Genomic DNA, 57,671 nt, shown 5'->3' with positions numbered 1-57,671 from the left:
TGCATATGTTGCCTACGGATTTGCTGCTTAACATGGGTTCCGCACATGGCCTCGCTATGGTGTTCTCTATGTTGCTGGCGGCCATTATCTGGAACCTCGGTACATGGTACTTTGGTCTGCCTGCCTCCAGTTCCCATACGCTGATTGGCGCCATCATTGGTATCGGTTTAACCAATGCAATGATGACCGGCACTTCAGTGGTGGATGCGCTAAATATACCTAAAGTTATCAATATCTTTGGGTCACTGATTGTCTCCCCTATCGTAGGCCTGGTGTTTGCTGGCGGTCTGATCTTTTTGCTGCGTCGCTACTGGAGCGGCACTAAAAAGCGCGCACGTATCCACCTGACCCCTGCTGAACGTGAAAAGAAAGACGGTAAGAAAAAGCCGCCATTCTGGACGCGTATCGCACTTATCCTCTCGGCTATCGGCGTGGCGTTCTCTCATGGCGCTAACGATGGTCAGAAAGGCATTGGTCTGGTCATGCTGGTTCTGATTGGCGTGGCGCCTGCGGGCTTCGTCGTCAATATGAACGCATCCGGCTATGAAATTACCCGTACCCGCGACGCCATCAACAACGTCGAAACGTACTTCCAGCAGCACCCTGATCTGCTGAAAAAAGTCACCGGCGTGGACCAGCTGATTCCTGCACCGGAACCGGGCGCGACAGAACCCGCAGAGTTCCATTGCCACCCGGCGAATACCATCAATGCGCTTGATCGCGCGAAAGGTATGCTGGCGAATCTGGAAAGCTACGACACGTTAAGCGTTGACCAGCGTAGCCAGCTGCGTCGCATTATGCTGTGCATCTCCGACACGACCGATAAAGTCGTGAAGCTGCCTGGCGTAAGCAATGACGACCAGCGTCTGCTGAAAAAACTGAAAACCGATATGCTGAGCACCATTGAGTACGCGCCGATCTGGATAATCATGGCCGTCGCGCTGGCGCTGGGTATTGGCACCATGATCGGCTGGCGCCGCGTGGCGACCACCATCGGTGAGAAGATTGGTAAGAAAGGCATGACCTATGCGCAAGGGATGTCGGCGCAGATGACGGCCGCAGTCTCTATCGGTCTCGCCAGCTACACCGGTATGCCGGTATCCACCACGCACGTCCTTTCTTCCTCCGTCGCGGGGACAATGGTCGTGGACGGTGGCGGTCTACAGCGCAAAACGGTCACCAGCATTCTGATGGCCTGGGTGTTTACCCTGCCAGCGGCGATTATTCTGTCCGGCGTGCTGTACTGGATCTCGCTGAAGATTATCTAAGCGCGACCGTGCCGGATGGCGGCGATGCCTTATCCGGCCTACAAAAACGCAGCACGTAGGCCTTAAAGCGACGCGCCATCAGGCAAAGGAATGCAGAATCAACCGTATTGAGCGGGTCAGGAAACTGACCCGCTTTTTTTGCTCAGTGCCAAATCAACAGCGCAACCATACTGATCAGCACCAGACCGCATAATGCGCTGGTGAGGATGAACTGGCCGCGAACGCGTTCACAACGGCGGATGAATTCATCATCGTGGTGATCGCGATAACGTTGCGCGTAGATATACCACACCAGACGCATCTGTTTGTTGGGTTGACCATGCGAGGTAAAGAAGCCACCTCCATCCACATATTGGTAGAGCAATGGATCGCAACCACGCAGTACCACTAACAGCGCGCGTAACGATGAGAAATAGCGCGCCATATTAACAATGCAAACGACACATAAAGCCCAGAATAATGCGACGGTGCTTATCATACCTCCTCCCCGGCGACCCGCCCACGGAGCTCCTCTCCGGGACTACCGCTCCCCCGATACTCAGCCAGACAGTTCAGTGAAAGAGTCCTGCTAAACCGTTCACGCCAGTGCCCTGCATCCGAACGGCTCTATTAAATAGTGTAGGAGATCAGTTAATTTTTTTGCCAGAAGGTTAACCGCTATCAATGCAATTAACTGAAAATTTTGTTTAACTGATTGGCAAGCAAGGCGGATTGACGGATTATCCAGGTCGCTATAATGTAAGGATAGTCTTTACATTCACTTCTCGGCTGGGCTAGCCCCGCGCTGTAGTTCGCAGGACGCGGGTGACGCGGCGGCACAAGAAACGCTAGCTGGCTAGTCATCGACAACTTATGGAAGGAGTAACACTATGGCTTACAAACACATTCTCATCGCGGTTGACCTTTCCCCGGAAAGTAAAGTTCTGGTAGAAAAAGCGGTTTCAATGGCGCGTCCTTACAACGCGAAAGTCTCTCTTATCCACGTTGATGTCAATTACTCTGACCTGTACACCGGCCTGATCGACGTGAATCTGGGCGATATGCAAAAACGCATCTCTGAAGAAACACACCATGCGCTGACCGAACTTTCCACCAATGCCGGTTACCCTATCACCGAAACCCTGAGCGGCAGCGGCGATCTGGGTCAGGTACTGGTTGACGCGATCAAAAAATACGATATGGATCTGGTCGTTTGCGGTCATCATCAGGACTTCTGGAGCAAACTGATGTCTTCAGCACGCCAGCTGATTAATACCGTGCATGTCGACATGCTGATTGTTCCGCTGCGCGACGAAGAAGAGTAAGTTCCTGTTGTGCCGGATGGCGGCTGACGCCTTATCCGGCCTGGCATTCATCAGCCCGATATACACAGCGCCCGCCAATGCGGGCGTTTTTGTTTATGCCTTCCCTCGAACACATTCCAGTACAACATTCCAGACCACAAATCATAATTAGTGTGATCAACTAATTAGATCGAAAACTATCTCTATAATAATCTATTCATTCGGTTAATGACCGCAGTCTATAACAGAGTCAGACTTTTTCGGCGCGTTTTGGCATACGCGTTCATACTTTTCGGGATGGCATTGAAAGGCGAAGGAATATGAATACAACTGCACCTACGGGCTTGCTACAGCAACCCCGTCCGTTCTTCATGATCTTTTTTGTAGAATTATGGGAGCGATTCGGCTATTACGGCGTCCAGGGCATCCTGGCGGTTTTCTTTGTTAAACAGCTTGGCTTCTCTCAGGAACAGGCATTTATCACCTTTGGCGCATTTGCCGCACTGGTGTACGGCCTGATATCCATTGGCGGCTACGTTGGCGATCACCTGCTGGGAACTAAGCGTACCCTGGTACTGGGGGCGATTGTCCTAGCGATCGGCTACTTCATGACCGGGTTATCGTTACTGAAACCGAACCTGATTTTTATCGCGCTGGGGACGATTGCCGTCGGTAACGGGCTGTTTAAAGCCAACCCTGCGAGCCTGCTGTCCAAGTGTTACCTGCCCAAAGACCCCCGTCTGGACGGCGCGTTCACCCTGTTTTATATGTCGATTAACATCGGGTCGCTGCTGTCGCTCTCCCTCGCCCCGGTCATCGCCGACAAATTCGGCTATGCCGTTACCTATAACCTGTGCGGCGCCGGGCTGATTGTCGCGCTTCTGGTCTACTTCGCCTGTCGCGGCATGGTGAAAGATATCGGTTCAGAGCCAGACCATAAGCCGCTGAGCTTCCGTAATCTGCTCGCCGTACTGATCGGCACCGTCGCCATGATTTTCCTCTGCGCCTGGCTGATGCATAACGTAAAAATCGCCAACCTGGTGCTGATCGTCCTGTCGATTGTGGTCATCATTTTCTTCTTCCGTGAAGCGTTTCGTCTGGATAAAACCGGACGCAACAAAATGTTCGTCGCTTTTATCCTGATGCTTGAAGCGGTGCTGTTTTATATTCTGTACGCACAGATGCCTACATCGCTGAATTTCTTCGCAATCAATAACGTACATCACGATATTCTCGGTTTTACCATTAACCCGGTCAGCTTCCAGGCGCTGAACCCGTTCTGGGTGGTGGTTGCCAGTCCGGTACTGGCGGCGATTTACACGCGTCTGGGGAGCAAAGGCAAAGATCTGACCATGCCGATGAAGTTTACGCTGGGCATGTTCCTCTGTTCGCTGGGCTTTCTGACCGCCGCCGCCGCAGGCATGTGGTTCGCCGATGCGCAGGGGCTGACTTCACCGTGGTTTATCGTGCTGGTGTACCTGTTCCAGAGTCTGGGTGAGTTGCTGATTAGCGCCCTGGGGCTGGCGATGGTTGCCGCGCTGGTGCCTCAGCACCTGATGGGCTTTATTCTCGGGATGTGGTTCCTGACGCAGGCGGCGGCTTTCCTGCTGGGCGGCTATGTCGCAACCTTCACCGCCGTACCGGAAAACATCACCGACCCGCTCCAGACGCTGCCTATCTACACCGGCGTGTTCAGCAAAATAGGCCTCGTCACACTGGCGGTCACCGTTGTGATGGCGATTATGGTGCCGTGGTTGAACCGGATGATTAATACGCCGGATAGCAGTAAATAAGCGTCAACTTTTAGTTCTGACCGCGAGTAACATCGCGGTTTTTTTATCTGTATACTCTTACGATGTAAGAGTATAATTTGAACAAACAGGTCATCATGGACGGACATGACCATGAACTACATTGAATTTATTGAGACTTCTGTCTTTGCCCGCCAGCGGGAAACCCTGCTCACCGAGGATGAATATCGCGCATTTCAGGAAATGCTCATTATAAACCCGCTGGAAGGTGATTTAATTCAGGGTACAGGTGGTTGCAGGAAAGTTCGTTTTGCTCCAGCAAGCCACTGTAAGGGCAAAAGCGGCGGGATTCGTAGTATTTACTATTTTCAAAATAGCGAAGGGCGTATCTGGCTTTTCATGGCTTACCCTAAGAACAAAAAGGATAGTCTGAGCGGCGAAGAAAAAAACGCCCTCAAATCCATCATTCACCAACTAAAAGAGGGCTCGTTATGAACGATTTCTTTAAAGATCTGATGGAATCTGCAAGCGAGGCCGTTGAAATCAGCCAGGGTCGCAAACCTGCTGCCCAAATCACCCGATATGAACTTCCAGATGTCAAAGCTATCAGGAAGAAAGCCAATATGAAGCAGAATGAGTTTGCACAGGCAATAGGCGTCTCATCTTCCCTGATTCAGGCCTGGGAGCAGAAGAGGCGTATCCCTACCGGAACTTATCTTAAGGTTCTTCGGGTGATAGAGCGTAATCCAGAGATGGTTAATCTTTTCAAAACAGTCTAATCGCAACATAGTCCGATAAGCACAGCGCTATCGGACATAGCCGCATCCGGCCTGCGCCTGGGCATTTACCCTTTACGCGCGTCAATCCATTCCTGCACTTCAACCACAAAGGTCTCTGGCGCTTTGCGGTACATCTTACGCGCCAGATCGAGAATGGTATGCTGCCCTAACGCTTCTTCCATACGCTGCTGCGCCATGTCCATTACCGAGCGCACGCCGCAGATACCTTCGCAGGCCCACGCCGGAGGTTGCTCATCAAAAACAGCCAGACGCTGGCGAATTTCACGGCATTCAAAGATGCGCTTGTCACCGTCAATGGCGTTGACCACATCCAGCACCGTGATGTGTTCGGCAGGCCTGGCGAGCTGAAAACCACCGCCTTTGCCTTCGATGCTGCGCACCAGGCCCGCTTTCGACAGACGGGTAAAAATCTTGGCCAGATAGTCGTAGGGCACGCTTTGCAGGTCAGCAATTTCGCGAACGCTCATATCGCGGGCGTCGCCTTTGCTGTCCACCATACACATCAGGCTATGGATGCCGTACTCAACCCCGGAACTGTAGAATGCCATGCTCTTATCTCAGCCAAAATAATTCTGAGTTATTGTAGCTTTTTCGACAGACGCTTGCCAGACAGAGAACCACAGCACATTAGGAATTAAAATTTAATTCATTATTTATCATAATCATAACCAACAGATCTGGATCATTTTCCACCGGATCGCACAAATGACATTGCATTCATTAACTACGACTAATAAAATCCGAGTAAATAACTTCATCGTTAACATTGAGTGCAACCTAAATGCGTAAACAAATTCTGATCGTTGGTGCAGGTTTTTCCGGGATGTGGGCCGCGCTGAGCGCCGCCCGTCTGGCAGATAAACACCAGAATGACACAATTGATATCACCGTTATCGCCCCACAACCCGAACTTCGCGTACGCCCTCGCTTTTATGAAAATGCCGTCCAGACGCTGGTCGCTCCCCTGCAACCGCTGTTCGACGAAACCGGCGTCAACTTCCTGCGCGGGACGGTTGCGCAGATCCTTCCCGACTCAAAAGAGGTGAGCTGGGCGGATGCCTCCGGCAAAACGCATTTGCATCGCTACGACCGTTTGATTCTGGCAAGCGGCAGCCACGTTAACCGTTCACTCGTAACGGGCGCAGATGCGCATGCGTTCGATCTGGATCAACTGGAAAGCGCCGCCGTACTGGAGCAGCACCTGAAGGATCTGGCGAACAAAGAAGAAAGCGCCGCGCGCAATACCGTTGTTGTTTGCGGCGGTGGCTTTACCGGGATCGAGATGGCGCTGGAGTTGCCTGGCCGTTTGCGTGATATTCTCGGCGCTGATGCTAAGACCAGAGTAGTCGTAGTTGAACGCGGCCCGCAGCCTGGCGCTCGCTACAGCGAAGAACTGCGCAACGTGATTATCGAAGCGTCGGCAGAGCTGGGCGTGGAGTGGCTGGTGAATACGGAAGTGGAAAGCGTGGACGCAACGGGCATCACGCTGAAAGACGGGCAAACCATCGCGTCGCAAACCGTCATCTGGACCGTCGGCGTTCAGGCGAACGATCTGACCGGGCAGATTGACGCTCCACGCGACCGTCAGGGGCGTTTACATGTGAACGCTCAGCTTCAGGTGGTGGGTCACGATGACATTTATGCCACTGGCGATGTGGCGTACGCCGCAACCGATGACAAAGGCAATCATGCGTTAATGACCTGCCAGCACGCTATTCTGCTGGGCAAGTTTGCCGGGAATAACGCGGCCGCAGACCTGCTGGAGGTCACTCCTCTGCCGTATCGTCAGGAAAACTATGTCACCTGTCTGGATCTTGGCGCATGGGGCGCGGTCTACACCGAAGGCTGGGATCAGCAGGTAAAACTGACGCGTGCGGAAGCGAAAAAACTCAAGCTGTCGATTGTCAGCGAGCTGATCTATCCACCGAAGGCCGACAGAGCCGTGGCGTTTGAGATTGCCGATCCGCTGGCGCCGTTTGTTTAGTCAGCATTGCCGGATGGCGGCGTACCCTGCATGAACCGTAGGCCCGATAAGCGAAGCGCCATCGGGCAATTCGTTACTCCACCAATGCCGTACCGGTATAAATATCAAACCGGTGGCCTTTGGTGACAACCGCGTTCGGCGTGGCGATATCCGCTAACGGTGGCGCGTAATCCGGGCGCTTCACCACGACCCGTTTGGTCGCCAGCTGGCGCGCTGGCGCCAGCAAACCATCAGCATCAAGATCCGGCCCAACCAGCGACTGAAACACCCGCATCTCTTTTTTCACCAATGCGCTTTTCTGCTTATGCGGGAACATCGGATCGAGATAAACCACCTGCGGGCGCGGCGTGATATCCGTCAGCGTCGTCAGGCTGGAGGCATGGATCAACTGCAAGCGCTCCTGCAACCACGGGCCGATTTCCGGGTCGGCATACCCGCGCGCCAGACCGTCATCCAGCAACGCCGCGACCACCGGGTTGCGCTCCAGCATGCGCACTCGACACCCTACGGAAGCCAGCACAAAAGCATCGCGCCCCAGTCCCGCCGTCGCATCGACCACGTCCGGCAGGTAATCGCCTTTAATGCCGACCGCTTTCGCGACCGCTTCGCCGCGACCGCCGCCGAACTTGCGGCGATGGGCCATCGCCCCGCCGACAAAATCGACAAAGATGCCGCCAAGCTTCGGCTCATCGCGCTTACGCAGCTCCAGATGCGCAGTCGTCAGCACCAGCGCCATCGGGTTGTTTTCGTCATGCTCTAACCCCCAGCGGGCGGCAAGAACAGATAAGGCGCCGTCTCTGGCGCCTGTTTCATCAACTAAGCAGATCTTCACGTACGCTATCAGCCTTTAATGCCGTAGTGCGTCAGCATCGCGTCCAGCTGCGGTTCACGACCACGGAAGCGCTTGAACAGCTCCATCGGCTCTTCCGAACCGCCGCGAGTCAGGATGTTGTCGAGGAACGACTGCCCGGTATCGCGGTTGAAAATGCCTTCTTCCTCAAAGCGCGAGAAGGCATCCGCCGCCAGTACATCGGCCCACAGATAGCTGTAGTAACCTGCCGCATACCCCCCAGCGAAAATATGGCTGAAGGCGTGCGGGAAGCGACCCCATGACGGCCCCGGCACCACGGCGACCTGTTTTTTGATCTCAGAAAGCGTTTCCAGAATTTTCGCCCCTTGTTCCGGGTTAAATTCCGCATGCAGACGGAAGTCGAACAGGCCAAACTCCAGCTGACGCAGAATAAACAGCGCCGCCTGGTAGTTCTTCGCCGCCAGCATTTTATCCAGCAGTTCCTTCGGCAGCGGTTCGCCGGTCTCGTAGTGACCGGAGATAAACGCCAGCGCGTCCGGCTCCCAGCACCAGTTTTCCATAAACTGGCTCGGCAGTTCGACCGCATCCCACGGCACGCCGCTAATGCCGGAAACGCCCGCCGTTTCGATGCGGGTCAGCATGTGGTGCAGACCGTGGCCGAACTCGTGGAACAGGGTGATCACTTCATCATGCGTGAACAGCGCCGGTTTACCGTTAACCGGACGGTTAAAGTTACAGGTCAGGTAGGCGACCGGTTTTTGCAGCGAGCCATCGGCTTTGCGCATCTGGCCGACGCAGTCATCCATCCACGCCCCGCCACGCTTGTGCTCACGCGCATACAGATCGAGGTAGAAGCTGCCGCGCAGTTCGTTGTTTTCGTCATACAGCTCGAAGAAGCGCACGTCGGGATGCCAGACATCCACATCGTTACGCTCTCTGGCTGTAATGCCGTAAATGCGTTGTACCACTTCAAACAGGCCGTTCACGGCTTTGTTTTCCGGGAAGTACGGGCGCAGTTGCTCATCGCTGATGCTGTAAAGGTGCTGCTTCTGTTTCTCGCTGTAGTACGCGATGTCCCACGGTTGCAGTTCATCGACGCCGAACGTCGCTTTCGCGAAGGCGCGCAGTTGCGCCAGTTCTTTCTCGCCCTGCGGACGCGCGCGTTTCGCCAGATCGGTTAAGAAATCCAGCACCTGCTGCGGGTTTTCCGCCATTTTGGTGGCGAGCGATTTAAAGGCATAGCTGTCGAAACCCAGCAACTGCGCCAGTTCATGACGCAGCGCGAGGATCTCTTCCATCACCGGGCTGTTGTCCCATTTACCCGCGTTCGGCCCCTGATCGGAGGCGCGCGTCACATAGGCGCGGTACATCTCTTCACGCAATGCCGGGTTGTCGCAGTAGGTCATCACCGGCAGATAGCTTGGAATATCCAGCGTCAGCAGCCAGCCTTCCTGTTCTTTCGCTTCCGCCTGCGCTTTCGCGGCGGCAAGAGCGCTTTCCGGCATGCCCGCCAGTTCCGCGTCGTCAGTCACTAACTTCGTCCAGCCCATCGTAGCGTCGAGCACGTTGTTGCTGTACTGATTACCCAGCTCGGACAGGCGAGTGGCGATTTCACCATAGCGCTGCTGTTTTTCCTTCGGCAGACCAATACCGGAAAGCTCAAAATCGCGCAGCGCGTTATCAACCGCTTTTTTCTGCGCGAGGTTCAGGGTCGCGTAATGGTCGCCATCGCGCAGGTCGCGGTACGCATTGTACAGACCCTCGTGCTGACCAACCCAGGTGCTGTATTCAGACAGCAGCGGCAGCATCTGCTCATAGGCTTCGCGCAGTTCCGGGCTGTTTTTAACGGAATTCAGATGGCTGACCGGAGAGAAAATGCGCCCCAGCACGTCGTCCACTTCCGCCAGCGGCTGGCAGAGATTTTCCCAGGTGTACGGCGCGCCCTGCGCCACTACCCGCTCCACGTTTTCACGGCAGTCATTCAGCGCCTTTGTCACGGCAGGCACCACATGCTCAGGCTGGATTTGGGAAAACGGCGGTAGCGAGAAAGGCGTCAGTAATGGATTGGTCATAAGCGCTGTCCTGTTGAATGAGGTGAATGAAGCGCGCATCCGGCGCTGTGCATATTTGTTTCAGATGGGGGTAAGTGTAGTGAATTTCAATGGCGAGCGTAGCGGAAAAATACCCGGTAGCGCTGCGCTTACCGGCCTACGGGTAATCTGCCCTTTTCTGCTGTAAACTGTGACAAATCGTCTATTTCAGCGGAATTTAATTACCCATGCTCAGTTATCGCCACAGCTTTCACGCTGGCAACCACGCCGACGTCCTCAAACACACTGTTCAGAGCCTGATTATCGAGTCGCTCAAAGAGAAAGAGAAACCGTTTCTTTATCTGGACACGCACGCTGGCGCTGGCCGTTATCAGCTGAGCGGCGAACACGCCGAACGCACCGGTGAATATATGGAAGGGATCGCCCGCATCTGGCAGCAGGACGATTTACCGGTCGAGCTGGAGCCTTATATCGGCGTGGTAGAGCACTTTAACCGTAACGGGCAACTGCGTTACTACCCGGGTTCCCCGCTCATCGCCCGCCAGTTGCTGCGTGAGCAGGACAGCCTACAACTGACGGAGCTGCATTCAAGCGATTTCCCGCTGCTGCGTTCTGAGTTTCAAAAAGACAGCCGCGCCCGCGTGGAGCGTGCCGACGGCTATATGCAGTTGAAGTCCAAACTGCCGCCGGTTTCGCGTCGCGGCCTGATCCTCATCGACCCGCCTTACGAAATGAAAACCGATTATCAGGCGGTCGTCAGCGGCATCAGCGAAGGGTATAAGCGCTTTGCCACCGGCACCTATGCGCTGTGGTATCCGGTGGTGTTACGCCAGCAAATTAAACGCATGATTCACGACCTGGAAGACACCGGAATCCGCAAAATCCTGCAAATTGAGCTGGCAGTACGCCCGGACAGCGACCAGCGCGGCATGACCGCCTCTGGCATGATCGTCATTAACCCGCCGTGGAAGCTGGAACAACAGATGAACAACGTGCTGCCGTGGCTGCACAGCAAGCTGGTTCCAGCGGGCACCGGGCACGCTTCCGTCAGCTGGATCGTGCCAGAGTAATCACAGCCATCGGTGGAACCTTTTAATTCCAGGTATACAATCGCGAATATTTTGGCGAATGGCATTGCGCTCATTCGCCCTACAATGAACATGAAGGAGCGGTCATGACCAAACACTATGATTACATCGCGATCGGCGGCGGAAGCGGCGGTATTGCCTCGATTAACCGTGCCGCTATGTACGGTCAGAAATGTGCGTTGATTGAAGCCAAAGAGCTGGGCGGCACCTGCGTCAACGTCGGTTGCGTCCCTAAAAAAGTGATGTGGCATGCCGCGCAGATTCGCGAAGCGATCCATATGTACGGCCCGGACTACGGCTTTGACACCACCATCAACGCGTTCAACTGGGACACGCTGATTGCCAGCCGCACGGCCTATATCGACCGTATTCACACCTCGTACGACAACGTGCTGGGTAAAAATAACGTGGATGTGATCAAAGGCTTCGCCCGCTTCGTGGATGCCAGAACCCTTGAAGTGAATGGGGAAACGATCACTGCCGATCACATTCTGATCGCCACCGGCGGTCGCCCGAGCCATCCGTCCATTCCGGGTACGGAATACGGTATCGACTCCGACGGTTTCTTTGCGCTGCCTGCGCTGCCGGAGCGCGTTGCGGTGGTCGGCGCAGGTTACATCGCCGTAGAACTGGCTGGTGTGATTAACGGCCTGGGCGCCCAAACGCACCTGTTCGTGCGTAAACACGCGCCGCTGCGCAGCTTTGACCCGATGATCACCGAAACGCTGGTTGAAGTGATGAACACAGAAGGCCCGACCCTTCACACCCACGCGATCCCGAAAGCGGTGGTGAAAAACGCCGACGGCAGCCTGACCCTGCAACTGGAAGACGGTCGCAGCGAAACGGTGGATTGCCTGATTTGGGCGATTGGCCGCGAACCGGCAACCGACAACGTTAACCTTGCCGCCACCGGCGTGAAAACCAACGAAAAAGGGTACATCGTCGTCGATAAATTCCAGAATACCAGCGTGGAAGGTATTTATGCGGTGGGCGATAACACCGGTGCGGTTGAGCTGACACCAGTCGCCGTGGCGGCGGGTCGTCGTCTCTCCGAACGTTTGTTCAACAACAAGCCGAACGAGCATCTGGACTACAGCAATATTCCGACCGTGGTCTTTAGCCACCCGCCGATTGGCACCGTGGGCCTGACCGAACCACAGGCGCGCGAACAGTACGGCGACGACCAGGTGAAAGTGTACAAATCATCGTTCACAGCCATGTACACTGCGGTGACCTCTCACCGTCAGCCCTGCCGCATGAAGCTGGTGTGCGTCGGCGAAGACGAGAAGATTGTCGGTATTCACGGCATCGGCTTCGGGATGGATGAAATGTTGCAGGGCTTCGCGGTCGCGCTGAAAATGGGCGCCACCAAGAAAGACTTCGACAACACCGTGGCGATTCACCCAACGGCGGCGGAAGAGTTCGTGACAATGCGTTAATCGTCGATAAGCGCCGGATGGTGTGACGATCCTGTCGGCCGGATAAGGCGTTTACGCGGTCATCCGGCGCCATGCCCGATGGCGCTATGCTTATCGGGTCTACGCATGCGGTTTTCCGTAGACCCGATAAAACTTCAGCCGTCATCCGGCATTCTTTTATTTTCCTTGCATATACGGCGTATACACCCCGTTCAGGCTTTCCAGGAACGCGACGATATCATCAATGTCTTTCTGCGGAATCTCTTTCCCCACCTGATAACGCAACATCAGTTTCACCGCTCCGTCGAGGGTTGGCACATCCCCCCGGTGGAAATACGGCGCGGTCAGCGCAACGTTACGTAATCCGGGCACTTTCTGACGCAATTTATCGCGAACTTCATTGGTGACGTTCATACGTCCAATGTCCGCAGCGGTAATTTCGCCGAAATTAAAGTCTTTCTTCAGACCCAACGGCTCGAAGGAACGCCCACCGAGAATAATACCGCCGTGACAGGTCGCGCATTTATTCTCTTTGAACAGCTCATAGCCATGTTTCTGCTGCGCCGTCAGCGCATTTTCATCCCCTCGTAACCACTTATCGAAAGGCGAATTTGGCGTAATCAGCGTCTTCTCAAACTCGGCAATGGCATCCGTAATCGTTTCTCCGCTGAAGCCTTGCGGATATATCGCCGTGAACTGCTGTTTTAGCACCGGATCTTTATCGAGTTTCCCAATGATTTCATCCCAGGATTTAGAGGCCATTTCAATCGGGTTTAACGGCGGCCCGCCAGCCTGCGCCTGCAACGTCGGCGCGCGACCATCCCAGAATTGCTCAACGTTAAAGATCGAGTTGAACACCGTTGGCGCGTTGATTGGCCCTACCGCACCGCCCACGCCGATGGAGGTTTTCCTGCCGTCCACGCCGCCCGCATTCAGCGCATGGCAATGCGCGCAGGAGATGGTACTGTCACCCGATAAACGGGCATCGTGGTAGAGGGTAAAACCCAGTGCGACTTTTTGATCGTCAACCGGCAGTTTTTCGGGGACAGGCTGAACCGGCTCATTACGATGCGCCGCCGCCGTATCCGCGCTGGCGTAGTAACGTTCGCGCTGTTTAGCGATCCAGCCGAGAATCTCCTCCCGCTCCGTATCACTGACCTTACCGGCCCAGTGCAGCGCGGTATAGCGCGTTGGCGGCATTGTTTCGTACTGCATCACCCATTCAATCTTATTCAGATCGCTTTGCGTGACGGGTTTATCCGCGACCAACGCGGCGCGTACTGCTTCAAGGTTGAAAGATTTATAGCCCAGTTGAATGTCATAATTCATCAACTGCTTAGCAACGGGAAAAGAGGAATAAAAAGGCAGTTCAGCAGAGGGGGTATGACAATAATCGCATCCCTTTTCCCGCAAAAAACCCAGGATTTTATTATTGTCTTCCAGCGTTGAGGCTTGCACATCAGCTTCTTTACTACGTTGATTATCGTGATACCAGACGTAACCAGATAATCCTAAATAACAAATCGCAATGCCTGCTATGGCTATCGCGGTAAGACGGGTAATGATTTTCATTATTTTACCCTCACTATAGTGAGATATTATGGCCCAGAAGATGAACATAAATCAGGCGTATGTCTTTATTAGACATAGCCATCATAGGAAATACAGGCGAAGGGTTTTTGATAAGTATCAAGCAATTACATGGGGATAAACTATCGATAAGATAGCTTTTCCCTATTATAAGCAGGGTCTTTCGGCGTCGGTATTCATAACTCGTTGCAATCGAATGTTCTGAAAGTGAAAATCTTCCTGTTACGGCTATTCCATATTTTTTATATTATTATCAGTAATCTATATTTAAAGACTCTTTTTCACGCATTAACAAAGCGTGATCTATCGCACAGTTTGCACCTCATATACCGAAGCGAATGTCTACGCTTAATAGACAGCCGGGCAACACCCGTATCATTTACGACGCAATCCGGAGGTCCTTCTCATTATGCTCAACCAGAAATTACACCCCGCCCCATCCGACGAATTAACGATCGAAATCGATCTGCTTTATGAAACGGATCCGTGCGAGTTAAAGCTGGATGAAATGATCGAGGCAGAACCGGAACCTGAGATGATTGAGGGGCTACCCGCCTCCGACGCCCTTACCCCAGCCGATCGCTATCTTGAGCTGTTCGAGCATGTGCAATCATCCCGGCTTTTTGCCGACAGTAAAACTTTCCCCGACTGCGCGCCAAAAATGGACCCGCTGGATATTCTGATCCGCTACCGTAAGGTCAGACGACACCGCGACTTTGACCTGCTGCGCTTTGTTGAAAATCACTTCTGGCTACCGGAAACCTGGTCCAGTGAATATGTCTCCAACCCGGAAAATTCACTGAAAGAGCATATTGATCAGCTCTGGCCGGTGCTGACGCGTGAGCCGCAGGATCACATTCCCTGGTCCTCGCTGCTGGCGCTGCCGCAATCCTATATCGTGCCAGGCGGACGTTTTAGCGAAACCTACTACTGGGACTCCTATTTCACCATGCTGGGCCTGGCGGAAAGCGGCCGGGAAGACCTGCTGAAATGTATGGCGGACAACTTCGCGTGGATGATTGAGAATTACGGCCACATCCCCAACGGAAACCGCACATATTATTTGAGCCGCTCGCAGCCACCGGTCTTTGCGCTGATGGTCGAATTGTTCGAAGAGGATGGCGTGCGCGGGGCGCGGCGCTATCTGGATCATCTGAAAATGGAGTACGCTTTCTGGATGGACGGCGCGGAATCTCTGGTGCTCAACCAGGCCTATCGCCATGTCATCAGAATGCCGGACGGTTCCCTGCTCAACCGCTACTGGGACGATCGCGACACCCCCCGCGACGAATCGTGGCTGGAGGATGTGGAAACCGCCAAACATTCGGGTCGCCCGGCCAATGAGGTATACCGGGATCTCCGTGCCGGTGCGGCCTCCGGTTGGGATTACTCATCACGCTGGCTGCGCGATGCAAGCCGACTGGCCAGCATCCGCACAACCCAGTTCATCCCCATCGACCTGAACGCTTTCCTCTACAAACTGGAGAGCGCGATTGCCAACATTTCCGCCCTGAAAGGCGACCGTGAAACCGAAGCGGCATTTCGCCAGAAAGCCAGCGATCGCCGCGCCGCCGTAAACCGCTATCTGTGGGATGACGAGAATGGCTGCTATCGGGATTACGACTGGCGGCGCGAGCAAATGGCGCTCTTTTCCGCCGCCAGTATCGTGCCGCTGTACGTCGGCATGGCGACTCACGAGCAGGCAGACCGCCTCGCTAACGCCGTTCGCAGCCGTCTGCTGACGCCTGGCGGGATCATGGCGACGGAGCATGAAACCGGCGAGCAATGGGATAAGCCTAACGGCTGGGCGCCGCTACAGTGGATGGCAATCCAGGGCTTCAAGCTGTACGGCGACGATATGCTGGGGGATGAAATTGCCCGCAACTGGTTAAAAACCGTCAATATTTTTTACCAGCAGCACCATAAACTGATCGAAAAGTACCATATTGCCTGCGGCACGCCGCGTGAAGGGGGCGGCGGGGAATATCCGTTGCAGGATGGGTTTGGCTGGACCAATGGCGTGGTTCGCCGTTTGATTGGTTTATACGGCGAACCATAGCGGCGTTACCGAATCACGTTATAAATGGCGGTCTGAATCTTTAACCATTTTTTGTTTTCCACGCTGGGCTCGGCCTGAACACGCAGCCGGGCCTGCTCCATATCATGCTGCTGGCGCATCACCACCGCCGGAACGGTACAAAAACTTTGCAGATACTTTTTATGCAGCGACGTCAGCGACGCTCCGTTCAGCATGGCGTGGCTCAGCGACGTCAGGAAGCGTCGGCAGGGTTTTACCTCATCCATCAGCGAAGGGTAGCGCAGCAGCAGTTGCAGCACATCGGCGTTGCCCGTCGAAAACGCCTGTTCGGTCCAGGCCAGCTGCCAGTTCATCCCGCCCTGTAAGAACAACGCCGTAACGCGCGTATCATTACGGTCGATCGCCGAGCGCATATTAAACGGGTCCCAGGTGATCCCCATGCGGCTCATGGTTTCCCGCGCGGAGGGCGCCTCAAGCCGGGCGTCATCCTGCATGACCTCGTCGCGTTGTACGGGCGCGGCAGAAGGAGGCGGCGAGCTGAACAACCAAAACGCCCCCACCAGGATCGCCAGCACCATTGTACCAACCGCACCCCACAACACCCCGGAAATCAGCTGCTCACGCTCTTCAGCCGTCCGCTGCTGTCGCTTGTGAGGCGGTTCAATACTCTCGCCAATTTCCTGGTTATCTCCCCCCGCCAGCGCGTCTTTTTCTCGCGCCTCCTCCCAGAATTTCTCCACCACGCCCTCATCGGACGCCATAAACGAAGCCGGGTTTATGCGAGTGCGTTTTTCATTAAACGCCCGCTGTACCGAGCGGGTGATCTGGCGGAACTGACAATCCAGTAGAGACAACTGTACGGAACTGAGCGGCTGCCCGGCGATGATGCCGTTACGCGCCTGACGGCAATCCTCAAGGAACATACGCAGGGTCGTACGCGGCTCAACAAACAGCGTCAGCGCAGACGCGTCTTTGAAAAATGCGGAATAGTGACGGGCAAACGACTTTTTATCGACCACCATCAATGCCAGCTCGCTGAACAGCATCGCGCTGAGCGCATCCTGTCCTTCGCTGAGTTTTAACCAGCGTCGCAGACGATCGGCGCCAAAATGCAGCTTCAGGTAGCTATTCAGCTGATGACGATCCGGCCACACCTGCGAAATGAGCGCTTTCAGCGTGAGTTCAATCGCCCGCAGCTGACGCCGGGCCTGTATTTGCGCGTCCTGATTGCCTGCATCAATATCAGTCTGATAAGTGAGAAGCGGCTGCCGCTGGCGCAGTTGTTCCAGCGACGCCACAAAACGCAGGGCGGCAAGCAGTTGGTTTTCACTGACATCCTTCCCGCTGTCATATTGCGGAACATACTGCTGGAGATGTCGCAAATGCAGCATAAACTGGCTCAGTTGCGCATCGTTTATATGTAATTTTTTTGCCACCACGCTCCAGCCGCCTAAATTAAGGCGGGCTTGATCCAGTTGTTCCATAAACCAGCGCGGTTCTTTTCCTTCCGCAACATGTACGCCCAGCAGCAGCAGGATCTCCACTGACGCCTGACGGATGATGCCCAGACAGTGTTCAAAAGGCGAATGCATCGCCTGCGAAGCGTTATTCGTCATGATCGTCCCTAAAAAAGCCCCTCCATAAAGAAGGCTTTTAATATTATTTTAATTATCTGTTTTGATAGATATAACAGATTTTTTTGGCATTACAGTGACTATAACGCAAAGGTTGAGAAATTTATTGTGGGCGGCGAGGGAAATAAAGAGAAGTCGATGAACAGTCATCGCGAAATATTAAAATTAACGTCAGGAATAAAACAGCGTTCCTGAAATAAGTTTATCCTTAATCTAAATTAATGTTGCGGGTGTAAACCACCCGCTTAATATTATCATCCTGATTATAAGAACATGCCGCCCGACACTTCGATACGCTGCGCGGTCATCCAGCCCAGTTCATCGCTGAGCAACGCGGCGATGGCATCACCAATATCGTCCGGCAAACCAACCCGTCCCAGGGCGGTTTGTGACGCGATATACGCATTCAGTTGTTCATTGTCCCGCACATTGCCGCCGCCAAAATCAGTTTCAATGGCTCCCGGCGCAATAATGTTCACGCTAATGCCGCGCTCGCCCAGCTCTTTTGCCTGATAACGCGTCAGCACTTCCATCGCCCCCTTCATCGCGGCATAAGCGCTGTAGCCAGGCAACGCAAAACGGGCCAGCCCCGTTGACACATTGAGGATCCTGCCGCCATTCTTCAGCAGGGGTAACAGCCCCTGAGTCAGGAAAAACGGCCCTTTAAACTGAATATTCAAAAGCTGGTCAAACTGCGCTTCAGTGAAGGTCGAATACGGCGCGTTGATGCCGATTCCGGCATTGTTCAATAAATAATCAAACGAATCACGCTGCCACTCCGCTTTCAGGGTTTCCCGCACCTTTTCAACAAACGCCGGGAATCCCGAAATATCCCCGACATTCAACTGCAATGCTGCGGCTTTCCCGCCTGATTGCGTAATTTCATGCACGACCTGCTGCGCCTCTTTTTCATTGCTGTTCCACGTCAGAATGATCCCGATTCCTCTGCTCGCCAGCTTAAGCGCCGCGTTTTTACCGAGCCCTCGGCTGCCGCCGGTCACTAATGCGATACGTTGCGTCATAAGAAACCTCATTTCAGGTGTTGTGAAGATTGAGAAAGAGCTTATTAGGTGTTAGAAAAACAATAAATGTAGCGAAATGCGCTTCACTGTTTCATTCAGAACAACACCGGGACCTCGCGATGGATAAAATTCACGCAATGCAGTTGTTCATTCGCGTCGCGGAACTGGAGAGTTTTTCCCGCGCCGCCGAAACATCAGGCCTTCCTAAAGGTAGCGTATCCCGCCAGATACAGGCGCTGGAAAACCACCTCGGTACGCAGTTGCTGCACCGCACCACCCGGCGGGTTCAGCTTACTCAGGACGGAATGGTGTATTACGAACGTGCGAAAGATCTGCTGACGAACCTGGACGAGCTGGACGGTTTGTTCCAGCACGACCCGGCCAGCATCAGCGGCAAGCTGCGGGTCGATATGCCAGTTGGGGTCGCTAAGAATCTGGTGATACCGCGCCTGCCCGCGTTTTTACAGCAATATCCGGGTATTGAGCTGGAACTCAGCAGCAGCGATCGCCTGGTGGATTTGATACGGGAAGGGTTCGACTGCGTAGTGCGGGTCGGGACGCTAAAAGATTCCGGGTTGATCGCCCGCCCGTTGGGAAAGCTGTCGGTCATTAACTGCGCCAGCCCGCAGTATCTGGCGCGTTTTGGCTACCCAGAAGGCCTGGACGATCTGGCTTCGCATGCGGTGGTTCATTATTCCGTCAATCTGGGCACGCGCCCGCAAGGCTTCGAAGTGGCAACGGCAAACGGCACGCAGTGGATTAAAACCGGCGGCATTCTGACGGTCAACAGCACCGAGACCTACCATGCCGCCTGCCTGGCGGGGCTGGGAATCATTCAGGTGCCGCGCATCGGCGTTCGCGAAGCATTGCGCGCCGGGACGCTCATCGAGATCCTGCCGCAGTATCGCGCTGACCCAATGCCGGTGTCCCTGCTCTACCCGCATCGCCGCAACCTCTCCCGCCGGGTGCACCTGTTTATGGAGTGGCTGACCGGCGTAATGAAAGACTACGTGGACTGACACGCTATACTGTTCTGAGAGTTAACAAAAGAAGGACTATCGACCTGATGACGCAGGAAAAAGATGTAAAACGCCCTATTCAGGAACTCGACCATGCGCCAGTGCCCAAAGTGGAGACGCACGATCGTGACGAACCAGAAACAAACAATAAGGCCACCCAGGCGCTCAAAACGGTCTCCACGACGGCAGCGAGAATCCAGCGTCAGCCGGTGATTGCCCACCTGATCCGCGCCGCAGAGCGTTTTAACGATCGGCTGGGCAACCAGTTTGGCGCCGCGATCACCTATTTCTCGTTTCTGTCGATGATCCCTGTCCTGATGGTGTCGTTTGCCGCCGCCGGTTTTATTCTCGCGTCGCATCCCACGCTATTAGAGGACATTTTCAATAAAATCCTGATGAACGTCAGCGACCCTACGCTGGCGTCCACGCTGAAAAGCACTATCAACACCGCCGTTCAGCAGCGAACCACCGTCGGCCTGGTGGGGCTGGGCATTGCGCTCTATTCCGGGATCAACTGGATGGGCAACCTGCGTGAAGCGATTCGCGCCCAGTCTCGGGACGTGTGGGAGCGCACCCCGCAGGATCAGGAAAAAATCTGGATAAAATACCTGCGCGATTTTGTCTCGCTGATTGGGCTGTTGGTTGCGCTGATTATCACGCTGTCCATTACCTCGATTGCCGGTTCTGCGCAGCAGATGATTATCTCCGCGCTGTATCTCGACAGCATTGAGTGGCTAAAACCCGCCTGGCGGTTGATTGGGCTGGCCATTTCGATTTTCGCCAACTACCTGCTGTTCTTCTGGATTTTCTGGCGGCTACCGCGCCATCGACCACGCAAGAAGGCATTGATTCGCGGTACGTTTATCGCCGCGATCGGTTTTGAGGTGATCAAAATCATCATGACCTACACGCTGCCTTCTCTGGTGAAATCCCCGTCCGGCGCCGCATTCGGTTCCGTGCTTGGCCTGATGGCGTTCTTCTACTTCTTTGCCCGCCTGACGCTGTTTTGCGCGGCCTGGATAGCCACCGCCGAATACAAAGACGACCCGCGTATGCCAGGGAAAACCCACCGCTAGTTCATCATTTGATGCCGGATGGCGCGATGCTTATCCGGCCTACCGCCCGGCAGGTCGCTACGCCTTATACGGCACGCATTGCAGCATATAAATCCAGACCGTAACTTTTATTTAACCTAAAACCAGTTTTATCATCTAAGTTTAAAATTGTGTGAAGCATTTCATAGACGTGAAATCGCAGGTCTAAACATTATCCCCTTTTTGACCATTATTTGAGCAAAATCCCGCTTTGTTACAGATTGAAATGTCGCTTTTGCTGTGCGTAATATGGCCGTTCGTTCGCCAAAAAATAAGAAAATACTATGCAAGCAACCGCCACCACACTCGACAACGAACAGGAACACGTTCCGGTAAACTCGCGCAATAAAGTCGTCGTTGCCTCCCTCATCGGCACCGCCATTGAGTTCTTCGACTTCTACATTTACGCGACTGCCGCGGTAATCGTGTTCCCCCATATTTTCTTCCCGCAGGGCGATCCGGCAGCGGCAACGCTTCAGTCCCTCGCCACCTTCGCCATCGCCTTTGTCGCGCGCCCAATTGGCTCTGCGCTATTCGGCCACTTCGGTGACCGCGTCGGGCGTAAAGTGACGCTGGTGGCGTCATTGCTGACGATGGGGATCTCCACCGTCGTGATCGGCCTGCTGCCGGGCTATGCCACCATTGGCATTTTCGCCCCGCTGCTGCTGGCGCTGGCGCGCTTTGGCCAGGGTCTGGGTCTCGGCGGAGAATGGGGCGGCGCGGCGCTACTGGCGACCGAAAACGCCCCGCCGCGCAAGCGCGCGCTGTACGGCTCTTTCCCGCAGCTTGGCGCGCCTATCGGCTTCTTCTTCGCCAACGGCACGTTCCTGCTCCTCTCCTGGCTGCTGACCGATGAGCAGTTCATGACCTGGGGCTGGCGTTTACCGTTCATTTTCTCTGCGGTGCTGGTCATTATCGGCCTGTACGTCCGCGTCTCGCTGCATGAAACACCGGTATTCGCTAAGGTCGCCGCGGCGAAAAAGCAGGTGAAAATCCCGCTGGGTACCCTGCTGACCCAGCACGTACGCGTAACAGTACTCGGGACATTCATCATGCTGGCGACCTATACGCTGTTCTACATCATGACGGTCTATTCCATGACGTACAGTACCGCAGCCGCCCCTGCGGGGCTCGGTTTACCGCGTAACGAGGTGTTGTGGATGTTGATGCTGGCGGTGATCGGCTTTGGCGTGATGGTGCCGGTTGCGGGCCTGCTGGCAGACGCTTTTGGTCGCCGTAAGAGCATGGTCATTATCACGACAATGATCATTCTGTTCGCGCTGTTTGCCTTTAAACCGTTGCTCGGTTCCGGTAATCCGGCATTGATATTCGTTTTCCTGCTGCTGGGGCTGAGTCTGATGGGGCTGACCTTCGGCCCGATGGGCGCGCTGCTGCCGGAGCTGTTCCCGACAGAGGTTCGCTACACCGGCGCGTCCTTCTCGTATAACGTGTCGTCAATTCTTGGTGCGTCCGTAGCGCCGTATATTGCCGCATGGTTGCAGGGGAACTACGGTCTGGCGGCGGTCGGCACTTATCTGGCGTCAATGGCCGCCCTGACGCTGATTGCGCTGCTGTTGACCCATGAAACGCGCCACCAGTCGTTGTGATTTGACCGCCATCACCCATAGGCCGGATAAGGTGTTTACACCGCCATCCGGCACTATCATCATTTCTTCATCTGCGACAAAATCATCCGACACTGATTCGCATCGCCTTCTGACGGGGAAATCAACGCCAGAAGCGCGGCGGCAGGCGTGACTAACGTCGCCAGCGCCGCAGCGACCGCGCCTCGCGCGATCAGCGGCCCGGCTTTCACCCCCGCCTGCGGGTTTTTAAACGACCCGCGCACATACAGCGGCGAACGCAGCGTAATAATGCGAATCCCTTTGCTCTCTGGATCGATGGTTAAATCCAGTTGCTCAGAGGCGAAACTCGCGGTTCCGGTGACGTTAACCAACGCATTTTCCGTATCAAAAGCAAAGATTTGCGGGCGCGCAACGCCATTAACGATGTCAAGATTAGCCGCCGCGCAGTTGACCCGTACCTCATCGTCGCCAAATATCTGCCCGACAATAAAGTTGCCCACGTTCAGGCCGACAATCTCCATCAGGTTGCGGCTGATCACGCCATCGTTCATCAGCAGCTTCAGGTTGCCATTACTGTTACCTAACAGCGCCGCCACTGAATTGCCGCTTCCCCGGATATCCGCGTCACCGTTCATTTCGCCCAATGTTTTCTGCATCAGTTCGACATCCGGCATCAGCGCTTTCAGTTTAAGACGACGCGCCTGGATATTCGCCCTTCCCTGCATCGGCTTTTTATCCCCTTCCAGATGAATGCTGGAGACAATGCTGCCGCCAGCCAGGCCAAACTTCAGCGGCTGCAAACGTAAATCGGCATTTTTCAGGATGATATGGGTAGAGAGATCGCTGACCGGCAGGCTGCTGCCGTGCTCAATACGCCCGCCCTTAAAGCGCACGTCGGCATCCATCACGTCCCATTTATCGGTTTCAAAGCGGTCATAAGGCAGCACTTTGTCGGCAGGCTGGATGCTCTTTTCGCCCTTGCTTTGCTCGGCGCGTTTCGACTGTTGCGCCCCTTTCCCGGAATCCACGCCGATCAGCGGCCCCAGGTCAGCCAGGCGAAGCTGGCGCGACTCCACATCCCCTTCCAGTTTGGGGCGCGGCTTGCCGGTGGTGTAAGCAAGAGAGCCGTGAATATCGCTGTCGCCGATGCGGCCATTAAAATTGCGGTAGTCAAAAACTGAGGATGTCTCCGTATCGATTTTCGCCACCAGGCGACCGTCCGTTTCAAACGGCGGCGTGTCCGGCAGCAGTACGCCGGTCAGGTCGTACAATTCGCCCAGCGAGTCGCCGGAAAACTTAAGCTGGAGATCGACGCCGCCCATGTTCAGCGGATCGTTGACCACCCCGGCAAAGGCCACGCGAGTATTGCCCGAGCGGAAGTCAGCCTGCACCGGGAAAGGCGCGCCTTCGCTGCGTAACGCCAGCATACCGCCAATTTTGCCCGTGCCGGTCAGCGGTTCCCCGTTATAACGCCCCTGCGCCTTAAGGCCGAAAACATAATCCCCCACGTTGTTGTCGTTGTTGCTTTTGGCTCCCGTGACTTCGCTAAAAGGCAGCGGTTTACCCAGCGGATCAACCTGGATCTCGATATCGGCTTTGCTGACCTTATCGTCAATGGCGATACGCCCCTGATCGAACAAAATCGTATCCAGACGGAACGACCAGGCAGACGGCTGCGCATTGGGATCGTTTTTCTCGTCAGCCGCAAGATTGAAGGTCCAGTTATTGTTTTTCTCCGAGAGGCGGATGAGGCGGGCGTCAGGCTTCACCAGTTTGATCCACGGCAGCCAGACGGTTTTGGTCAGCAACGCCAGCGGCGCCAGCGTGGCTTCAACGCGCGGGAGATGCACCATCGTGACTTCGGGGATATCCGGCGGATTGCCGAGGATAATGTCTTCGGCATGAACGTGCGGCCAGGGCACCCAGCTTCGCCAGCCGGTTTCCTGTTTTTGACGTTCCCACACCACGCCCAGATCGCCGCGAATGGCGAATGGCCGGTTGAGTTCTGTAGAGACTTTCTGGTTGATGGTCGGTTTGAGGCGATTCCAGTCAAATGTCGCAATCAGGACGATAAGTACGACGATCAACAACAACAAAGTCCCTGATACGGCAGCGGTTATTTTGCCTGCTTTCGTCATGTTTTACTTCCTCACTTCTTTCCTTGCCAGTCCTAAAGATAGTCCAGCAGACGGAAAAGGGAGGCAGGCTGCGTCCTGGAATACCGCGTGAAAGACGCGCCATTCCGGGAAACAGCGGGTATTACAGCATCAGGATCACCTGTTCAAGGTTCTCCAGCGGAACAGGACGCGACAGAAAATACCCCTGCGCCGCGAAAGCGGGCGAACGTTGTACATCGCGCCACTCTTCCAGCGTTTCCACGCCTTCGACGATAACGCCTCGGCAATAGCGGTTCATCAGTTGCAGCAGCAGCGTAAAGAGGTTTCGCCCTTCCGGCGTCTGGCGCAGCATCACAAACAGATCCCGCGCCACTTTGATGTAGTCGTAACGCACTTCGCTCAGGGCAGAGAAATTCGCCATGCCGGTGCCGAAATCATCCAGCCAGAGCGGGCCGAATTCACACATTGAGGCGAACGAAGAGTCTTTCGGTAAACGAATATGTTCCACCAGTTCGAATCGCAGCCAGGGCAGACGCTCAATCGTTTTCAATACCTCTGGCTGCTGACGCATCGCGATCAGCGTCGGGCCATCGACATTGACCGAGGCCAGCAGGTCATGACGCATGAAAAAATCGGCTTTCTGCTCCAGAAACTGGAGCTGTTCTTTCACCACATCCACGCGGTGTCTTACCGCCAGTTCGGCAAAATAGCGATCCGGGGCAACGCGCCGGGAAGGGTTATCCGGGTGTACCACAACCGTCAGCAGTTCCACGGCCATCAATCGCCCGTTGGTCTGGTAGATTGGCTGATAAGTGTAAGCACGTTCGCACTGCAACCAAAAGCGCCGCTCCTGCAAGCTTTCAATGCTTGCCTCAGGAATGCTTAGCTGCTGGATAACCTGCTTTATCATCTCAGATGTCCTGTTAATGAGAGTGTGACTGCCCGGACTCGTCAAAGGTTATCGGCGCTCTGGCAAAGAACTTTATGTTCAGCGTCCCGCAAAATAGAAACAGCATGACAAAAATCAACACAGAATACGCGTTGGCTCAAAAAAATAATGGAACGATGTTTTAATATAGTTGACCGCTGAATACACCACAGCGCACACTAACGCTAATTTTTTTCAGAGCAGGTTCACGACTATGTCCAAAAAGATTGCCGTGATTGGCGAATGCATGATTGAGCTGTCACAGAAAGGCGCAGACGTTCAGCGCGGTTTCGGTGGCGACACGTTGAATACATCCGTTTACATCGCCCGTCAGGTCGATTCTGCGGCCTTGTCCGTACACTACGTGACGGCGCTGGGCACTGACAGCTTCAGCCAGCAAATGCTGGATTCATGGCAAGGCGAAAATGTCGATACCTCCCTCACTCAGCGCATGGAAAACCGTCTACCGGGCCTCTATTACATCGAGACGGACAGCACTGGCGAACGCACTTTCTATTACTGGCGCAACGAGGCGGCAGCGAAATTCTGGCTGGAGAGCGAGCAGTCTGCGGCAATCTGCGAAGAGCTGGCGACCTTCGACTACCTCTACCTGAGCGGGATCAGCCTTGCCATTTTAAGCCCGTCCAGCCGCGATAAATTACTGTCGCTGCTGCGCGAATGCCGCGCCAACGGCGGGAAAGTCATTTTTGACAACAACTATCGCCCGCGCCTGTGGGCAAGCAAAGAAGAGACGCAGCAGATATATCAGCAGATGCTGGAATGCACGGATATCGCGTTCCTGACGCTGGATGATGAAGACGCGTTGTGGGGTGAAAAGCCGGTTGCCGAGGTCATTGCCCGCACGCACGACGCAGGCGTCCAGGAAGTGGTGGTGAAACGCGGCGCAGATTCCTGCCTGGTTTCCATCAAAGGCGAAGAGGTGATTGACGTTCCGGCGGTGAAATTGCCAAAAGAGAAAGTGATCGACACCACCGCAGCGGGCGACTCCTTTAGCGCCGGGTATCTGGCAATACGTTTAACCGGCGGCGACGCTGCCGGGGCCGCACAGCGCGGGCACCTGACCGCCAGCACGGTCATTCAGCATCGCGGGGCGATTATCCCGCGCGATGCAATGCCGCAATAACCGCACTGTAGGCCGGATAAGCGTAGCGCCATCAGGCATGACATTCTCGCCGGATGGCGGCGTGACCGCCTTATCCGGCCTACTGCTACTGCGCAGCCGGGATATCCGTAACTTCCGGGTGGACATCATCGGTTTCTGCGCTTGTTGCTGCTGCTGTCACTGGCGCCATGATTTGATCCCACGTTGCCTGTAGGTCCTTCATATTCAGCTCCGGTTCGCCCTTCGGCTGAAGCAGAATCAACGCCATATCTTGCGATAGCTGCTGACGCAGGTTTTGATTCAACATCTCAACGGTCAGGTTATTCAGGAAGTTCTGCCGTAAACGCTGGTACTGTTCCGGGGCAATATCGACCACCTGATTTTGCAACGAGCGCATCCGTTGGCTGATCAAGATATCGGTATCGGTACGCGCATAAGTGGCGAACAACTTCTGCAACTCCAGATTCTTCTGCGCCACCAGCGCGTTAAACTCCTCTTCCGGCAAGCCGTTATCACGGACTTTCGCCAGTTCACGCGCCACCAGCCCCAGGTTCAGATTCAGCTTATCGCCGGGGGATTCAACGTTGATCGCGCACTGCGCACGCAGGAACAGCACCCGGCAGTCAAAGCCGAGACCAATCTCTTTGGCGTTGTTCTTGCTGAGCGCCTGCTGAACATGCCAGAACAGGGCTTCACGGGCTAAATCCGCCTGCCAGTAGCGCAGCAGCGCGGCGGACTCGCGAATGGGCTGCCACGGCGTATCCCACATGATGGAGAGACGATCCTGGCGCACGGCGTCAGTCATAATGCTGACCGCTTCGGCGCGCAGAGGGGAAAGCGTCGGCACCGGCGCAGGCGTTTCACGTTTGCCTTGCAACTCGCCGAAGGTTTTGTTGATCTGCTCAGAAACCGAACGCGCGTCCACGTTACCGACGATAATCAGCGTCATCGCGTCCGGGGTGTACCATTTCTGGTAAAACGCGTTAAGTTTCTCCACATCCACAGGCTGTTTCAGCGGCTCGGCCGGATCGTGGCCTAACAGCGCAGACCCTTTCAGACGATAGCGCCACCAGCCCTCTTTGGTGTCCATAGGCCAGGTGGCAACCATATCTTCACTATTGACTGCATGCGCAACCGTCTCTGGCGTGATGGACAGTTTGCCGGAGGTATGCGCCAGATAAGAGAGCGCCTCTTTTAGCAGATCGTTACGGGTGTTGGGCAGGCTGAGGTTATATAACGTGGAATCATAAGAAACGATAACGGGCGGCACAGGGCGTTTGGGGTCAAAGCCCTGCTGCCAGAGTGAACGTGCTTGCGCGGCGTCAAGGCCGCCGCTTTGCGTCAGCGCGATACGGGGAATGGCGTGGCTGAAACCGCTCTGTTGCGTACTTTCGGTGAGCGAACCGGTATTGACCAGCAGACGAACCTCAATACGATCGCTTGGGCGCTGCGGGGTAGCTAATACTTGCCACTGTAATCCATTTGCCAGCGTCCCCTGTTGCCATGCCGGGTCAGGCTGGAGCGCATCTGCCTGCACATAGCCGACAGTAGCCATCATCAGCAGACTGCCCGCTAAGAGTCGAATTTTTGTGCCCTGCATGTAAACCCCTGATCAACAATCCTGGTAATAAAAAGACAGCCTGGAAGGCTTATCTGAATATGACGTTAAAAACACTTCGTGTTAGACCGCGCGAACATAAAAATGTCACGCCAGAAGTGAAAAAATCCCGAAGCCACATGTTGAGTGATTCGGGTGCAGGGGTCAATTATGCGCAAACACCCGCAGTCCTGGAAGGGACTGCGGGCATAAGAGGTGAGATTAAGAGGATAATTCGTGCGTTTTGCCATCAGGCGCACGATTATTCAGCACATCATCCAGCTTTTTGTGGTCCAGTTCTTTCACCCACTTCGCCACAACGACCGTTGCCACGCCGTTACCGACCAGGTTGGTCAGCGCGCGGGCTTCAGACATAAAGCGGTCGATACCGAGGATCAGCGCCAGACCCGCAACCGGTAAGTGGCCCACTGCGGAGATCGTCGCAGCCAGCACGATAAATCCGCTCCCCGTTACCCCGGCCGCCCCTTTCGAGGAGAGCAGCAGCACCACCAGCAGAGTTACCTGATGGAAGATATCCATATGACTGTTGGTCGCCTGGGCGATAAACACCGCCGCCATCGTCAGATAGATCGAGGTTCCGTCCAGGTTAAACGAGTAGCCTGTGGGAATAACCAGCCCCACCACCGATTTACGGCAGCCCAGCTTTTCCATCTTATCCAGCATACGCGGCAACACGGATTCGGAGGAGGACGTCCCCAGCACAATCAGCAGTTCTTCACGGATGTAGCGGATAAATTTAAAAATGCTGAAGCCAGCTGCGCGGGCAATCGAGCCAAGCACCACCACCACGAACAGAATACAGGTGATGTAGAAGCAGACAATCAACTGCCCCAACTGCACCAGCGTACCCACGCCGTATTTACCGATAGTAAAGGCCATCGCACCGAAAGCCCCGATAGGCGCCAGGCGCATGATCATGTTGATGATGCCGAAAATGACCTGCGAGAAGCTTTCAATCACGTTGAAAATCAGCTGGCCTTTGCTGCCCAGACGATGCAGCGCAAAGCCGAACATCACCGCAAACAGCAGAACCTGTAGGATATTACCGCTGGCGAACGCGCCGATGACGCTACCCGGAATGATATCCATCAGGAAGCCCACGATTCCCTGGTCTTTTGCTTGTTCGGCGTAGATCGCCACCGCTTTAGCATCCAGCGTCGCCGGATCGACGTTCATCCCGGAGCCAGGCTGAACGACGTTGACGATAATGAGACCAATGATCAACGCAATCGTACTGACAATCTCAAAGTAAAGCAGCGCAACCGCACCGGTGCGGCCCACCGCTTTCATGCTTTCCATACCTGCAATGCCGGTAACGACAGTACAGAAGATAACCGGTGCGATGACCATCTTAATCAGCTTAACGAACGCGTCGCCAAGCGGTTTCATTTGTGCGCCTAATTCAGGGTAGTAATGGCCAAGGAGGATACCAATGGCAATTGCTGTCAGGACCTGAAAGTAAAGGCTTTTGAACAGAGAGGTTTTCATAGGGTGTCCTTGAAGTAAAAACCACAGGTCTTGTAAGGTTATGGTTAACCTGCGGCCTTAAAATAACACCCACACAACATGACAGAAATGCACCTGGATCATAATTGAAACAAAAATGTTAAAAACTTTGAGCTGGCTCGCACAAGTCTGACCTTTTTTAAGTTTTGTAATCAGGCTGCGCGTTCTTCAGGTAACGTTCTTCAAACACATCCGGCGGAACCGCGCGGGCAAACAAGAAACCTTGCGCCACGTCCACCCCTGCCTGCGCCAGCCAGTCGCGCTGCGCTTCGGTCTCCACGCCTTCCGCAATCATTTTCAGGTTAAGGCTGCGCGCCATCAGGATAATCGCCGTAACCATGCTGTCATCCTCCGGCAATCCCTCAACAAACATTTTGTCGATTTTTAGTATATCGACCGGCAGCGATTTCATGTGCTGAAGCTGACGCAACCCTGCGTATCCCATACCAAAGTCATCCAGCGCGATGCGTACGCCCGCGCTGCGCAGCGGGCGCAGGATGGCGACGGCGGCATGCGGGTCGTCGATACGTCGGCTTTCCGTCACTTCCAGAATCAATGTATCCGGCTGAATACGATAGCGGCTTAGCAGCTCCAGCAGATCCGACACCATATTCGGGTGCATGAGCTGCAATGCGGAAAGATTCACCGAGAGCGGCATCATCACGCCACGCTCCTGCCAGGCGGAAAGCTGGCGACAGGACTCTTCCAGCACCCAGTACCCGACCGTCACCATCAGACCGCAGGATTCGATACGGTCAATTAACCCTTCCGGGAGTTCCCAACTGCCATCCGGCTGCTGCACGCGTAATAATGCTTCTGCGCTCAGGACCTTACCGCTGGACATCTCCACCTGCGGTTGCAGCCAGATGGCGAACTGGTGGTTATCCAGCGCGTTGAGAATATCGCTCTCTTCCGTCAATCTCTGCTGCGCAGCTTCCATCTGCGCCGGGTCAAAGAACTGAATCTGATTTTTACCTTTGCGGCGGGCGGTAAAGGCGGCGGAGACGGCGCGACCATAAAGCGCCTCGGCCGTCAGGTCGCCGTAAAACATCGCCACCCCGATGCTGCAACTGGGGCGTAGCTGGATGCTTTCGATCGGCAGCCGTTCATTAATGACAGTGAGCACTTGCTGACCTAACGTAATCGCGTGCCACGGTTCTTTTACGCCGTGCGCGATGATGGCGAAATCAAAGCCGCTCACCTGCGTCAGCACCATTCGCGGCGCCAGCACCGATTTCAGTTTTTCCACCAGCGTAAGCAACAGGATTTCCCGCTGCGTCTCTTTGAGCACGCCTGCGGTATCGCGTAGCGTTTCACAGGTGACAATCATTAACGCCGTCGTCTGCTGACGCGTCACAACCTGTTCCAGAAGCCCCATCAGAAAAGCCTTGTTGGGAAGCTCGGAAACCGGAAAGCGCATCGCATGATCGTTTTGCTCAATGCTGTGACGCTGGGCAATCTGCTGATTCAGGTTGTAGCTACGCACCAGCATACCAATCTCATCGTCATGATGCAGACGCGGTAGCGCCAGCTGATGGCCTGTCAGCTCCTGCGGCGGGATATCGTTAAGCTCCCGGGCGATTTTGCGTAGAGGATGCACAATCAGGCGGTTCATACACCAGGTTATCGCCACCGTCAGCATCAGCGATAAAAGTAAGTAAATGGTCACTAACGTCGAGAGCGTGCTCATCACGAACTTATACATGCGGAACGAGTCCGCCTGGAGCACCAGATACGCCAGCGGCTGTGGGTTGGCTGGCCGCTCAAGGGAATAGACCGGCAGCGAGATCTGCACCGGCAGTTCAAACAGACGCGTCACCGTCACCGGGACGGAGCGCTCAGGAATAAAACTCATTCGTAGCGCCTGGAATTGGTTCGGCAGCACCACGTCGGCGCGGCTGACCACGCCCGCAGGCTGAATGCGCGCCAGGATGGTTTCCGCTTCAGGGATATCCGCTTTCAGGATTGCGGCGGACAGCGGTTCGCGGACAGAACGGGCGATACTTTCCAGTTGCGTAGCCGTGTTATAGCGGTTCTGCTGTACTAAATGAAACAGCAAAACGGTGCAAAAAATAAATACAAACACCAGGACAACGGCCGCAACCATTGCCATCTGCTTAATTGTTAACGAGCGGCTGACGCGCAAATTGACTCTCCATGACTATCCCCAGGCTGCCGCCAGAGTATACCCGATCGCGCAGACATAAAGAGAGGCCGTATCTGAAAAGGACTTTTCCGAATCATCAGTGCCGGATGGCGGCGTAACCGCCTTATCCGGCCTACGAAAGCGCACACTGCCGGATGGCGGCGTGACCGCCTTATCCGGCCTACGAAAGCGCGCATTGCCAAATAGCGACGTGACCGCAAGCGTGAGTTGTAGGCCTGATAAGACGCGAACGCGTCGCCATCAGGCGTTCGGCGCTTACCAGTCCGCGTACGGCACCAGCGGCTGCGGCGGTAAATCCATATCGCCCTGCCATCCCGCAGCGGAATAACGCACATACAGCAGGAAATGGCTCGGCGTATAATCCTTCGCTTCCTGAATATCAATTGCCGTTCCGAGGAACCAGTTAGACGTCACCCGTCGCTCGATCAGCGCCCGCGCCGTATAACCAAAGCCCTGACTGCTGCCGCCGCCATTCGTCTGCGTGGCCGCCTCTTCGCGGTAATCCGTCGGGATCAGATTCATCAGCGGATAACGCGGCATGGTTTTGGTGCGTGAATGCGACCAGGATACCGAACCGCCCAGCTCCCACGACCAGTTTTCCGTACGCTGCCGCCACATCACCGGCACGGCGAACGACACATACTCCTGCGGACTGTAATAACCGCCATGCCCCAGCGAATACCCGCTCAGGTCTTTGTCGTAGTGCCAGATCATATTGTTCAGGCCGACGGTGACGCGACGGTTATTCTCATTGATGATTTTATAGTAATAGCCCGTCATCCAGCGCACGCGCCAGTTATCCGCGACGTTCTTACCGGTCAGTTGATCGCCGCCCAGCGAAGCCCAGACGCCGTTGGCTTCACCTTTGTCATAGCTCAGACTCACACCGCCGCCGTCCGCACGCACGCCGCCCCATTTTGTGCCCGTGTTGCTCGGCGCGTCTTTCTGCCCGCCGAAGGCCAGCAGAGAGCTGGAGATTGGCCGACGGTGCGCGTTCAGCGTATAGCCCAGCGGCCCGATATCATTGCTGTAGCTCACGCCGCCAACCACATCGACAACGTTAAAGCCCATCGGCGTGGTCCCGATATCCCAGCTCCAGGTCTTGTTTTTCCAGCCGACCGCCACGCTCGTGCCGGTATCAGACTGGCTGCGGTTGCCGCTACAGTCATGCAGCGAACAGGTGCCCCAGTTCTTGTCCCAGGTGCCGTCCGCATGGGTCGAGAAACTGCCGACATCCACGTTCACCAGGTCAGCACGGAAGAACATCCGGCCATCTGACAACGGCGCGTCAACCTGGAACATGGTGGTATGCGCTTTCAGATCGGAGTAGCCGCCGGTGCCGCTCGATCCCCAGTAATCATGCTCCAGCGTGACGTTCAGATCCTGCTGTCGATATAAATCCGCCGCATCGCTGCGCACGCCGCGTTTTAACCAGTCATCTTTCGCGTCATTACGGGTCAGGCGAGTAAAGGTGTCATTATCCTGCGGGCGGGTCGGCGTAATGCCGGAAGCCACCATCGCGTCTTTGTACGTCTCAAGCGCCTGCTGCGGTTCGCCGTTTTGCGCCTGAAAACCCGCCGCGTCGCGCAGCACCATCGCAGTTTCCATAGAAGGCGGCTGTGACTTCGCCTGTGGCACAATCGTGTTGAAGGTCTGCTGCGCCGCGACGGTATCGCCCAGTTGCGCCTGGGCCCGCGCCATACGGCGCTGCATATTGATGGACAGCGGCTCCCCGGTTGCCGGGGCGGGAAGTTTCGCCAGTTCCGCCCGCGCCGCCGCGTTATCGCCCTGCGCAATATAGACTTCCGTCAGGCCAAGTCGGGCATCGACATTACCCGGCTCCCGCGCCAGAACCGCATCATAGGTGGCGCGCGCCGAAGAATAATCGCGCCGCTGCTGCGCCCAGTCGGCAAGGGTTAAATCAATGCGCGTAGAGGCGGGCTGTTGGCGAAGCAGCGTTTCCGCTTCCCGCTCTTTGCCGCTATCACGCAGGCGGCTGGCGGTTTCCAGCACCTGATTATTTTGCAGCCTGTCCGCCAGTTCCTGAATGTTGCTGTTCCACTGGCTACGCGGCAGATTATTGATATGCGCCATCGCCGCGCGATCCTGATCGTTGCCCGCGAGGTACAGCCCATAGGCATACACCTGATCCGGGTCGTTCGGTTTCTGACGCGCCAGCGCGCGCATTTGCGCATCGGCCTGGCTGCGCTGCCCGGCGTTCCACAGATCGCGGGACAAACGATACGTTACCCAGACGCTGCCGGGGTCCAGCGCCAGCCTGCGACGATGCAGTTCCGCCGCCTGCGCCCAGTTCCCCTGGTTTTCCAGCGCTTCGGCCTGCTGCGCCAGCCGGTCGTTTTCAAGGCTACGCTCAATATCATCAATACTTTGCCGCTGACGACTGGAGAGCGACGCGATAAACGCCGAGGCTTTCTCCGGGGACTGCTGACGATAGATATTCGCCAGGCCGCGCACGGCGTTGCTGTTGCCGCTGTCCATTCGCAGCGTCTGCTGATAGTAGCGCTCGGCGGCGGGATAATCTTTACGCGCCATCGCCACGTCGCCCAGCCCCAGCACGGCATAGCTGTCGGTATTGTCGATGCTCCTGGCCTGCCGGTAGAGGCGTTCCGCCTGGTCCGGGTTATTCGCTTTCAGCGCGGCGTCGCCCTGCTGAATCGCCAGCCAGTAGCGGTTTACCTTCAGCAGGCTTTCCCATTTGCCGCGACTGCTGCTGTTCGGGTCCATCGCAAGCGCTTTCTGGAACTGCGCCACCGCGCGGGCACGATCGCCGCGCTGCGAATAGGCCTGCCCCAGCGCGCCGACGGCTTCGCTGTCGCGGTGATCCGCGCTTACCGCCTGCTGCAATTCCGTTACGGCTTTGCCGCCCTGTCCGGCTTCCACCGCCGCCAGGCCTTGCGCTCTGGCTCTGAACGCCGGGTCGGAAAGCTGTTGCTGCTGTTCACTCAACTTGCTGCGCGCGGCATTGACGCTGTCGCCTTCGCTAAACACCGTCAGGTATTTTTGCAGCGCTTTTACGCTGGCGTCGCTGGCAGGCAGATCTTTAATCTGCTGATACCAGAGAGCGGAAGCCGTCGTGCGCCCGTCGCTGGATTTCGCCATCTGCTCTAATACGGCAAATCCCTCATCGCGTCGCCCGCCGTCAAACAACAACTGCGCCAGCGTGTTTTGCAGAGCGGTATTGCCCGGCGTACTGGCGTTAATTCTTTTAAGCTGATTAATCGCCTCGTTACGTCTCGCGGGAGATTTTGCCACCGTCGTCCAGTATTCCACCGCCAGATCGCCTTGCGGCGGATGACCTTTAAACAGCGCGTCGTAAGCGGCAATCGCTTCTTCGGTATGGCCGGTGGTCGCCTGTAAACGCGCCTCCTGCAAGGACTGGCGCCCTTCCGGCGTGGAAAGCATCATCGTCGTGCGGGAGGATTGATACGCACTGGAACCCGGCGCGAGCTGGGAAAGCCTGTCGAGCTGTTTCTGCGCCCCGTCATTGTCGCCCTGGCGCAGCAGGTAGCGAAACCGGGCGGCGACCACTTCCGGGTTGTTCGGGTCGATCAGTTCCAGGCGATAAAGCGACTGGCGCACCAAATCCTCACGGTGCGAGGCTTCGCCTAACCGAACCTGTTGCAGCAACTGCTGTTGCGCGGAAGGCGCCGCCTCGGCGAACGGCATCCAGGCGATGCCGAGCGTCAGGCCGAGCACTGCCCGATGGCGACGCTTTAGCGTCTTATTGGGCCTACAATCAGCGGCATCCCGTAGGCCGGATAAGGCGTTACCGCCACCCGGCAAAATGAGATGGATGAGACTTAATTTGAACTTGCGCATTCCTGGCCCCAGTCAGGTAGTAATTCACCTTTAGCGGTGAAGCGAAAACGATGCTGATCCCATCCTTGTCCGAAAAGCGTTAGCACATAGCTATAGTAGGCATCGCTACCGGGAAAATTGTCCGCCACGCGCTGTCGCTGCACCGCCTGAGCATCACGGTTTTGCAGGAAAGGCAATAAAGAAGCCGAAAAGCCCACCGGCCCGTCGCCCTGGGCTTTACCACTGGCGACATCCACCTTCTCTGGCGGAACGCCGTTTTTTGTCGTCAGCGTCGCCATCGGTTTCAGGCGCGTCAGCAGCCGCGCTTTTTGCGGATCGCCGTCGTGCATCATCCCCGCCCATAAATAAACGCGGATGGCATCGTAACTGCTGACCAGCGTTTTTTCCGGTTTCAGCTGCCAGCCTTTGTCTTTTTCATAGCGCACCCAGTCCGGCGAGAACCCTTTCGGGGCGGTTTCCATCAGCAAACGCATATTGGTTTCACGCAGCGTGGTCCAGGGCGCGCCAAAGCGGGTAAAATATTGCGCCAGCTGCGGGGGTAAATAGCTCGGGTTAAAGCGCCAGCGCGTCTTTTCCGCAAAACCCACGTTCCCCGGCAGCAGCATTGAACCCAGCCCCGGCACCGTTACCACCTCTTCACGCGCAATGCGTTTTAGCAGCGCGGCGCCAGTGTCGGTATAGCGCGACGTTTTCCATAAGCGCCCGGCTTCCAGCAGCGACCAGGCCATCCAGATATCGCCGTCGGAAGCGGAGTTTGCATCCAGCACCTCCCAGGTCGAGGGGTCTTTCTGCCCCCACAACCAGGCAGGCAGATGCGCCTGTAAGGAACCCTGCGCCAGGTTGTTTTGCGTCCAGTCGAGGATCAGGTCAAATGCCGGACGATCGTTGGCAGCGAGGGCAAAGAACAGCGCATAGCTTTGCCCTTCCGACGTCGTGATTTTGCGCGCGTCGCTGGGGTCAATCACCCGTCCTTCCTGACTGATATAGTCCTTTTTGAACTGTATCCATGCCGGCCACGTACAGGCCGCCTGCACGCTGACGGTCGCCAGCATCAGGGCAGTTAACATCCATCCACGCAGCGCGTTCATCATCGATTACTCGTTATCGGGATCGAGTCGACGACGGCTGATAATGCGCAGCAGACGCCACAGAACCCAGGCCAACAGCACGACGCTAACCGCCGCCAGTATCGCCAGCAGCACCGGATGATTCGATAACGCGTACCAGAGGCGTTCGAACCACGGTAAATGCCCTACGTAGTAAATATCGCCCACCCGCAGGCTGTTGACGCCAGACTCGCGGATCACCGACACGGAGCCAAACATGGCGGCGCGTTTTCCGCTGTCGTTCATCGCTTCGGTCAGCAGTTCATACCCGCGCGGGCTGTCTGCCAGCAGCGCCACCACGCTACGCTGGTCGTTGAACGGCGACTGGAAGCCCACTACCGCCGCCATCGCGCCAGCAGAAGTGATGGTGGATTTCGCATCCGGCTCGCGGTCGGCCTCATCCGGCATGATGCTCGGGAAGGTCGTCTGGCGCATCGGCGTGTTCACCCAGCTTTGCGTCGCCTGTACCAGCAGGTCGATGCGTTTGTCATCTTTCAGTGCGTCGGGGATTGTCCCGATCACCATAATATCCGCGTCTTTACCCTGAATCTGGCGGCTATCGTCGGTGATATTCAGGTTAATCGACGGGAAACCGGTCTGCGCGCCAATCGTCCCGGTCACATCCAGCAGCGTTTCCATCTGCGCTTCGTTCGGGTTTTTCGGCATCACGGCAATGGTTTCTGAAAGGTCAGCCATCCGGCTGAACGGGAAGCCCGCATTGGCGAAGGCACGCAGGTCCGGCATCGCGATAAAGTGATAATATTTCGAGAAATCAATGGTGGAGTCGTCGCCAATCACCACATGGTTTTGTACCGGCTGGAACGTCACGCAATTATCCACCGAGCCGCCCGGCATCGGGTTCATGTACTGGAAGTCAAAGCGCAGCTGGTTCATCGCCCCCAGCTTCAGCGCCGGGATCGACACGTCCGTTTTACCGTCAATCAGCCCCTGCAATACCGGCAAACGCAGCAGCAGGCGATTGCTTTCCTGGGTGCTGTTCAGGCTGAACGCTTGCAGGAACTGATCGTTCAGGCTGATATCCATACGCGAGCTGTCTTTGCTCGGCGGCGTGGTGTAACGGTAGTTGAGATTCATATCAATACCGTTGCTGCGTAGCAGATAGAGATCCGGCGGCAGATTCAGCGACAGCGAAATCGCCGCAGGTTCCAGCCCGGTGGACTGGAGCTGCTCTTTATAGGTTTTCAGCTCGCCGAACGTCACCGCACGGTCAGTACGTACCCAGTTCGGCGCATCATAAGGTTTACGCGCCAGCAGAGGCTTCACCTCATCCACCACCACGCTGTCGCCACGGAACAGGATATTCCCTTGCGCAATGCCTTTCGCCGCCTGCAACAGATCGTTATCGTCGCGGCCAAAGACCACCAGCAGCTTCACATATGGGTTGTCCGGGTGGCTGATCATCTCAATCACCGGCGCTTTTACCGGCGGATGATCGCGCAGGAAATCAGGGCGCTTGTCGTTCGTGGCAAAGACGATGGCATTACGATCCGGCAGCGTGTTGTACATCACCGGGAAATGCTGGCCGCGCCAGCCTGCGCGCGAACCGAACCATGAAGAGACAATGGATGCCGCCTGCTGCTGCATCAGATCCGGCGAACCGGCAAAGACCACAGGCAGCGTAACCTGGCGGTTGTCCCGCGGATCGAAGAACGGCACCGGGAAGTGCGACAGATCGTTTTTCACCGGCAGGGTCTGGTACGTCAGATCCAGCACGCTGCTGCGGCCAACATCCAGCCAGAGCGTACTGCTGGCCGGGTTTTCGCAGACATCGCGATAGTGCCCGACGAACTCCAGCCGCACGCGGTTAAAATCGGTGATAAAGAGCGGGTTGATCGGCATCTGGGCCAGCGTCTTTTTGCCCAGTTGCTCTTTCGTGACCGGCAACACGCCCATCAGCTCATCATTGAGGTAGACCTTCAGCTGCGACTGGATCGGCAGCAACGACGGCGACGGGGTGTATTCCAGGTTCAGCATCGCTTTCGACACCACCTCGTCGCTGCGCATACCGAACTCAATGCTGCCATTCGGGTTCACGCCACGCAGCACCATGCTGCCCGGCGGCGGCGCGATTTGCGCGAAAGTCAGCTTCACATCGCGGGAAGGCCCGTTTTGCGCCACCACGGGCGCATCGGCGCCCGGCACGCCCGGCATTACCTGGCCGACCGGCTGCTCCGGCGTTTCTGGCGCAGGCGCTGTCGGCGCTTGCGCTGGCTCAGCATTGATCAATGGTTGCGTTGCAGGCGTCGCATTCGTCATGAAAGTGGGGAAAGCGCTTATCCCCATAGCCACTGCATAAACCCAGGAAAGTTTTCTTTTCATCGCGTTATCATCATTGTTGAGCCATCACCTGATCCGGCTGCCGCTCCGGGCGACGCGGAATAAACGACACAATCCAGGAAACCAGCGTCGTCAGAGAACGGAAAATTACTTTGACGGAAGACGGAGCAAATTCCGCAAGATGGCGGTAGCCACGGAAGCCCAGCTTCAGAATATCCAGCAGGCTTTCCAGCGGTTTGTCTTCCGGGAAGCTGTCCTGCCAGAGCGCCCACGTATCCGCGCGGGCAAATGTGCACTGCACAAAGTCGATATGTTGTTTCGTGGTCATCGGCAGCAATTGCAGCCCGACCTCATTGCCCAACACGCGCACGACCTGAGTAGGAAAGACGTACTCTTGCTGGCCGCGTTTAAGCAATAAATTAACCTTTTGCCCTTCCAGCACCTGCGCCTGCCCGTTGATCCGAATCCCCAGGCCGCCGTCGGAGAAGTCATGCACGGTGCATGAGAACAGGTGGCCATCTTCACGGGCAATGGCCGCCGGCATGGAGATTTCAACGCGGTGCGCCCGGCGTACCTGCTTACTTTCCACAGAGACCGCCACCGCGCCGCCCAGAATGATCAGGTTATAGAAAACCCACACCAGACTGACGATCACCGTGAGTATTTCGTTGGCGGGGCCGTAGTAGTAACGCCAGACGCCCACCACGACCCCCAGCAGGTTGAGCAGCACCAGGAAGATATAGGGCCGGGAAATCACCCAGTCGACATACTCTTCCTCTACCAGCCCGCCTTTCGCGGTAACGTTGAATTTCCCTTTATGCGGGTTGATCAGCGCCACCATCGTCGGCGGCGCGATATACCAGGCCAGCACCGTTTCGTAGATTTCACTCCAGAAGGAGTGGCGGTATTTCCCCTGAATCTTCGAGTTGGTGAGGCTGGCGTGAATCATGTGCGGCAACACAAACAGCGCAATCATCAGCGCGGGCGCATAGATGATATAGGCGTGCAGCAGCAGGAAAGCCAGCGGCGCCGTCAGGAAGATGAGCCGTGGAATACCCGATAAAAAGTGGAACATGGCGTTGACGTAACACAGACGCTGCGCCAGCTTTAAGCCTTTGCCGAACAGCGGGTTATCCAGACGGAAGATTTGCACCATGCCGCGCGCCCAGCGAATACGCTGCCCGATGTGCGCGGACAGGCTTTCCGTCGCCAGACCTGCCGCCTGTGGAATGCGCATATAGGCCGAGGTGTAGCCACGACGGTGCAAGCGCAGCGAGGTATGCGCATCTTCGGTCACGGTCTCAACGGCAATGCCGCCAATCTCATCCAGCGGTTTACGGCGAATCACCGCGCACGATCCGCAGAAGAACGTGGCATCCCACATGTCGTTGCCATCCTGCACCAGCCCATAAAACAGCGTGCCTTCGTTCGGCGTTTTACGGAAACGACCGAGGTTGCGTTCAAACGGGTCCGGCGAGAAAAAGTGGTGTGGCGTCTGCATCATGGCGAGCTTTTTCTCTTTCAGGAACCAGCCCATCGTCATTTGCAGGAACGAGCGTGTCGGTACATGGTCGCAGTCAAAGATCGAGACAAACTCACCTTTCGCGTATTTCAGCGCGTTATTGATGTTGCCGGCCTTGGCGTGTTCATGCGTGGTACGGGCGATGTACTGTACGCCGACGGTCTGAGCAAACTGGCGGAACTCTTCGCGCCCACCGTCGTCAAGAATCCAGATGCTCAGCTTGTCTTTCGGCCAGTCGATGCCCAACGAGGCGTAAACTGTGTTTTTCACCACGCTGAGGTCTTCGTTGTAAGTCGGAATAAAAATGTCCACCGTCGGCCACTGCGCCATCTCTTTCGGTAGCGGCACGGGCTGGCGGTTAAGCGGCCAGACGACCTGGAAATACCCCAGCACCAGGACAATCCAGGCGTAGGTTTCCGCAAACAGCAAAATCAGCCCGCAAACCAGGCTCAGCGGGTCATCCCAGTTTAACGTCGAGGTATAGCGCCACCAGATATAACGGCATGACACCGTCAGCGACAGCACGATCAGCATCAGGGCGGAGAAACGCCCCGGTATCCGCCGCACCAGCAGCGCGACGCCCCACAGCAGTATCAGGAAGATAAACTGCGACAGCGGGTTAAACGGCTGGGTAATACAGATGATCGCCAGAATCAGGGAAAAAGTGACGATGACGCCGAGGATAAAGCGGCGCACCCCGTTGCTAAGATGGCCCAGCTCTTTTTCGCTTTCCAGATGCGTGGTCTTTTTACTGACGCGGTCGGGCAGCGTGTCCATCCACTGATGATAGCGACCGCGCACGCCCAGCAGGCGGGAGAGCGACCGCCAGCGCGGTTCGACCTTCTTCTCTTTACGCGGCGAGAAGGCCATCAACCAGAGCGTTTGAATGGCATAGCGGGCCGGGTCCAGCGGACGCGGTCGGTTGGCGTTAATATGCGGATAGAGCGCTTTATGCTGCGCGCGAATGCGCTGCCAGCGCGGATGCTCAAGCGGAATAAAAGTCCACGCCAGAATCACCCACAGGCAGCCCAGCATCGCACTGAACGGCGACGCGCCATGACGGCGATACCCTTGATAGCGCTCGCTCAGGCGTGCGCCGACCGGCGGAATGAGAAGCCACCGGGTCAGGATGTTCATGATGCGCTCCCGGCAGGGGCGCGATTACCCGCATAGTGCAGCAAACACCAGTTCGCCAGCGTCAGCACCTCTTCTGCCGCCAGCGAATCGCCACGGTACTCGCCCAGCGGCTGTTTCGAAGCCATACACTCCGCCATCGCTTCATCGCGATGGATCACCATCGGCAGCAAACGACGCTGGCTTTGCAGCCAGACCTGGTACAGATCGTCCTGCAACTGGCTGGCAATGCGTAAATCGTTAATCAGAATATGCGCGCCCGTGGGCAGCGCCTGTTGATGCAGCCGGATATGGCAATTGGTGTCCGCTTTTACCACCGCCAGCGTATGATCGCAGAGACTGACCAACTGTTGCGTCAGCGGTGAGACGCCGTGGGGAAGATCCAGCAAAATCCACGAATAGCGTCGGCTCTCTTTCAGTTCGCGCAGGCCAGCGCAAATAGCTCCCAGCTTTTCCGCCCATTCCTGAGGATTCTCCCGCTCTTCCACCGTAAGCTGTCCGAACGGCAGCAGATCGAGCTGGGTGGTATAACGCAGTCCGGCATCGCGCCAGTCTTTACCGTCCAGCAGCGCCCTGGCCCAGCCGTCGCGATGGGCAAAATCGACATTGAATGACATACGCAGCAGGTTATCGGGGCTGGCATCAACGACCAGCACATTTTCCCCGAGTATTTGCAGCGCCCAGGCGAGCGCCGAAGTGATTGATGTGGTGCCTACACCGCCGCGCACGCCCTGCAATCCCAGAATGGACATCCCTGACTCCCTTATGATGGTTGTTGCGCAAATTCAGCCAATAAAGGCCAACGTTTAATCGCCGCAGCCAGCTGTTCGCGTTGGGAAATATCGGTATAGTCTATTTCGGGCAAGGAGAAAGCCTGACTTAACGCCAGAAAATCATTTTGAAAGGTATAGCCCAATGCTGAATCAAACTGAGAGTCAGGTTCGTTGTTGTTATACATTCTGTATTGTGTCCCTTTTGAATATACTCACCATGCTTCAGACAATTTTTCTGGCAGCATCCCCCCCTCTTCACTGTTAATCTTCAATGCAGGGGATCGTTCATTTCTCGCCTTTCCGTTACGCAAACTGTAAGAGTAAAGAAAACACCATGACCGAGGTCGCAAGGCTTCCTGCCCGCCGAATTGATTCATATGCTAAATCTGATGTGTTTTAATTTCAATGTTAGGTTTATTTCTGAGCTTTCGCTAGTAAACTGATAAACAGATAAAATAGCGACAAGAGGGACGCTGTGGACCCCGTATTTTCTATCGGCATCTCATCATTATGGGATGAACTACGCCACATGCCTGCCGGCGGTGTCTGGTGGGTTGACGCTGATCGCAATGAAGATGCCATCAGCCTGGTGAATCAAACGATTGCCTCGCAGGCAGGGAACGCGAAAGTCGCGGTCATTTGTATGGGCTGCGATCCGGGTGAATTAATCAAATTAGATGAATCTCACGGCCCGGAAAAAATCCAGTTATTTTCAATGCCGGATTCTGAAAAGGGGTTATACTTCTTGCCCCGCGATTTGCTTTGTTCTGTTGATCCTACACATTACTTTTTCATTCTTCTTTGCGCGAATAACGCCTGGCAAAATATATCAGGGGAACGCCTTCATCAGTGGCTGGAAAAAATGAATAAATGGACCCGGTTCCATCACTGTTCGCTTCTGGTTATTAACCCTGGAAATAATAATGACAAACAGTTCTCCCTGTTGATGGGAGAGTATCGTTCGCTTTTCGGCCTTGCCAGCTTACGTTTTCAGGGCGACCAGCATCTGTTCGACATCGCGTTCTGGTGCAGCGAAAAAGGGGTCAGCGCCCGGCAACAACTGACGCTGCGCCATAAAGATGCGCACTGGGAGCTGGCCCACAAGGAAGAGGCTAACATCCAGCCGCGCAGCGACGAAAAACGCATCCTCAGCAATATCGCCGTTCTTGAAGGCGCTCCGCCGCTGTCGGAACACTGGGCGCTTTTTGATAATAACCAAACCTTGTTCAACGAGGCGCGAACTGCGCAGGCGGCGACGATCATCTTCTCCCTGACGCAAAATAGCCAAATCGAACCCATGGCACGGAATATCCATACGCTGCGCCGCCAGCGCGGAAGCGCGCTGAAAATTATCGTCCGCGAAAATCTCGCCAGTTTGCGGGCGACCGACGAGCGACTGCTGTTAGGCTGCGGCGCGAATATGGTTATTCCGTGGAATGCGCCGCTTTCCCGCTGCCTGACGCTAATTGAAAGCGTGCAGGGACAGCAATTCAGCCGCTACGTCCCGGAAGAGATCGCCACACTCCTGTCGATGACGCAGCCCATGAAGCTGCGCGGTTTCCAGACATGGGACGTCTTCTGCGAAGCCGTACATAACATGATGAGCAACACTCTGCTGCCCGCTGACGGGAAAGGCGTGATGGTCGCATTGCGCCCGGTGCCGGGTATCCGAATCGAGCAGGCGCTGACGCTCTGCCGCCCAAACCGTACCGGCGATATCATGACTATCGGCGGCAACCGGCTGGTGCTGTTTTTATCATTCTGTCGGGTCAACGATCTGGACACTGCGCTGAACCATATCTTCCCGCTGCCGACCGGCGATATCTTTTCCAACCGCATGGTCTGGTTCGAAGATAACCAAATCAGCGCTGAACTCGTGCAAATGCGCCTGCTGTCGCCTGAACTGTGGGGCACACCGCTGCCGCTGACCCAGGGGGCGAACCCTGTGCTCAATGCCGAGCATGACGGGCGAGTCTGGCGACGTATTCCCGAACCCTTACGACTGCTGGATGACAGCGTGGAGCGCCCACAATGATGAACGTCAACGATATCATCCAGATCATCGTCTTTTGCGCGCTGATCTTTTTTCCTCTGGGCTATCTGGCGCGCCATTCGCTTCGCCGCATCCGTAACACAGCCCGACTGTTATTCGCCAGACCCCGTTATGTAAAACCCGCCGGAACCTTGCGCCGTGCAACAAACGTCAAGGCAGACAAAAAATGACTCAGCATACTCAAACCTCATCCATGCCTTCACCACTCTGGCAATACTGGCGCGGCCTTTCGGGCTGGAATTTCTACTTTCTGGTAAAGTTTGGCCTGCTCTGGGCGGGATATCTCAACTTCCATCCGTTGCAGAACCTGGTATTCATGGCCTTTTTGTTAATGCCAGTCCCTAAACTCAGCCTGCACCGTCTGCGCCATTGGGTCGCTATCCCAATCGGCTTTGCGCTTTTCTGGCATGACACCTGGCTGCCTGGCCCACAAAGCATTATCAGTCAGGGCTCGCAGGTCGCGGGTTTTAGCGCGGACTATATGCTCGATCTGGTGACTCGCTTTATCAACTGGCAGATGATCGGCGCCGTGTTTGTGCTGCTCGTCGCCTGGCTGTTTTTATCGCAGTGGATTCGGGTCACTCTTTTTGTTGTCGCCATTATGATCTGGCTGAACGTGCTGACGCTGACAGGGCCAGTCTTTACGCTGTGGCCTGGCGGCCAGCCGACCGACACGGTGACGACCACCGGCGGCTCTGCGGCGGCGACGGTCGCAACGGCAGGAGACACCCCGGTGGTCGGCGATATCCCGGCGCAGACCGCGCCTCCGACCTCAGCCAATCTGAACGCGTGGTTGAACACCTTCTATAACGCGGAAGAAAAACGAAAAACGCCGTTCCCGACGGCGCTGCCGGCCGATGCGCAGCCGTTTGAACTGCTGGTGATCAACATCTGTTCCCTCTCGTGGTCTGATGTTGAAGCCGCAGGCCTGATGTCACATCCGTTATGGTCGCATTTCGATATTCTGTTTAAGCACTTTAACTCCGCCACCTCCTACAGCGGCCCGGCGGCGATCCGCCTGCTGCGCGCCAGCTGCGGCCAGTCGTCGCACACGAATCTGTATCAACCGGCAGGCAACGACTGCTACCTGTTTGATAACCTGTCGAAGCTGGGCTTCACGCAGCATTTGATGATGGGTCATAACGGCGAATTCGGCGGCTTCCTGAAAGAAGTGCGTGAGAATGGCGGTATGCAGACGGAGCTGATGGATCAAAAAGGGCTGCCCGTCACGCTGCTGGGCTTTGACGGTTCTCCGGTTTATGACGACACCGCCGTGCTCAACCGCTGGCTGGAAACCACCGAGAAAGATCAGAACTCGCGTAGCGCAACGTTCTATAACACGCTGCCGCTGCACGACGGGAACCACTTCCCTGGCGTCAGCAAAACGGCGGATTACAAAATTCGCGCGCAAAAGCTGTTCGATGAGCTGGACGCCTTCTTTACCGAGCTGGAGAAATCGGGCCGTAAAGTGATGGTGGTGATGGTCCCGGAACACGGCGGCGCGCTCAAAGGCGACAGAATGCAGGTTTCCGGGCTACGCGACATCCCCAGCCCGTCTATCACCAACGTACCGGCAGCGGTGAAATTCTTCGGTATGAAAACGCCTCATCAGGGCGCATCGATTGAGATTGACCAGCCGAGCAGCTACCTGGCGATTTCCGAACTGGTGGTGCGCGCCCTTGACGGCAAACTGTTTGTCGAAGACAACGTCAACTGGGATCAGCTCACCCGTGGGTTGCCGCAGACCGCACCGGTCGCTGAAAACGCCAACGCGGTGGTTATCCAGTATCAGGGTAAACCGTATGTGCGTCTGAACGGCGGTGACTGGGTGCCTTATCCGCAGTAAACGAAAAAGGCCTGATGGCGCTACGCTTATCAGGCCTACAGGTCAGGCACAATCTCCTGAAATTATGCCGATTTGTAGGCCGGATAAGACGCTTTCGTCGCCATCCGGCAAAACTCGCGCAAGCGCCGCAACACGCTGGAAAGATTCTTGCCAGCTGGCAACTTTTCTGACGACCCGTAAAAAACGAAACCCACTAACTCTTTGATATATAAAAACTCCTTTTCTGGCACAGCGATTGCTATTTGAGTGTGAGCTGTTCTGTTCCGAATCAAAGGAGATATCATGTCTGACTGTCGTACTTACGGATTCAACACCCAGATCGTTCACGCGGGGCAACAACCCGATCCTTCAACTGGCGCGCTCAGTACGCCAATCTTCCAGACGTCGACGTTTGTTTTCGACAGCGCCGAACAGGGGGCCGCCCGCTTTGCGCTCGAAGAGTCCGGGTACATTTACACCCGCCTGGGCAACCCCACGACGGACGCGCTGGAGAAAAAGCTGGCGGTACTGGAAAGAGGCGAAGCGGCGCTGGCGACCGCGTCCGGTATTTCCGCCATCACCACCACGCTGCTGACGCTCTGTGAGCAGGGCGATCACATTGTCTCAGCCAGCGCGATTTATGGCTGCACGCACGCATTTTTGTCGCACAGCATACCGAAGTTCGGTATTGACGTGAGTTTCGTTAATGCCGCCAACCCGGATGAGATCCGCGAAGCCATCCGCCCGGAAACCAAAGTGGTGTACATCGAAACGCCCGCCAACCCAACGCTCTCCCTGGTCGATATCGAAACGGTCGCCGGGATCGCCCATCAGCGGGGCGTGCTGTTGGTTGTGGATAACACCTTTATGTCGCCGTACTGCCAGCAACCCCTGCTCCAGGGAGCCGATATCGTGGTTCACAGCGTCACGAAATACATCAACGGACACGGGGATGTTATTGGCGGAGTCATCGTCGGCAAGCAGGAGTTTATCGATCAGGCGCGGTTTATCGGGCTGAAGGATATCACCGGCGGCTGCATGAGCCCCTTTAACGCCTGGCTGACGCTGCGCGGCGTGAAGACGCTGGGGATTCGCATGGAACGCCACTGCGAGAACGCGCTGAAAATCGCCCGTTTCCTGGAAAGCCATCCGAAGATTACCCACGTCTGGTATCCGGGGCTTCCTTCGCACCCGCAGTATGAACTTGGCAGACGCCAGATGAGCCTGCCCGGCGGCATTATCAGCTTCGAAATCGCGGGTGGCCTGGAGGCTGGCAGACGCATGATCAATTCGGTAGAATTATGCCTTCTCGCGGTCAGTCTCGGTGATACCGAAACCCTCATTCAGCACCCTGCGTCTATGACACATTCGCCTGTTGCGCCAGAGGAACGGCTTAAAGCAGGTATTACCGACGGGCTAATCCGTCTTTCTGTGGGTCTTGAAGATCCAGAAGATATTATTAACGACCTTGAACACGCCATCAGAAAGGCGACATTCTGACCATTACGGTCGGAGCTGGCCTGCGTCGGCTCCGGCTGTTGAGAATCAAGGCACAACGGCCTGGCTATACGCATCATCCTTCCCGGGGTGACGCGTATTTTGGGCAGGGGGCTCTATGCAGGACAACACATTACAATTAAGCAACAGTAAAGCGACCACCGCAGCGTTCTCAAAAAAACTACCGTTTACGAAATACGATTTTGGCTGGGTGCTGTTATGTATCGGCATGGCCATTGGCGCCGGAACGGTGCTAATGCCGGTACAGATTGGGCTAAAAGGAATTTGGGTCTTTATCACCGCGTTTATTATCGCCTACCCCGCAACCTATATCGTGCAGGATATTTACTTAAAGACGTTATCAGAAAGTGAAACTTGTAATGACTACACCGATATTATCAGTCATTACCTGGGGAAAAACTGGGGCGTCTTCCTCGGCGTGATCTACTTTTTGATGATTATCCACGGCATTTTTATCTACTCTTTATCCGTGGTTTTCGACAGCGCGTCGTACATTAAAACCTTCGGTCTGACCGATGCCGATCTCTCGCAGTCCATCCTCTATAAAGTGGCGATTTTCGCCGTACTGGTCGCTATCGCCTCCGGTGGAGAAAAGCTGCTGTTTAAAATCTCCGGCCCTATGGTGGTGGTGAAAGTAGGCATCATCCTGATCTTCGGTTTCGCGATGATTCCGCACTGGAACTTCAGCAATATTACGGCCTTCCCGCAGGCGTCGGTCTTCTTCCGCGATGTGCTGCTCACCGTCCCCTTCTGTTTTTTCTCGGCGGTGTTTATTCAGGTGCTGAACCCGATGAACATTGCCTACCGCAAACGAGAAGCCGACAGGGTGCTGGCGACGCGTATGGCCATTCGTACCCACCGCATCAGCTATATCACGCTGATTGCCGTGATCCTGTTCTTCTCGTTTTCGTTTACCTTCTCCATCAGCCACGAAGAAGCCGTTTCCGCTTTTGAGCAGAATATCTCCGCTCTGGCATTGGCTGCGCAGGTCATTCCAGGACAGATCATTCATTTCACCTCAACGGTACTGAATATCTTTGCGGTTCTCACCGCCTTCTTCGGTATTTACCTGGGTTTTCATGAAGCGATTAAGGGCATCATTCTCAACGTGCTGAGCCGGGTTATCGACGTGGAGAAGATCAATCCGCTGGTACTGACGCTTGGCATCTGTACCTTTATCGTTATCACGCTGGTCATTTGGGTATCGTTCCGCGTCTCGGTGCTGGTGTTCTTCCAGTTGGGCAGCCCGCTGTACGGCATTGTGTCGTGCATCATCCCTTTTTTCCTGATCTATAAAGTCACGCAACTGGAAAAACTGCGCGGCCTGAAAACCTGGCTGATTCTGCTGTATGGGATTTTGCTGTGCCTGTCGCCGCTCCTGAAGCTGATTGAATAACGCGTTCTGTGCGCCGTCGGTTCCTGGCGGCGCTTAACTTACCCCCTCCAGTTGGTAGCTGCGTATTTTATTCAGCACCGTCGTGTGCGAAACCCCCAACGCTTTCGCGATATGCCGGGAGGAGACATTCTCTTCCACCATCTGCTCAATCAGCTGCCGCTCAGCATGTTGCACCTGCTCTTTGAAGGGGCGGTCGGGATGCCCCGGCAACGCTTGTGACACCGTTGAAAGCCCCAAATCATCGCAGGTGATGACATCACTTTCTGACATCAGCATCAGACGGATAATGGTGTTCTCCAGTTCGCGAACGTTGCCCGGCCAGTGGTGGTGACGCAGTGACTCAAAACAGGCTTTGTCCAGTATCAGCCGCCGCTGAAACTCTTTGGCATATTTCTGTACAAAATGGCGAATCAGTAAAGTGATATCCGAAGGGCGCTCGCGCAACGGCGGAATCGTGAGCGTCAGTACGTTAATGCGATACCAGAGATCGGCGCGCAGCAGGCGCTGTTCGACCATCTCTTCCAGGTTCGCGTTGGTGGCGACAATAATACGCGCGTTAACCGGGATCACCTGCGCCCCGCCGACGCGGCGGATGCCGCCGTCCTGAAGCACCCGCAGCAGCTTGGCCTGTAAATTCAGCGGCATTTCGCCAAATTCATCAAGAAACAGCGTTCCCTTATCCGCCATTTCAAACAACCCTTTTTTCCCTCTGCCGTCCGCACCGCTGAACGCCCCTTTTTCATAACCAAAAAGTTCGCTCTCCATCAATGCCTCAGGCAGCGTTGAGCAGTTGACGGGGATAAACGGATAAAAGCGCCGCTGCCCGGAATTATGAATGGCGCGCGCCAGTAGCTCTTTACCCGTGCCGGTCTCACCACGGATCAGGACGGTATATTTGCTGTCAGCGATTTTTAGCGCTTTTTCAATCAGCACCTGCATACTCTGGCTGCTACAGATAATGTCGGAGAAATAGCGCGGTCGCGTCAGTTCGGGCGTGGTCAGTTCAGAAAGATTCTCTGAGAGATAAGCGACATTAATAATGTCGGCATGTTGATTGAGGCAGGTCTGGACGCTGGAAATATCCTGCAACTGGCGGCACCAGGATTTAATCAGAATCCGACCCGGCGTGACCTTCATGGAGATAATATTAATATCGCGGCAGGAAAACTCCTTGAGGACATCCTCAACCATAGACAGACGATCGATTGTTTTAATATCCCAGCGTATCGTGACCACGTTGGCTCCAGATATTTCTGTGGCAATCAGAAATCTGCTTACATTCTAGTCGCTATGGGATAATGTTCTGCCGATGGACTCACATTGTGGAGCCAAAAAAGGAATATAAAAAAACCGGAGCACAAGGCTCCGGTTATGAGGCAATAACCAACAGTTATTGCTGTCGGTTCTCATCCTGATCGACGGCGAAACAGGCCACCAGTTGGCCGCCGTAATCTTTAAGCTGCGGCTGCAACTGGGTGCAGGGGCCAAAGCGACGGCGGCAACGGGCGTTGAAGGCGCAGCCCGGCGGCGGATTCAGCGGGCTTGGCAGCTCGCCGGTCAGCTTGATGCGCTCGCGGCGGTCATCCGGGTTCAAACGCGGCGTCGCGGAGAGCAGCGCCTGCGTATACGGATGGCGCGGGTTGGTAAAGATCTGCTCCTTCGTCCCTTTCTCCACGCAGCGGCCGAGATACATCACCATCACCTCATCGGCAATGTGTTCGACCACCGACAGGTCGTGCGAGATAAAGACGTAAGACAGCCCCAGCTCCTGCTGCAAATCCATCATCAGGTTCAACACCTGCGCGCGCACGGAAACGTCCAGCGCGGAGACCGGTTCATCGGCGATCACCACGTCCGGGTCAAGCATCAGACCGCGGGCGATAGCAATACGTTGACGCTGGCCGCCGGAAAACATGTGCGGGTAGCGATCGTAATGCTCGGTTTTAAGGCCGACTTTCGCCATCATCGCCAGCGCTTTTTCACGACGCTGCTCTTTGCTGAGCGAGGTGTTGATCAGCAGCGGCTCTTCCAGAATCTGCCCCACTTTCTTACGCGGGTTCAGCGAACCATACGGGTTCTGGAACACAATCTGGATTTTCTGCCGACGCAGTTTTTGCGCCTGCGGATCGTGCCTGAGCAGATCCTGCCCCTGATAATACAGTTCTCCGCCGGTCGGCGTTTCAATCATCGTCAGCAGGCGGCCCAGCGTGGATTTCCCACAGCCGGACTCGCCCACGACCGCCAGTGTTTTGCCGCGCTCAAGGGTGAACGATACGCCATCCAGCGCTTTTACCAGGCGCTCGGGCGCAAACAGCCCCTTCTTCACCGGGTAGTGCTTTTTCAAATCGATGGCCTGCAACAGCGGCTGTTGCAAGGTGGCCTCGTGCGTACTCATAGTGTGGGCCTCCCGGCATCATCGAGTGGATAGTGGCATTTGGACTGGCGGCCATCGCCGAGCTGATTCAGATCCGGCTCTTCGCTACGGCATTTATCCGTGGCATACGGGCAGCGCGGGTTCAACAGACAGCCGTTCGGGCGGTCATATTTTCCCGGCACCACGCCCGGCAGCGACGCCAGGCGCGCTTTATCCTGCGCGAATTCCGGCAGTGCGCGCAGCAACGCCTGCGTATACGGATGACGCGGCGCGCGGAAGATATCGTGCGCCGCCCCTGTCTCTACCACCTGTCCGGCATACATTACGATGATTTTATGCGCGGCTTCCGCCACCAGCGCCAGATCGTGAGTAATCAGCACCAGCGCCATATTTTCTTTCTGCTGCAATTCCAGCAGCAGTTCGATGATTTGCGCCTGGATGGTCACGTCCAGCGCAGTGGTCGGTTCATCGGCAATCAGCAGTTTCGGACGACAGGCAATCGCCATGGCAATCATCACGCGCTGGCTCATCCCACCGGACAACTGGTGCGGATAGACATCCAGACGCGACGCCGGATCGGGAATCCCCACCTGAGTCAGCAGGTCAATCGCCCGCTGCCGACGGGTTTTCCTGTTGCCGCCCTGATGCACCTTAATCGCTTCCATAATCTGGAAACCTACGGTGTAGCACGGGTTCAGGCTGGTCATCGGGTCCTGGAAGATCATCGCCACTTCCGCGCCCACCAGGTTGCGGCGCTCTTTCTCAGAGATGCGCTGCAAGTCCTGGCCGTTGAATTCCAGTTTTTCCGCCATCACGCGGCCCGGGAAGTCAATCAGCCCCATAATCGCCAGCGAGCTAACCGATTTACCGGAGCCGGACTCGCCGACGATACCAACGACTTCGCCCTGATTTACGCTGTAGCTTACGCGGTCTACTGCGCGAAACGGCGTACCTTCGTCACCGAAGTGCACCGATAATTTATCTACGTTTAATAACGCCATCTCGAACCTCTTACTGCTTCAGTTTGGGATCGAGCGCGTCACGCAGACCGTCACCCATCAGGTTAAATGCCAGCACCGTCAGCAGGATCGCCAGACCCGGGAAGGTCACGACCCACCAGGCACTTTGTGCGAACTGCAACACGTCGGAGAGCATGGTGCCCCACTCCGGTGTCGGCGGCTGCGCACCCATGCCGAGGAAGCCCAGGGCGGCCATATCGAGAATGGCGTTAGAGAAACCGAGCGACGCCTGAACGATCAGCGGCGCAAGGCAGTTCGGGAAGATATTGACGAACATCTGGCGCATCGCGCCTGCGCCCGCCACGCGGGAAGCGGTAACGTAATCGCGGTTCACCTCCACCAGCACGGCGGCGCGGGTCAGACGCACGTAGTGCGGGAGCGCCACGAAAGTCAGCGCCAGCGCGGCGTTACCGATAGAGGGGCCAAAGATCGCCACCAGCACCAGCGCCAGCAGCAGGCTTGGCAGCGCCAGCATAATATCGACGACGCGCATGATGATGTTATCAACAATGCCGCCGAAGTAACCCGCAACCAGGCCGAGCACAATCCCCATCACCAGCGACAGCACCACCACCAGGCAGCCCACCAGCAGCGACAGACGTGCGCCATACATCAGGCGCGACAGCACATCGCGACCGACATCATCCGTTCCCAGCAGGTGCGCGATACTGCCGCCTTCCTGCCACGCAGGCGGCGCCAGCAGCACATCGCGGAACTGATCTGCCGGGTTATACGGCGCGATGACGTTCGCGAACACCGCAATCAGGATCATGATGACGACATACGCCAGACCGACAACCGCACCCTTGTTGCGTTTAAAATAGTGCCAGAACTCCTGCAACGGGGTCATCGGCACCGGTGCAGAGATAACTTTATTTTCAGTAACCTGTGACATGATGGCCCCTTACTTCTTATGACGAATACGCGGGTTCACCACGCCGTACAGCAGGTCGACCAGCAGGTTGACGAGAATAATCATCGTCGCTACCAGTAACACCCCGCCCTGTACAACCGGATAATCGCGTCGTTGCAGCGCATCAATCAGCCAACGGCCAAGGCCAGGCCACGAGAAGATGGTTTCGGTCAGGATCGCCCCTGCCAGCAGCGTCCCTACCTGCAAACCGATCACGGTCACGACCGGCAGCATCGCGTTACGCAGCGCGTGTACGATGATGACGCGCATCCTTGTAAGACCTTTGGCGCGCGCGGTACGGATATAATCTTCACCCAGCACTTCCAGCATGGAGGAGCGGGTCATACGCACGATAACCGCCAGCGGTATCGTACCGAGCACCATCGCAGGCAGGATCATGTGCGCGACAGCATCAATAAAGTTGCCCTCTTCGCCCCAGATAGCCGTGTCAATCAGCATAAAGCCGGTTAACGGATTGGAGTCATCAAGGAACACCATATCGCTGACGCGCCCGGAAACCGGCGTCAGGTTCCATTGCACTGATACCAGCATGATCAGCATCATGCCCCACCAGAAGATAGGCATAGAGTAACCGGTCAGCGCCAGGCCAACAGCGGTATGATCGAAAATGGAACCGCGCTTCACGGCGGCCAGCACGCCGACCGGAATCCCTACTGCGGTGGCGAAAATCATGGCGCAGACGCCAAGTTCCAGCGTCGCTTTAAAGCGAGGCACGAACTCGTCCCACACCGGCAAACGGCTTTTCAGCGAGATGCCCAAATCGCCATGCATCACCCCCCAGATGTAATGGAGGTACTGCTGCCACATCGGTTTATCCAGACCGAGTTCAGCCAGCAGTTGAGCATGACGCTCAGGAGAGATACCACGCTCACCTGCCATGATCATGACCGGATCGCCCGGGATCATATGGACGAAGGCAAAGGTGAGAAGGGTGATACCGATAAACGTGGGGATGACGAGTCCCAAACGTCGGAGGATGAACTGCAACATAACCCGGATTCTCTCTAATGACGCGCCGCCTGGTGACAGTGCGTCTGTATTGCTCACAAATCTTATCCCACGGCATACGCCGCCGTGGGGTAAAGCATTACGCCGGGTGGCGCTGCGCTTACCCGGCCTACGATCGTAGGTTCGTGCAAACGCAGCGCCGCCGGGCATGGGGTGCTCAGGCACCCCTGGCTTTTAATTATTCGACAGAGACGTTTTCGAAGTGGTGTTTGCCCAGAGGATCAACCACATAGCCTTTGACTTCTTTACGCACAGGTTCGTACACGGTGGAGTGAGCGATGATCAGCGCAGGCGCCTGGTCATGCATCACCACCTGAGCCTGTTTGTAGAGTTCAACACGCTTGTTGTGATCGTCAGTAGCGCGCGCCGGTTGAATCAAGTCTTCAAACGGCTTGTAGCACCAGCGAGAGTAGTTGGAACCGTCTTTCGCCGCAGCGCAGCTAAACAGGGTCGCGAAGAAGTTATCCGGGTCCCCGTTATCACCGGTCCAGCCCATCATCACCGCCTGGTGTTCGCCTGACTTCGCACGCTTGAGGTATTCACCCCACTCGTAGGTGACAATCTTGGCCTGTACGCCAATCTTCGCCCAGTCAGCCTGAATCATCTCAGCCATACGGCGAGCGTTCGGGTTGTACGGACGCTGTACCGGCATCGCCCACAGTTCAACGGTGAAGCCTTTATCCTGGCCCGCTTCTTTCAGCAGCGCTTTGGCTTTTTCTGGATCGTAGTTGTAGTCTTTAACGTCGTCGTTATAGCCCCACATGGTCGGCGGAATCAGGTTCTTGGCTTCAACGCCCGCGCCCTGATAAACCGCTTTAATGATCGCCTCTTTGTTCACCGCGTAGGTCAGCGCCTGACGGACTTTCACGTCATCAAACGGTTTCTTCTCGGTGTTGAAAGAGAGGTAGCCGACGTTCAGACCCGCCTGCTCCATCAGATTGATGTTTTTGTCCTGCTTCATGCGCGCGATGTCCGCCGGGTTCGGGTACGGCATCACCTGGCACTCATTTTTCTGTAGCTTGGCGTAACGCACGGACGCGTCAGGCGTAATGGAGAACACCAGACGGTCGATCTGCGGCTTGGTGCCCCAGAAACCATCAAACGCTTTATACAGAATGCGGGAGTCTTTCTGGTACTGCAACAGCTGGAACGGCCCCGTACCGATTGGGTTCAGATCCACTTTCTCCGGCGTACCGGCTTTCAGCATGTTGTCAGCATATTCTTTAGAGAGGATGGAGGCGAAGTCCATCGCCAGGTCAGCGAGGAACGGCGCTTCTGGACGGGTCAGCACGAACTGAACGGTGCTATCGTCCACTTTCTTCACTTCGCTTATCAGGTCTGGCAGACCCATCCCTTCGAAGTATTCATAGCTGCCGCCAGACACTTTGTGGTACGGGTTTTCGGCATTTTTCTGACGATCGAACGAGAACACCACGTCATCGGCGTTGAAATCGCGCGTCGGTTTAAAGTCTTTGCTGTCCTGCCACTTCACGCCCTGACGCAGGTGGAAGGTGTAGGTTTTGCCGTCTTCGCTGACATCCCACTTTTCAGCGAGGCCTGGAATAACTTCGGTTGTACCGATTTTAAATTCCACCAGACGGTTATAGATAGGTACTGAGCTGGCGTCATAGGTGGTGCCGGAGGTAAACAGCTGCGGGTTGAAGCCTTCTGGAGAACCTTCTGAACAATAAACCAGAGTTTTAGCCTGTACACTTGCTGCGACGGTCATGGCCACCAGGCTCAGACCAAGCTTCAGCATCCCTGACTTCTTCAAGGAAATACTCATTCTTCTGCTCCAAATGTGATGTTGTTGTTTTACCCTTTGCAGTGGGTTTGCACCGCCTGGCCTTTTTTGTTTTTTACCCGGCCGGGTCGGCGTTAAGAGGATGGGGATTCCGTTCACATAAGCGCCTGAGTTGCAGTGCGGATTCTCCATGAAATGCCCCTCATGCCCTACAATCTGTCAACAGAATGTGAAAACGTCAATACAGGCAACCATGATTTACAACAACGGTGAGAATTCACAAACAAAGATTAAAAAAACTTCAAACGACTATTTTCAGCAGGGAAATTTGTGCTACTCCGTTAACACCAGAATTAATCGCTTCATATTTCGCAACATTTGGTGATTAACGTTTGTGCAGATTGTGAAAAATTTCTGACGAAATGCTGCATATCTGAGCGATTAATATCACGAACGCTAAAACGCACAGCGGAAAATGCTGGGCTCAGCCATAAGTAACGCAAAAAAAAATTTAAGCAAAGATAAAAAAAGACAATGGAATATGTCACAAAAACGTGAACAAACAGTGAGAAGTGATGCACATTTTTTGCCAATGGCGAAATCGCCGTAGGCCGGATAAGGCGCTTGCGCCGCCATCCGGCGTTACCGAAAATGAGCGACCGATCCTGCCTGATGGCGCTACGCTTATCAGGCCTACAATGCTGAGCCGTAGGCCGGATAAGGCGCTTGCGCCGCCATCCGGCGTTGCCGAAAGTGAGCGACCGATCCTGCCTGATGGCGCTGCGCTTATCAGGCCTACAATGCTGCGCCGTAGGCCGGATAAGGTGCCTGCGCCGCCATCCGGCGTTGCCGAAAGTGAGCGACCGATCCCGCCTGATGGCGCTGCGCTTATCAGACCTACAATGCTGCGCCGTAGGCCGGATAAGGCGCTTGCGCCGCCATCCGGCGTTACCGAAAGTGAGCGACCGATCCCGCCTGATGGCGCTGCGCTTATCAGACCTACAATGCTGCGCCGTAGGCCGGATAAGGCGCTTGCGCCGCCATCCGGCGTTACCGAAAGTGGGCGACCGATCCTGCCTGATGGCGCTGCGCTTATCAGGCCTACAATGCTCATCCTCGTTAAATTCCAGACAGCAAAAAGCCAGCCCGTAGGCTGGCTTTTCTGAATTGGTCGGTGATAGAGGATTACTCGCCACTACGTGGCTCGCCCTTCGGGCCGTTGCTCACGCAA

General features: G+C 55.7%; 43 protein-coding genes and 1 other RNA gene (1 of these 44 running past the window's edge). 19 read left to right on the top strand and 25 right to left on the bottom strand.

The genetic code is table 11. From position 1 onward, the window contains the following. A protein-coding gene (gene pitA / locus OGV82_RS04675) for an inorganic phosphate transporter PitA (protein ID WP_012135626.1) crosses the window boundary here: on the top strand, positions 1–1,268 show its 3' portion. It extends 229 nt beyond the left edge of the window; only the last 1,268 of its 1,497 coding nucleotides appear in the window; its start codon lies beyond the left edge, outside the window; the stop codon is at positions 1,266–1,268. Positions 1,269–1,410: 142 nt separating this feature from the next. Here the strand turns inward: pitA and uspB are convergent, their stop codons facing one another. Then, entirely contained in the window at positions 1,411–1,746 is a 336-nt protein-coding gene (uspB, locus tag OGV82_RS04670; protein ID WP_012135627.1) for a universal stress protein UspB, read from the bottom strand. A 391-nt stretch (positions 1,747–2,137) separates the two neighbouring features. On the opposite strand from uspB, the gene uspA reads away from it, so the two are divergent. From uspA to nadS, 4 genes are all read left to right on the top strand, one after another. Continuing rightward, positions 2,138–2,572, top strand: a complete 435-nt coding sequence (gene uspA, locus OGV82_RS04665; protein ID WP_000323571.1) for a universal stress protein UspA — start codon at positions 2,138–2,140, stop codon at positions 2,570–2,572. A 299-nt stretch (positions 2,573–2,871) separates the two neighbouring features. Next, positions 2,872–4,344 (top strand): dipeptide/tripeptide permease DtpB, encoded by a 1,473-nt coding sequence (gene dtpB / locus OGV82_RS04660; protein WP_047460450.1) that lies wholly within the window; start codon positions 2,872–2,874, stop codon positions 4,342–4,344. 111 nt (positions 4,345–4,455) lie between these two features. Beyond that, positions 4,456–4,797, top strand: coding sequence for a type II toxin-antitoxin system RelE/ParE family toxin (locus OGV82_RS04655; RefSeq protein ID WP_308385090.1), 342 nt, complete (start codon positions 4,456–4,458; stop codon positions 4,795–4,797). Then, the gene (gene nadS / locus OGV82_RS04650) at positions 4,794–5,081 is read left to right on the top strand and encodes a NadS family protein (RefSeq protein ID WP_101744188.1); all 288 of its coding nucleotides are present in this window, start codon (positions 4,794–4,796) and stop codon (positions 5,079–5,081) included. Before OGV82_RS04655 ends, nadS begins: the two co-directional genes overlap by 4 nt. A 65-nt stretch (positions 5,082–5,146) precedes the next feature. On the opposite strand, the gene OGV82_RS04645 is transcribed toward nadS, so the two are convergent. Then, complete coding sequence (locus tag OGV82_RS04645; protein WP_012135633.1) at positions 5,147–5,650, bottom strand: RrF2 family transcriptional regulator; 504 nt, start codon at positions 5,648–5,650, stop codon at positions 5,147–5,149. Positions 5,651–5,883: 233 nt separating this feature from the next. On the opposite strand from OGV82_RS04645, the gene OGV82_RS04640 reads away from it, so the two are divergent. Next, positions 5,884–7,086: an NAD(P)/FAD-dependent oxidoreductase gene (locus OGV82_RS04640; protein WP_101744187.1), complete on the top strand. Its 1,203-nt coding sequence runs from the start codon at positions 5,884–5,886 to the stop codon at positions 7,084–7,086. 73 nt (positions 7,087–7,159) lie between these two features. Here OGV82_RS04640 and rsmJ read toward each other — a convergent pair whose 3' ends face one another. Further along, on the bottom strand, positions 7,160–7,918 hold the full coding sequence (rsmJ, locus tag OGV82_RS04635; RefSeq protein WP_101744186.1) for a 16S rRNA (guanine(1516)-N(2))-methyltransferase RsmJ: 759 nt from the start codon (positions 7,916–7,918) through the stop codon (positions 7,160–7,162). A gap of 8 nt (positions 7,919–7,926) precedes the next feature. Further along, entirely contained in the window at positions 7,927–9,969 is a 2,043-nt protein-coding gene (gene prlC, locus OGV82_RS04630) for an oligopeptidase A (protein WP_101744185.1), read from the bottom strand. 206 nt (positions 9,970–10,175) lie between these two features. Here prlC and OGV82_RS04625 point away from each other — a divergent pair, with 206 nt between their 5' ends. Both OGV82_RS04625 and gorA read left to right on the top strand, forming a co-directional pair. Beyond that, complete coding sequence (locus tag OGV82_RS04625; protein WP_049009396.1) at positions 10,176–11,018, top strand: 23S rRNA (adenine(2030)-N(6))-methyltransferase RlmJ; 843 nt, start codon at positions 10,176–10,178, stop codon at positions 11,016–11,018. Between the two features lie 104 nt (positions 11,019–11,122). Then, positions 11,123–12,475, top strand: coding sequence for a glutathione-disulfide reductase (gene gorA, locus OGV82_RS04620; RefSeq protein ID WP_047460436.1), 1,353 nt, complete (start codon positions 11,123–11,125; stop codon positions 12,473–12,475). Positions 12,476–12,631: 156 nt separating this feature from the next. Here gorA and OGV82_RS04615 read toward each other — a convergent pair whose 3' ends face one another. After that, complete coding sequence (locus OGV82_RS04615; RefSeq protein WP_071259278.1) at positions 12,632–14,026, bottom strand: cytochrome-c peroxidase; 1,395 nt, start codon at positions 14,024–14,026, stop codon at positions 12,632–12,634. A gap of 427 nt (positions 14,027–14,453) precedes the next feature. Here OGV82_RS04615 and OGV82_RS04610 point away from each other — a divergent pair, with 427 nt between their 5' ends. Beyond that, positions 14,454–16,103, top strand: coding sequence for an alpha,alpha-trehalase (locus tag OGV82_RS04610; RefSeq protein ID WP_101744184.1), 1,650 nt, complete (start codon positions 14,454–14,456; stop codon positions 16,101–16,103). 5 nt (positions 16,104–16,108) lie between these two features. On the opposite strand, the gene OGV82_RS04605 is transcribed toward OGV82_RS04610, so the two are convergent. Beyond that, positions 16,109–17,698, bottom strand: coding sequence for an STY4199 family HEPN domain-containing protein (locus OGV82_RS04605; protein WP_101744183.1), 1,590 nt, complete (start codon positions 17,696–17,698; stop codon positions 16,109–16,111). Positions 17,699–17,979: 281 nt separating this feature from the next. Beyond that, positions 17,980–18,738, bottom strand: a complete 759-nt coding sequence (locus OGV82_RS04600; protein WP_101744182.1) for an SDR family NAD(P)-dependent oxidoreductase — start codon at positions 18,736–18,738, stop codon at positions 17,980–17,982. A gap of 119 nt (positions 18,739–18,857) precedes the next feature. Here OGV82_RS04600 and OGV82_RS04595 point away from each other — a divergent pair, with 119 nt between their 5' ends. The 3 genes from OGV82_RS04595 to OGV82_RS04585 all read left to right on the top strand — a co-directional run bounded on the left by OGV82_RS04595 (position 18,858) and on the right by OGV82_RS04585 (position 22,458). Continuing rightward, positions 18,858–19,757, top strand: coding sequence for a LysR family transcriptional regulator (locus OGV82_RS04595; RefSeq protein ID WP_047460427.1), 900 nt, complete (start codon positions 18,858–18,860; stop codon positions 19,755–19,757). Positions 19,758–19,804: 47 nt separating this feature from the next. Then, positions 19,805–20,833 (top strand): inner membrane protein YhjD, encoded by a 1,029-nt coding sequence (gene yhjD, locus OGV82_RS04590; RefSeq protein ID WP_012135646.1) that lies wholly within the window; start codon positions 19,805–19,807, stop codon positions 20,831–20,833. A 302-nt stretch (positions 20,834–21,135) separates the two neighbouring features. After that, positions 21,136–22,458 (top strand): MFS transporter, encoded by a 1,323-nt coding sequence (locus OGV82_RS04585; protein ID WP_047460426.1) that lies wholly within the window; start codon positions 21,136–21,138, stop codon positions 22,456–22,458. A 59-nt stretch (positions 22,459–22,517) separates the two neighbouring features. Here the strand turns inward: OGV82_RS04585 and OGV82_RS04580 are convergent, their stop codons facing one another. Both OGV82_RS04580 and pdeH read right to left on the bottom strand, forming a co-directional pair. Then, positions 22,518–24,575, bottom strand: a complete 2,058-nt coding sequence (locus tag OGV82_RS04580; protein ID WP_101744181.1) for an AsmA family protein — start codon at positions 24,573–24,575, stop codon at positions 22,518–22,520. A 121-nt stretch (positions 24,576–24,696) separates the two neighbouring features. Further along, on the bottom strand, positions 24,697–25,464 hold the full coding sequence (gene pdeH, locus OGV82_RS04575) for a cyclic-guanylate-specific phosphodiesterase (protein WP_012135651.1): 768 nt from the start codon (positions 25,462–25,464) through the stop codon (positions 24,697–24,699). A 232-nt stretch (positions 25,465–25,696) separates the two neighbouring features. Between pdeH and kdgK the strand changes: the two genes are divergently transcribed. Further along, positions 25,697–26,626 (top strand): 2-dehydro-3-deoxygluconokinase, encoded by a 930-nt coding sequence (kdgK, locus tag OGV82_RS04570; protein ID WP_047460420.1) that lies wholly within the window; start codon positions 25,697–25,699, stop codon positions 26,624–26,626. Positions 26,627–26,711: 85 nt separating this feature from the next. Here the strand turns inward: kdgK and OGV82_RS04565 are convergent, their stop codons facing one another. The 9 genes from OGV82_RS04565 to bcsR form a co-directional block, all read right to left on the bottom strand. Further along, positions 26,712–28,205 carry a M16 family metallopeptidase gene (locus OGV82_RS04565; protein WP_047460417.1) on the bottom strand — a complete coding sequence of 498 codons (1,494 nt, stop codon included), beginning with the start codon at positions 28,203–28,205 and terminating at the stop codon, positions 26,712–26,714. Positions 28,206–28,424: 219 nt separating this feature from the next. Then, positions 28,425–29,711, bottom strand: a complete 1,287-nt coding sequence (gene dctA / locus OGV82_RS04560; protein ID WP_012135654.1) for a C4-dicarboxylate transporter DctC — start codon at positions 29,709–29,711, stop codon at positions 28,425–28,427. 157 nt (positions 29,712–29,868) lie between these two features. Further along, entirely contained in the window at positions 29,869–31,875 is a 2,007-nt protein-coding gene (gene hmsP / locus OGV82_RS04555) for a biofilm formation regulator HmsP (protein ID WP_024131042.1), read from the bottom strand. Between the two features lie 276 nt (positions 31,876–32,151). Continuing rightward, the gene (bcsC, locus tag OGV82_RS04550; protein ID WP_047460414.1) at positions 32,152–35,736 is read right to left on the bottom strand and encodes a cellulose synthase complex outer membrane protein BcsC; all 3,585 of its coding nucleotides are present in this window, start codon (positions 35,734–35,736) and stop codon (positions 32,152–32,154) included. Then, a complete protein-coding gene (gene bcsZ / locus OGV82_RS04545) occupies positions 35,718–36,827 on the bottom strand; it encodes a cellulose synthase complex periplasmic endoglucanase BcsZ (protein ID WP_080750344.1) in 1,110 nt (369 codons plus the stop codon). The genes bcsC and bcsZ overlap by 19 nt, the downstream gene beginning before the upstream one ends. 3 nt (positions 36,828–36,830) lie before the next feature. Beyond that, on the bottom strand, positions 36,831–39,182 hold the full coding sequence (gene bcsB, locus OGV82_RS04540; protein WP_047460411.1) for a cellulose biosynthesis cyclic di-GMP-binding regulatory protein BcsB: 2,352 nt from the start codon (positions 39,180–39,182) through the stop codon (positions 36,831–36,833). Between the two features lie 10 nt (positions 39,183–39,192). After that, positions 39,193–41,799: a UDP-forming cellulose synthase catalytic subunit gene (bcsA, locus tag OGV82_RS04535; RefSeq protein WP_012135661.1), complete on the bottom strand. Its 2,607-nt coding sequence runs from the start codon at positions 41,797–41,799 to the stop codon at positions 39,193–39,195. Beyond that, positions 41,796–42,548: a cellulose biosynthesis protein BcsQ gene (bcsQ, locus tag OGV82_RS04530; RefSeq protein ID WP_012135662.1), complete on the bottom strand. Its 753-nt coding sequence runs from the start codon at positions 42,546–42,548 to the stop codon at positions 41,796–41,798. Before bcsQ ends, bcsA begins: the two co-directional genes overlap by 4 nt. Before the next feature lie 11 nt (positions 42,549–42,559). Then, positions 42,560–42,754 (bottom strand): cellulose biosynthesis protein BcsR, encoded by a 195-nt coding sequence (gene bcsR, locus OGV82_RS04525; protein WP_012135663.1) that lies wholly within the window; start codon positions 42,752–42,754, stop codon positions 42,560–42,562. Between the two features lie 290 nt (positions 42,755–43,044). On the opposite strand from bcsR, the gene bcsE reads away from it, so the two are divergent. The 5 genes from bcsE (at position 43,045) to OGV82_RS04500 (ending at position 49,361) form a co-directional block, all read left to right on the top strand. Beyond that, positions 43,045–44,604 carry a cellulose biosynthesis c-di-GMP-binding protein BcsE gene (bcsE, locus tag OGV82_RS04520; RefSeq protein ID WP_047460394.1) on the top strand — a complete coding sequence of 520 codons (1,560 nt, stop codon included), beginning with the start codon at positions 43,045–43,047 and terminating at the stop codon, positions 44,602–44,604. Then, the gene (gene bcsF / locus OGV82_RS04515; RefSeq protein WP_012135666.1) at positions 44,601–44,792 is read left to right on the top strand and encodes a cellulose biosynthesis protein BcsF; all 192 of its coding nucleotides are present in this window, start codon (positions 44,601–44,603) and stop codon (positions 44,790–44,792) included. The genes bcsE and bcsF overlap by 4 nt, the downstream gene beginning before the upstream one ends. Beyond that, positions 44,789–46,468, top strand: coding sequence for a cellulose biosynthesis protein BcsG (bcsG, locus tag OGV82_RS04510; protein WP_047460391.1), 1,680 nt, complete (start codon positions 44,789–44,791; stop codon positions 46,466–46,468). The genes bcsF and bcsG overlap by 4 nt, the downstream gene beginning before the upstream one ends. A 282-nt stretch (positions 46,469–46,750) precedes the next feature. Continuing rightward, positions 46,751–47,947 (top strand): methionine gamma-lyase, encoded by a 1,197-nt coding sequence (gene megL / locus OGV82_RS04505; RefSeq protein ID WP_012135669.1) that lies wholly within the window; start codon positions 46,751–46,753, stop codon positions 47,945–47,947. A 115-nt stretch (positions 47,948–48,062) separates the two neighbouring features. Further along, on the top strand, positions 48,063–49,361 hold the full coding sequence (locus OGV82_RS04500; RefSeq protein WP_047460388.1) for an aromatic amino acid transport family protein: 1,299 nt from the start codon (positions 48,063–48,065) through the stop codon (positions 49,359–49,361). A 33-nt stretch (positions 49,362–49,394) separates the two neighbouring features. Here OGV82_RS04500 and OGV82_RS04495 read toward each other — a convergent pair whose 3' ends face one another. The 6 genes from OGV82_RS04495 to dppA all read right to left on the bottom strand — a co-directional run bounded on the left by OGV82_RS04495 (position 49,395) and on the right by dppA (position 56,482). After that, on the bottom strand, positions 49,395–50,597 hold the full coding sequence (locus OGV82_RS04495) for a sigma-54 interaction domain-containing protein (RefSeq protein ID WP_047460384.1): 1,203 nt from the start codon (positions 50,595–50,597) through the stop codon (positions 49,395–49,397). A gap of 154 nt (positions 50,598–50,751) precedes the next feature. Then, on the bottom strand, positions 50,752–51,756 hold the full coding sequence (gene dppF, locus OGV82_RS04490) for a dipeptide ABC transporter ATP-binding subunit DppF (RefSeq protein WP_012135673.1): 1,005 nt from the start codon (positions 51,754–51,756) through the stop codon (positions 50,752–50,754). Next, positions 51,753–52,736 (bottom strand): dipeptide ABC transporter ATP-binding protein, encoded by a 984-nt coding sequence (gene dppD / locus OGV82_RS04485; RefSeq protein ID WP_047460380.1) that lies wholly within the window; start codon positions 52,734–52,736, stop codon positions 51,753–51,755. Before dppD ends, dppF begins: the two co-directional genes overlap by 4 nt. A 10-nt stretch (positions 52,737–52,746) precedes the next feature. After that, positions 52,747–53,649 carry a dipeptide ABC transporter permease DppC gene (gene dppC / locus OGV82_RS04480; protein ID WP_012135676.1) on the bottom strand — a complete coding sequence of 301 codons (903 nt, stop codon included), beginning with the start codon at positions 53,647–53,649 and terminating at the stop codon, positions 52,747–52,749. 9 nt (positions 53,650–53,658) lie between these two features. Beyond that, complete coding sequence (gene dppB, locus OGV82_RS04475) at positions 53,659–54,678, bottom strand: dipeptide ABC transporter permease DppB (protein WP_012135677.1); 1,020 nt, start codon at positions 54,676–54,678, stop codon at positions 53,659–53,661. Between the two features lie 196 nt (positions 54,679–54,874). Then, complete coding sequence (gene dppA, locus OGV82_RS04470; RefSeq protein ID WP_012135678.1) at positions 54,875–56,482, bottom strand: dipeptide ABC transporter periplasmic-binding protein DppA; 1,608 nt, start codon at positions 56,480–56,482, stop codon at positions 54,875–54,877. Positions 56,483–57,015: 533 nt separating this feature from the next. Between dppA and OGV82_RS04465 the strand changes: the two genes are divergently transcribed. Further along, complete coding sequence (locus tag OGV82_RS04465; RefSeq protein ID WP_153050080.1) at positions 57,016–57,606, top strand: hypothetical protein; 591 nt, start codon at positions 57,016–57,018, stop codon at positions 57,604–57,606. 2 nt (positions 57,607–57,608) lie between these two features. Here the strand turns inward: OGV82_RS04465 and OGV82_RS04460 are convergent. Continuing rightward, a non-coding RNA gene (locus OGV82_RS04460) (RtT sRNA) lies at positions 57,609–57,671 on the bottom strand; the annotation flags it as partial.

This window comes from Citrobacter sp. CK191 (assembly GCF_030333435.1).
Lineage (GTDB): Bacteria > Pseudomonadota > Gammaproteobacteria > Enterobacterales > Enterobacteriaceae > Citrobacter_B > Citrobacter_B koseri.
Note: the sequence above shows the minus strand (reverse complement) of the source record. Positions and strands in the feature narration are given on the sequence as shown.

Bases quoted from the DNA above. Each gene is read 5' to 3' on its own strand.
- dppB (WP_012135677.1), bottom strand. From the start codon at position 54,678: ATGTTGCAGTTCATCCTCCGACGTTTGGGACTCGTCATCCCCACGTTT.
- dctA (WP_012135654.1), bottom strand. From the start codon at position 29,711: ATGAAAACCTCTCTGTTCAAAAGCCTTTACTTTCAGGTCCTGACAGCA.
- bcsB (WP_047460411.1), bottom strand. From the start codon at position 39,182: ATGAAAAGAAAACTTTCCTGGGTTTATGCAGTGGCTATGGGGATAAGC.
- OGV82_RS04640 (WP_101744187.1), top strand. From the start codon at position 5,884: ATGCGTAAACAAATTCTGATCGTTGGTGCAGGTTTTTCCGGGATGTGG.
- dppF (WP_012135673.1), bottom strand. From the start codon at position 51,756: ATGAGTACGCACGAGGCCACCTTGCAACAGCCGCTGTTGCAGGCCATC.
- OGV82_RS04605 (WP_101744183.1), bottom strand. From the start codon at position 17,698: ATGACGAATAACGCTTCGCAGGCGATGCATTCGCCTTTTGAACACTGT.
- bcsZ (WP_080750344.1), bottom strand. From the start codon at position 36,827: ATGATGAACGCGCTGCGTGGATGGATGTTAACTGCCCTGATGCTGGCG.
- OGV82_RS04610 (WP_101744184.1), top strand. From the start codon at position 14,454: ATGCTCAACCAGAAATTACACCCCGCCCCATCCGACGAATTAACGATC.
- OGV82_RS04595 (WP_047460427.1), top strand. From the start codon at position 18,858: ATGGATAAAATTCACGCAATGCAGTTGTTCATTCGCGTCGCGGAACTG.
- kdgK (WP_047460420.1), top strand. From the start codon at position 25,697: ATGTCCAAAAAGATTGCCGTGATTGGCGAATGCATGATTGAGCTGTCA.
- dtpB (WP_047460450.1), top strand. From the start codon at position 2,872: ATGAATACAACTGCACCTACGGGCTTGCTACAGCAACCCCGTCCGTTC.
- pdeH (WP_012135651.1), bottom strand. From the start codon at position 25,464: ATGATAAAGCAGGTTATCCAGCAGCTAAGCATTCCTGAGGCAAGCATT.
- yhjD (WP_012135646.1), top strand. From the start codon at position 19,805: ATGACGCAGGAAAAAGATGTAAAACGCCCTATTCAGGAACTCGACCAT.
- bcsQ (WP_012135662.1), bottom strand. From the start codon at position 42,548: ATGTCCATTCTGGGATTGCAGGGCGTGCGCGGCGGTGTAGGCACCACA.
- OGV82_RS04655 (WP_308385090.1), top strand. From the start codon at position 4,456: ATGAACTACATTGAATTTATTGAGACTTCTGTCTTTGCCCGCCAGCGG.
- bcsC (WP_047460414.1), bottom strand. From the start codon at position 35,736: ATGCGCAAGTTCAAATTAAGTCTCATCCATCTCATTTTGCCGGGTGGC.
- OGV82_RS04625 (WP_049009396.1), top strand. From the start codon at position 10,176: ATGCTCAGTTATCGCCACAGCTTTCACGCTGGCAACCACGCCGACGTC.
- OGV82_RS04600 (WP_101744182.1), bottom strand. From the start codon at position 18,738: ATGACGCAACGTATCGCATTAGTGACCGGCGGCAGCCGAGGGCTCGGT.
- OGV82_RS04465 (WP_153050080.1), top strand. From the start codon at position 57,016: ATGCACATTTTTTGCCAATGGCGAAATCGCCGTAGGCCGGATAAGGCG.
- bcsF (WP_012135666.1), top strand. From the start codon at position 44,601: ATGATGAACGTCAACGATATCATCCAGATCATCGTCTTTTGCGCGCTG.
- uspA (WP_000323571.1), top strand. From the start codon at position 2,138: ATGGCTTACAAACACATTCTCATCGCGGTTGACCTTTCCCCGGAAAGT.
- OGV82_RS04580 (WP_101744181.1), bottom strand. From the start codon at position 24,575: ATGACGAAAGCAGGCAAAATAACCGCTGCCGTATCAGGGACTTTGTTG.
- bcsG (WP_047460391.1), top strand. From the start codon at position 44,789: ATGACTCAGCATACTCAAACCTCATCCATGCCTTCACCACTCTGGCAA.
- dppD (WP_047460380.1), bottom strand. From the start codon at position 52,736: ATGGCGTTATTAAACGTAGATAAATTATCGGTGCACTTCGGTGACGAA.
- gorA (WP_047460436.1), top strand. From the start codon at position 11,123: ATGACCAAACACTATGATTACATCGCGATCGGCGGCGGAAGCGGCGGT.
- dppA (WP_012135678.1), bottom strand. From the start codon at position 56,482: ATGAGTATTTCCTTGAAGAAGTCAGGGATGCTGAAGCTTGGTCTGAGC.
- megL (WP_012135669.1), top strand. From the start codon at position 46,751: ATGTCTGACTGTCGTACTTACGGATTCAACACCCAGATCGTTCACGCG.
- dppC (WP_012135676.1), bottom strand. From the start codon at position 53,649: ATGTCACAGGTTACTGAAAATAAAGTTATCTCTGCACCGGTGCCGATG.
- OGV82_RS04615 (WP_071259278.1), bottom strand. From the start codon at position 14,026: ATGAAAATCATTACCCGTCTTACCGCGATAGCCATAGCAGGCATTGCG.
- nadS (WP_101744188.1), top strand. From the start codon at position 4,794: ATGAACGATTTCTTTAAAGATCTGATGGAATCTGCAAGCGAGGCCGTT.
- OGV82_RS04565 (WP_047460417.1), bottom strand. From the start codon at position 28,205: ATGCAGGGCACAAAAATTCGACTCTTAGCGGGCAGTCTGCTGATGATG.
- OGV82_RS04645 (WP_012135633.1), bottom strand. From the start codon at position 5,650: ATGGCATTCTACAGTTCCGGGGTTGAGTACGGCATCCATAGCCTGATG.
- uspB (WP_012135627.1), bottom strand. From the start codon at position 1,746: ATGATAAGCACCGTCGCATTATTCTGGGCTTTATGTGTCGTTTGCATT.
- OGV82_RS04585 (WP_047460426.1), top strand. From the start codon at position 21,136: ATGCAAGCAACCGCCACCACACTCGACAACGAACAGGAACACGTTCCG.
- bcsA (WP_012135661.1), bottom strand. From the start codon at position 41,799: ATGAACATCCTGACCCGGTGGCTTCTCATTCCGCCGGTCGGCGCACGC.
- prlC (WP_101744185.1), bottom strand. From the start codon at position 9,969: ATGACCAATCCATTACTGACGCCTTTCTCGCTACCGCCGTTTTCCCAA.
- OGV82_RS04500 (WP_047460388.1), top strand. From the start codon at position 48,063: ATGCAGGACAACACATTACAATTAAGCAACAGTAAAGCGACCACCGCA.
- bcsR (WP_012135663.1), bottom strand. From the start codon at position 42,754: ATGTATAACAACAACGAACCTGACTCTCAGTTTGATTCAGCATTGGGC.